Here is a 51,592-nt window from a genome sequence, read left to right as displayed (position 1 = left end):
GCTCCTCCGGCCTCCTCGTTGACCGGCGGGGAGGGCGCCCGTATCATCGTCCTGGAACGGATTGGGACACGCGGCGGTCAGGGTCCGACGTTGGCCCAACCCACCCGCACAGGCCAAACGGGGCATTTGCCGTGGCCGTTCAGATGGCGCTGTCGCGCATCATCATCAGCGAGACCGGCGAGCAACAGATCATCTACCTCAAGGAGGTCGGCGGCGAGCGGACCTTTCCGATCGTCATCGGCATCTTCGAGGCGACGAGCATCGACCGCCGCGTCCGGGGGATCGTTCCCCCTCGCCCCCTGACCCACGACCTGCTGGCCAAGGCGGTCGAGCAGCTCGGCGGCGAGATCCAGGATATCTACATCAATGACCTGCGCGATCACACGTATTTCGCCCAGCTCCGCATCCGCCACGAGGGGGAGCTGATCGAGGTCGACAGCCGCCCGAGCGACGCGATCGCCGTGGCGGTGACCGTCGACGCGCCGATCTACGTCTCCGAGGAGGTGATCGAGGAGGCCGGCCGCTGAGCAATCGGCGGGACCCCCTGGACACGCCGTCCTGTTCATGCGATCATCACGGGGTCGATTGGATCGGCCCCGCGTCGTTCGGGGATGCGGGCCGCCCGGAAGGACTCCGCGAGGACCCCCGTCACTGGCGATGTGCGTCGGGATTGCCCTGGCATGGAGCGAACTGCCCACGGAGTTGATCGGGCGGCATCGGCTGGAGCGTCGCGCCCATGAGCGCGGGGGGGAACGCGAGGTCCAGTTCCTCTTCCGCGACCGCGACCCCCGCCTGCCCATCTGGCGCGACGGCCGCCTGCAGGTCGTCCGCTGGGGGAACTCCCGGGGGCAGAGCCGCTTCCTCCCCCGGACCGGCTGGACCTGGAGCGAGACGGTCGAGTCGGGCGGCTGGCGGCATGCCGAGCCGATCCTGGTCGACATCCCCGCCACGCTCGGCCTGGAGCAAGGGGTCTGGTACCGCATCCGCCAGGGGATCCGCGGCATCCTCGTCCCCGACGAGCGGGGCCTCGCCGTCGCCTACATGATCTGCGAGCCGTCCACCCACTACTACCACATCATGACCCGCAGCCGGCGCATGCCCGTGCTCATCGGCGAGCGGATCTAGCCGGGGGAGCCGGCCTCTCCGGCCTCGCCCTCGCCCTCGCCCTCGATCAGGTCGCCGGGACGGTCCGGAGCTGCCCCCGGCGGTCGGCCTGCCAGAGCTGGCCCGAATTCAGGTCGAGCAGGGTGAGCCACCCCCCGCCGTAGCAGTAGGTGTCGATGCAGATCAGGTGGCCCAGGTCGAGCACCTCTCCGTCCTTCTGCGACGAGTGGCCGACGATCGCCGTCTTACCCGAGCAGTGCCGGTCCGGGAGGTGATGCTGCAGGGAGGTCCAGTACCGCAGGTCTGGCGGCTGGCCGGCCATCGGCAGCATCGGGTCGTAGTTGGCGTGGACGAACAGCAGGTTCTCCGTCTCGTGCCAGTCGGCCAGCCGGCCGAGGAAGGCCCGGTGTTCCGGCGGCACTTCCTCGAGCGAACCGTACGACTCGATCGTGTCCAGGCCCCCGCAACGCGCCCAGACGCTCAGCATCGGCTCGTCCCAGAAGCTGACGAGCCGCCTCGGATCCTCGTCGAAGACCTCCAACGCCTGGGCGAACATCAGGTCGTGATTGCCGCGCAGGGGGACGAGATGGCATCGGGATTCGAGGGCGATCAGGCGGTCGATCACCCGTCGGCTGTTGGGCCCGCGGTCGACGTAGTCGCCCAGCGTCACCAGGGTATCGTCGGGGCCGAGTCCGGCGGCCTCGACCAGGACGTCGAGCGGGGCCGGGTGACCGTGGATGTCTCCGAGGGCGAATAGGCGTCCGGGCATGGGGGGCTCAGGCTGGCGCGTCCCTGGCGGCGTTGGCATGCGACTCATTATGCTTCTACGAGCCGACCTCCCCGATGGTGACGCCGCGGCCCCCTGGAATGGCCCTCGCCATTCTCATAGCCTGGGACGATCGACCCCGAGCGTCATGCACGCTCCCGCGCCGCTACGCACCGACCCGCACCGCCCTCCCGCAGACCGGAGCCGGACCGATGGCCCGCACCCGATCGAACGACCCCGCGACCGAATCCCCCTCACCGGCCGAGGCGACGGCCGACGCCTCGGCGTCTCGACCGTCGCGACGGTCCCGGACTGACATGGCTCCGACGCCGCCGGTCAACGCCCCCCGGGACAACGACGAGGTCAACGTGGCGATCGCCGCCTCGGCCGAGTCGGGCGGGGGGACGATCACCGCCCGCAAGGCCGGCGGCCTGCGCGACATCGGCCTGAGCGTCGACCCCCGCCTGGTCGGCCTCCCGGCGGCCCTGCAGCACCTGGCCAAGGGGGTCAACATCGCCTTCCAGACCGACTACGGCGAGAACTACCTCGAGGCCGTCTACCAGGCCGCGATCGTCCACGACGACGAGCTGAGGATCGTCCACAAGGAGTACTTCGGCTTCGGCAAGTCCTGGTTCAGCCAGTTCGGCAAGCTCCTGCGGTCGATGCAACTGACCCTCGACGGCCCCGACCCGGCCAGCCCCGAGGGCCAGCGGCGGATCCAGGGGCACGGCCCGGCGACGATCCGGGGCATCCTCAACCTCTTCGGCCGCAAACTCGACCTCGTGACCGAGTACGAGGACCGCGTTCCGGCCTACGTCGAGCAGATGTTCGACCGGCTCGAGGCCTCCGGCATCATCGACGGCTGGAACCGAGGGGACTGGAAGATCCGGACCACCCGGATCGGCCTCGACATCCGCGTCACCCCCGCCCAGCACATCCTCGACGAGCTGGAGGCCCAGGAGCACGCCAGGGCCCAGGCCCGCCGCGCCGCGCTGGAGGCCGAGGCCAAGGCCGAGGCCGAAGCCAAGGCCGAGGCCGAAGCCGAGGAGGCCGCCGAGGACGGCGGATCGTCGAAGGCCGCGAGCTCACGATCCTCGAAGGGCTCGTCGAAGGCGAAGGCGAAGGCGAAGCCGAGGCCGAAGTCGAGGACCAAGAAGGACAACTGATCCCGGATCGCCCGGATGACGTCCCTCGGGGCCCGTCGTCGGGTGCCGCGTGTTCGCCCCCGGACGGGCGGCACCCGAAGGAGACTGTTTGAGGCGATCCGGGACGAGGGAGCGGCCCCGCAGTGGTTGCGGGGCCTGGGAAGGCGATCCTCCCGCAACCCGGGTGGTGGCTCAATCGGATGAGAGCGCCTTGATCCGCTCGGCGGCGGTCGCGGCCTCGGGCGTCCCCGGGGCCTCGGCCACCACGCGACGGTAGAAGGTCAGGGCGCCGTCGGCCTTCCCCTGGCGTTCGAGCGACTGGCCGAGCCGGAGCAAGGACGCGGCCTTCCGGCGCGTCTCGGCGTCGGAGGGGGCGGGTTCGTCGGCCGTCGGCCTCGGTGTCGGCGACGGGGGAGTCTCCGCGCCGTCGGTCGGGGTGGGCGACGGGGCCGGGGCCGGGGAGGGTGAGGGGGAGGGGGCGGGTTCAACGGCCGGTGTCGGCGAAGCGAGCGAGGCCCGCAGCTTCCGGGCGTACTTCTCGGGGTTGGCGAGCACCTCGTCGCGGCAACCGGAGCAGCAGACGGCGAAGGTCGAGCCGCCGGCCGAGACGGAGATCGTGGCCGCGCCCCCGGTCACGATGCACTCGGGCCCCTTGGCCGCGGCCCCGCCGGCGAAGGTCTCCCCCTCCTTGCCGAGGTTGGCCCGAATCAGGCGGGCGAACTGGGGGGAGCCGGGCTCCTTGCGGTCGAACCAGAAGTCGGAGCGGATGCCGTTGGCGTTGGGCCGGATCGTCAGGCGGTCGTCGCCGGCCGGGCCGGAGCGGTCGAGGGTCAGGGCGTTGGTCTTCTCGTCTCGGGTGCCGACATAAACAACCGCGTTTCCGTTGGGGTCGGTCCCTTCCAGGCGGTAGGTCTCGGACGCCTCGTCGAAGGTGAGCCGGGCCGCCTTGAGGACCTTGCCCCCCTCGATGGTCAGGGCCAGCCCGACCGGCTCGCCCCCCTCGAAGGCATACGACCACTCGTGCGACTCGCGCCAGCCGCGCAGGGGGTTGTCGGCCGGGACGGCCTGCCCGTTCCAGCGGCCGATGAGCGGGGCGTACGGCTCGAAGGCCGGCGGCACCGAGGGGGCGGCCGCCTCGGATTCGGGCGCCGCCCGGTCGTCCTGCGGCGTCGAGGCCCGCGAGGGAGAGACGAGCACCGGCACGAGCAAGAGAAGCATCGGAATGCGGCGATTCATCAATCGGACTCCCGGGTGGTGTCGCGTCGGGCGAGGGACGGGGCCGGCGATCGGGGGCGATTCGTGCCGCGGCCGGGCGGCGTCCCGGGCGATCGGGGCCTCCCCGCTCGGGGACTCGCGGGGGGTCGTCGGGCGTCGGTCCCCGTGTCGTTCATCCTACGACCGGCCGGGGAGCGGGGCAACGCACGACGACCGGCTCGGGCCGTTGCACGAGGGCAAGGCCCGGCCGGTCGTCCGGGAACGGGGGCAGTCGAGGGTCGAATCGAACCGGGTGGCGCCCGGTCGGTCAATCGGAGGCCGCCGGGGCCGCCGCCACCGTGTCGACCCGGGGGCGTTCCTCGGGGTCGAGGGGCAGGGCGATGTCGATGTAGCCGATCATCATTTCTTCCCAGGTCTGGTCGCCCCAGCGGACCGGGATGGTGGGGTCGGGGTTGACCGGGTTCGCGGGAGAGTTGTCGAAGTGGGCGAGGCAGTCGATCCGGTCGCCGGCCTGGAACGTCATGGGACGATCCAGATAATAGTAGCTCTGCCAGTTGAAGTCGTAGGTGGGCACGTCGAGCAGGGTCTCGCTCGAACCGTCGGCGTAGGTCGCCGAGTAGCGGAACGACTTGCCGCGCAGGTGCATGTGCGGCATGAAGGCGATCAGCTCGGCCTCTCGGGGGAAGGTGAAGTCGGACCGGACCGGGTAGTTGCCGGCCTCTTCCGACGCGTCCGGGCCCGCACCGGGGGGGATCTTGAACCGGGCGTTGGCCACGCCGATGGTCACCGCCTCGCGTTCGACCGGCTCTTTGGCCAGCACGAGGCCGATCTTCGACTGGTCGATCCGCACCTTGCCGATGGGCGTGTAGTGCAGCTCGAACAGCAGGCTCGACCCGGCCGGGATGCGCTTGGCGGTGCCGCTCGGGTACTGCGAGGGCATCTCGCCGGGGGCGTAGCCGCAGAGGTGGATGCGGTCGCGTCCCCCCCGGTCCCCCTTCGGCGGGATGATGTAGGCGATGATGTGGTGGACGACCTCGCGATTGGTCGGCCGGGCCTCGGCCGCCTGCACCCAGACGTCTTCCTCGAAGTCGAGGGGGACCGTGAATCGCTGGTAGCTCTCGAAGCCTTCGGCCTTGATCGTATACGGCCGGGGCATCTCGATGACGATGTCCGGCTCGCCGACGATCCAGCCGTCGGGCCAGTCGGCGGGCGGGGGAAGGTCGCCCGGGTTCCCTTCGGGGGCGCCTTGCTCGACCCAGGCGAGGACGGTGGCCCGCTCCTCGGCGGTCAGGCTGCGGTCGTTGGCGAAGTGGTTCCCCTCGGGGAAGCGGGGGTCGGCGTGCCAGGGGGGCATCCGCCGCAGGTCGACGACCTCCTGGATGCCGTTGGTGCGGCGGGCGACCTCCTCGAAGGTCGTCAGGGGGAACGGGCCGACTTCCCCGGGGCGGTGGCAGGCCTCGCATTTGGCCTGGATGATGGGCGCGACGTCCTTGCTGTAGGTCACCGGGCCGACCTCGTCGATCAGGGCGTCGGCGTCGGGGGCGACCTCGGCCCAGGCGGCCTCGAGCTCGGGCGAAGGGGGCCGGACGCGGTCGGCGGCGGCGACCAGGCGGGCGACGCGGTCGGCGACGTCGAGGCTCATCAGGTCGGTGACCTGGGCGCGGACCTCCTCGCGCTCGATCGGGCAGCCGACGACGGAGGAAGCCGAGTTCTCCGGCCGTCGGCCGTCGAGCACGGCGTCGAGGGCGTCGGCCAGGTAGGGGCGGGTCGGGTTGTCCCGGGCGAAGCCGAAGCCGTACTGGTCGTCGATCGCCCCCCGGTAGCGGAGCACGGCCTCGTCGTCGAGCACGAGGACCTCGCAGGTCCGCTCGGCCAGGAGCCGGTCGGCCACCTCGTTCCCCTCGTCCTTCAAGGTCGGGAAGGGGAGGCCGAACTCGTCGGCCTGGGCGACGATCTCGCCGGCCGACTGGCTCCGGTTGGAGTTGATGGCCAGGAAGACGACCCCCTTCGGCTCGAACCGCTCGGCGAGGGCGACCAATCGGGGCATGTAGAGGTCGCCGATCGGGCAGTCGATCCCGGTGAAGACGAGGACGGCGGCCTTCTTGCCCTCGAAGTCGTACAACGACACCGGGTCGCCGGTCCGGGCATCGGGCAGGGTGAAGTCGGGGACGCGCTCACCGACGCCCCGCCCGATCACCCCGTCGGAGGCGGTCGCGGTCGGGGCCGTTGCCGGGGCGATCATCAGGAACAGGGCCGGCAGGGACCATCGCAGCACTCGCAGACTCACGTCGCGCTCCTCGATTCGAATCGTGCGGAGAGGGGACGGAAGATCGGAACCAGACGATAGCAAGCCGTCGGCACATCCGACCAGCCCAGGCGCCGATCGGCTCGGCCGTGTCCTGGCCTGGTTCGGCACCGGCCGGTCGGCGACCCGACATCCCGGTCGGCGCCCCCCGGGCGGTACCGTTGAGGGTTACCCGCCCGGCCTGCCTCCGGTTTCGCCCGGCCGAGACGGAAATGGTCGGTCCGGATCCGGGGCGGACACCCGACAGGCCCGGCAGTCGGATCCGAAACCAGCGGCGACAGGTGCCACGGAGGGGGAAGGGGAAAGAGAGGGGGGGAGGGTGCCGCGGGCTCGTCCCTTGCAATCGGACCGGTCCGGTCCGGGACGGGCCCGCGGCGATCGCCGAAGTCGAAGTCGAGGTTGACGCCGAAGCCGATTCGATGCCCGGGCGGGGTCGGCTCGTCACCCTCGGGCGTCATCGGTCCGGCCGGCAGCCGGGAGCGGCGTGCGATCCGGGCCGATTCGATCAGTCGTTCAGCCGCCTCGCGGTGAAGGTGACGAACCGCTCGTCGCCGACCTTCAGGCCCGTGCCGGCGTCCCAGATGATCGTCTCGCCCGGCACGACGACCCTGGAGAAATCGGTCTCCTCGATCGTGACGTCGGTCACCTGATCGGGCAGCAGGTAGCTGAAGATCCGCCAGCCGTCGAACCGCTCGGCCGTCCGCTTGTTCCCCTCGCCGACGAAGTTCACCGTCACGCGGTACGTCATCCGCACGAGGTCGTCATCCTCGGTTTCGTCGACGTCGAGCGATTCGGCCAGGGCCGGCTCGCGGGCGGGCTCGACCCGGGCCTCCAGGGCGGGGTCGCCGTACAGGACGAAAATCCCGTCGGTGAACTCGGTCCCCTGGCGATCCCGGCCGGAGACGACCTCCTCATCGAGCAGGTACTGCGACCACTGCCGGAGCAGGAACAACGACTCGGCGAACGTCCACCGCCCCTCCTGTTTCAGGAACCAGTCGGCCATGTTCCAGTTCAGCTCGTACCAGGTCGACTGGACCGCGCCGATGTACTGCCTGGCCCCGTTCTTCATCCAGGTCAGGGCATAGGAATCCTCGAAGCTGTTCCGCCCCGAGTTGACCACGCCGGTCAGGCAGTTGCCGACGGCCCAGTAGACCTTCGGCCTCGACGCGATCAGGGGCAGGTCCACGCCGGGGGCGGTCATGGTGAACCGGCCGTCCCGGGCCGTCAGGTAGCCTTCGCCCCGGGGGTACATGAGCATCCAGTTGTGATGGCCGCCGTGGCCCGACCCGATGATCAGGTCGAACGGATCGGCCGAGAGCAGCCCGTGGACGTGGCGGGCGTCGTCGGCGTCGCTGGTCGGGCCCCCCGAGGTGATCGTGAAGGGGGAGCCGGCCGCCTTCTCCCCCACCTCGCCCCGGTCCCGGGTCCATTCCGTCACGTAGGTCCCCTCGGGGACCCAGTCGAGCCAGGTGCCGAGGGTCTTCGTGAAGGCATTGCGGATGACGACCGGCTCTGCCGAGGCCAGTTCGAGCGCATGGGCCGCATCGAACCCGGTCAGGATCCCCCAGATCGCATCGACGTACGGGTCGTCGTCGAGGGCCCGGCAGAAGGCGTTGGCCGTCAGGGCGAACTCCGGGAAATCCTCGGTCGGCTCGCAGACGAAGCAGACGTAGCGGGGCCGATAGGCCCCCACCCGCTCGCGGACCTCCTCGGGCGACGCGTCGTAGGTGAAGACCTCCCCGCCGTGCTTCGCCTCGAGCGCCCCGACGACGTCCCCCCAGGGGCCGGCCGCCACCTCCTGCTTGACGACGATCGCATACCGCGCCGCCGGGCCCTCCGCCCCCGCGTCCCCGGCCATCGCGACACACCCAACCGCCGCCACCAGCCCCGCGACGCTGATCCGAGTCATCATGCCCCTCCTCGTGAAGAGAAACGCGGCTTCGACGGGCCGACGGGCCGATCGTACCCGCTCGGACGGCCAGGGTCACGGGAGAAATGCCGCCAGGAGGGGGCTGCGCCGGATCGGGCGGGCGGATCCGAATCCGGCCGTGCCCCGGCGGTCGACCGGCGGCCGGCGGCGGGGTGTCGGCCGCCTCAATCGCAATCCCAGGTCGCCCGGCGGCGGTCGCACGTCCGGCAGCGATAGACGTACAGGCAGGAGGAATGTCCCGGCTCGAACGACTCGAAGCCCCAGGCCCTCGCCTCGTCGTCGGGGTCGAACATCGCGTCGAAGAAGGCGGCCGGGTCCTCGGGCCGGAGCGATTCCAGGGCGTCCTGCCAGCCGCCGAGATAGGCCATCGGCTCGCGGCAGCAGAAGAGCCATCGTTCCCCCTGCCAGGAATGGAAGCGGGGCGTCCGGAGCAATTCCCAGAGGTGCTCGCCCGGGATCCGGACGCCGTACCAGTCTTCCTCAGGCTCGATCGGGACGCGTTCGAACTGCTCGGTCCGCAATCCCGGCACGCCGTGCGTGACCCCCTGCGCGGCTTCCTCCCAGCAGACGGCGCCGAACTCGGTGTCCTTGCCGATCGCCGCCTTGCCGGCCCGGAGGCAGTCGTAGCAGGCGAGCAGCCTCTTCTTCTCCCTCAGCGCCTCCGGGAATGCCATGGTCGTGCCGCACGCCCGGCAGGGGACATCGCGTCGAGCCTCGAAGTAATGGCCCACCGCCGCCCCGCACGACGAGCACGGCTGGATCAGGACTTCGGCCTCGAAGCAGTGCTTCCCCTCGCCCCCGCAGAGCCGGCAGGAGGCGATCCCCTCGTAATCGCTCGCCTCCTCGGCCGGCGCCTCGAAGAGCGGGAACGGGATTCCGAGGTCGGAGAAGGTCGGCATGAGTCGATCCTGGTCGGTCGAACGCGGAGATCCCCCGGCGGCAAGCCCGATCACCCTACTCGACGCCCGAGCCCCGGTTCCAGGCCACTCCGCGGCCGGGGGCAGATGGCGCCTCGGAATTCTCCTGCCCGGGTGACTGCCCCCGACGAACCGGGGGGCACCTGGCGCAACTCATCTCCTCGGGGTCTGTTTCCTCGCGAGACGCCCCGTACGCGATGCCGCACCGGGCGCGCACGAAACGGCGCACCGAGGAGCGCACCCCCGGCGCATCGAGGGGCGCGCGTCTGGTATGATGCGGCGCCTGGCCCGCTCGCCCTGCGAGCCTGCACCCTCACCCGCACCCGCAACCGCACCGCGTCCCGTTCCGACCGAGCAAGGCGATCCCGCGATGGCGACCGACCCCGAGCACTCTCCGGACGACCCGAACCCGAACCCGAACCCCGCCCCGGCCAGCCCGCCCGTCACCGGCGATCCGGAGGGAGGGGCGACGGTCGAGGCGATCGCCCCGGCCCGCGATGGCGATTCCGGGCCGGCGGCGCCGCCTCCCGAGGAGCAGGCGGGCCGGCCTGAGGCGGCTCGGGAGCCGGAGCCGGAGCCCGAGCCGGAGCCGAGCGGCCCGAGGCGTCGGGTCGTGGTCATGATCGCCGACAGCGGCCGGCGGCCCGAGGACCCGGTCGACGAGGCCGAGGCCCTGATCGTCTGGTCGGCCGTCTCCGCCGCCTGGCACCCGAGCATCCTCGCCCGGCTCGACGAGATCCCGGCGGTCGAGGACGCCGAGGCCCCCGGCACCCCCGCGCCGGGCGAGGTCCGCCTGATCGCCGGCAGGGGCGTGGGGTACGTCGATTACGGCTACCGAGAGCGGGCGTCGGAGATCGGCGTGCCGGTCCTGGCCATCGAGGCCGGGGAATCGGACCGCGACGGCCTCGCCCGCCTGATCCTCGAGGCGATCGAACCGGGGGCCGAACTCGGCCCGGGCGACGACCCGACCGTGGGAGACTTCTACGCCCTCGGCTCCTGTCGCTGGTGGGTCCGAGACCTGACGATCGGCATGGAGCACGTCGATTGCCTCGACGCCGCCAGCCTCTCCCGGGAGGCGATCGGCGGGGCCAAAGCCTGGCAATCGGGCGACGCGACGGGGGCTGTCAATCGCCTCCGGGCCGCCTTCGAGCTGCTCACCGAGTCCCGAGAGCGGTATTACCCGGTCGATTCCTTCGCGGTCGACCTGCACCTGCTCGACGTGGCGAGCCCCGCCGACGCCCTGGCCGACCCCCTGGAGGCCCGCACGCCGTTCACGATCCTCGCCCCGGCCCAGGCCGTCGCGGCTCTCGCCGAGAAGAACCCGGAGGACGTCGCCCGCCTCCGCTCGGCGATCGACGAGGGGTGGGCCGACGTCGTCGGCGGCCCCTTCGCCGAGACGGGCGAGGGGCTCCGTCCGGTCGAGACGGTCCTCTGGCAGTTCCGCGAGGGGGCGGCCACCTACCGCAAGCACCTCGACGACCGCACGGTCGAGACGCTCGCCGGCCGCCGCTTCGCCCTGTACCCGATGCGCCCGCAGGTCGCCAAGCGGTTCGGGTTCCGCTACGCCCTCCATCTCGCCTTCGACGACGGGACCTTCCCCGTCTCCCGGGAGTCGAAACGGCTCTGGGAGTCTCCCGAGGGGGCCAACCTCGAATCCCTCACCCGTCCCCCGCTGGCCGCCGACCGCAACGCCACCGCGCTGACGCTCGCCTGGGAGATGGCCCGGTCGATGCGGGATGACCACGTGGCGACGCTCGGCCTCGTCCACTGGCCGAACCAGGTGGCCGATTGGTTCCGCGACCTGAGGCGATCGGCCACCTACTCCCCCGTCCTCGCCCGCTGGGCGACCATCGGCGACTACTTCCACCTGACCGACCGGCCGTACGAGGTCCTCCGCCCGAAGCTCGACCAGTACGCCACCCCGTACCTGGATCAGGCCGTCTCTCGGGGCGACCCGAGCCCGATCGGGCGGCGGGCCAGGCACCTGCGGCTCCGCGCCCGGCTCGACCTGGTCGATAGCTTCCGGTCGCTGGCCGCGGCCCTCGACTTCGTCGGCGAGCCGTTGGCCGACGAGGAGGGGCCGCTCCCGGCCGGGTCCTCCGCCGTGGCCGAGGCCGAGCGCCTGCTCGAGACCGGGAAGCTCGACGAGGCCGAGGCCGCCATCGCCGGCCTCGAATCGCAGTGGTCCGCCGAGGCCGCCCGCCGCGTCGTCCCCCCGGCCGGCGCCCCCGAGGGGAACGGCTCGGAGGCGATGGAGCAGGGGGGGGCCCTGATCCTCAACCCGCTCTCGATCCCCCGCCGCGTCTCGGTCGTCCTGCCCGACGTCTCGAATCCGCCGCCGAGCGAAGGGCCGGTCCGGGCCTCGCAGTTCACCGCCAGGGGGACCGAGGCGGTCGTCACCCTGGCCGGGTTCGGCTACGCCTGGATCCCCCGCGACGCCGGCTCGTCCGCCGTGCCGCCGGGGATGTCCGAGACGGTCAACGCGAGGGGCAGGGTCCTCCGCAACGAGATGCTCCGCCTGGAGATTGACGAGGCGACCGGGGGCATCCGATCCCTGATGGGGGCCAACGACGAGGACCCTCGTCTCGGCCAGCAGCTCGTCATTGCCGGCGTCAGCCAGCCCGACAAGAAGGGGCAGATGCGGCACTCCCGGATGAAGGCCTCGGCGCTCGAGGTCGAGTACGGGGGCCCGGCCCTCGTCCAGGCGGTCTCGACCGGCCAGATCCTCCACCCGATCGAGGACCGCCCGCTCGCCTCCTTCCGCCAGCGCTTCCGCCTCTGGAGCGGCCGGCCGGTGCTGGAGCTGGAGATCGAGCTGTCGGACCTCGACGACGCCTGGCTCGCCTCGATCGCCGATGGCCCGGGCTGGTCGAAGTATCTGGCCAGTCGTTGGGCCTGGCCCGACGCCAACGCCACGCTCCGGCGTTCCTCGATGCTCGGTCTGCAATCGACCACCGCCGATCGACCTGAAACCGCCGAGGTCCTCGACATCACCGCCCGACGCCAGCACACGGCCCTGCTGTTCGGCGGCCTGGCCCACCACCAGAGACACGGGCAGCGGATGCTCGACACCCTGCTCGTCGCCGGCCGGGAGTCGGAGCGGACCTTCCGCATGGGGATCGCGCTCGACCTGGAGCACCCGTTCCAGGCGGCGCTCGACCTGCTCTCGCCTCCCGCATTGGTGCCGACGGGCGGAGGGCCGCCGCGATCAGGGCCGGTCGGCTGGTTCTTCCACCTCGACGCCAAGTCGGTGGCAGTGACCCGGGTCGAGCCGGTCATCCTCGACGGCGGCGAGGGGCGCGGCCTGGCCTTCCACCTGCTCGAGACCGGGGGGCGGTCGGTCCGCTGCAAGCTCCGCCTCTTCCGCGAGCCGATCTCGGCCCGCCAGACCGACTTCCACGACGAGCGGATCGTCGAGCTGTCCATCCAGGGGGACGCCGTCCAGCTCGACCTGACCCCCCACGAGCTGGCCCGGGTGGTCGTCACCCTGGGTTGACGTTGACGCAATCCGCCGGAACCCGATGATGAAGGGCCGCGGCCCGAGCCCCGACGATCGGCTCGGGCCGATCGCACCGATCCCGAGGGACCCGGGGCCGACGCCGATCGGCCCGGGGCTTCCCCGACGTCGGGGGGCTCGCCCCGAACCTCGCATCTCGACCTCGACCGCGGCAAGGAGGCCCGGCGCATGGCTCGCGTCCTGATCCTGACGGCCCTCTCAGTCTGTTGGGCGTTCGGCCCTTCGCGTCCGGCGTTCGCCGAGTCGACCGAGTCTCAGCCTCCGGCCGAACAGGCCCCGACGGCCGCCCCGACGCCTTCGCCGCCGCCGCCCGCCCCGGGCCCGCTCTCGACCCCGAACGCCGGAGAGCAGATCGCCCAGCTCTCGGCCTCGATCGCCGAGGATACGAAGCGGCTGGAGGCGGTCCGCTCGGAGGTCGAGGCCGCCCGGGCCGAGGTCGACCGGGCCAACACCGAGTTCCAGGCCATCGATCAGCAGCACCGCGAGCTTGCCGAGCAAGTGGCCGATCTCAAGGAGAAGGAGCTGCCGACCGAGGAACAGGCCGAGGACCTCGAGGCCCTCGAGCGTTCCCGGGCCCTGGCCGATGAGCGTCGGGAGCTGGCCGCCACGGCCCTGAAGACCTTCAACGAGCAGATCGCCACCCTGGAGACGAAGCTCCGCCAGAGCGATCAGGCCCTGAAGCGGTTGCTGGGCGAGCAGCCGAAAGACGCGCCCGCCCCCGCAGAGGCGGCCGAGCCGTCGCCCGCCCCCGCCGCGGCCGCCCCGGCCGCCGCGGAGGAGCCGGACGCCGCGCCGAGCGAGCCGGCGGCCTCGATCCCGGGGCTCCCGGACCTCGGCGAGCTGGCCGGGGCCGGGGGCAAGGACCTGGCGGTCCGCCCCACCTTCGGGCCCAATCCGAACGACCCGAAGCTGAAGGAGGCCCGGGAAGCCGCCCAAACCTCGGCCACCTTGCTGGAACAGGCGGAGACCGAGGTCGACGACCTGACCGATCGGCTCCGCACCATCGACGAGCAGATCCGCAACGAAGAGCAGGTGCTGGAGACCGCCCGCCGCACGATCGACAACGCCGAGGCCAACGGGACCGAGCTGGCCCGCTCCTACCAGGACAAGCTCTTCGGCGGCGCCGACGGCGGCGAGCTGCGGGAGCTTCAGGGCCGGATCCGAGAGAACGAGCGGCGGCTGCTCCAGGCCCGCGCCGAGTCCCGCCAGCACAGCGACGAGGTCAACCGGCTCCAGGCCGAGCGGATCGAGATCGCCTCCCAGCTGCAGATCGCCCGCTGGCGGGCCGAGACGGCCCGCTCGCAGTTCTCCGAGGCCGAGTCGATCCTGAAGCGGATGGAGAACCCGTTCGCCCCGGAGAATCTCATCAACTGGACCTTGCGCCACGGGGTGAATATCGTCGCGATCATCCTCGGGATGCTCCTGCTCCGCTGGGGCTCTCGGCTGATCAGCCGGCGGATCGTGACCCTGATGAGCCAGCGCGGTCAGCGGGGGTCGACGGCCGAGAAGGAGCACCGGGTCTCGACCCTCGTGGGGGTCTTCGACAACGCCGCCTCGGTCGCGGTCGTCGTCGGCGGCATCCTGATGATCTTCCAGGAGCTGGGGGTGCCGGTCGGGCCGCTGCTCGGCGGTGCGGCGGTGCTCGGCCTGGCGATCGCGTTCGGTGCTCAGAATTTGATTCGAGACTTCTTCTACGGGTTCGTCATCCTCCTCGAGAATCAATACAAGCTCAACGACGTGATCCGGATCCAGGGGATCGCCGGGCAGGTCGAGGCGATCACCCTGCGGGTGACGGTCCTGCGCGACCTGGAGGGGTGTGTCCACTTCGTCCCGAACGGCGAGATCACCAAGGTCACGAACATGACGCATGGCTGGTCGCGTGCCCTGTTCGAGGTCGGCGTCGCGTACAAGGAGAACGTCGACCGGGTGATGGAGGTGATCATGCAGGTCGGCAAGGAACTCCGGCAGGACCCCCAGTTCCGGATGCTGATCCTCGAAGACCCGACGATGCTCGGCGTCGACGCGTTCGCCGACTCGGCGGTGATGATCAAGTTCTTCATCAAGACCCGCCCCTTGCAGCAGTGGACCGTCAAGCGAGAGCTGCTCCGCCGGCTCAAGAACACGTTCGACGAGCAGGGCATCTCGATCCCGTTCCCCCACCGGACCCTCTACCACGTGCACGACGAGGGGCACGCCCACTTGCCGCACGAGCCGCATCTGGGCGGAGGGGACGACATCATCGTCGCCGGTCGCGCCATGCCGGACAGTGCGGCACGGCGTTAGCCGCTCGGCGGCGACGGTGTGATTCGGGACGCGGGATGGCGTACAATGCGGCTCGGGAGGCGGGCGGTCCATTCGGATCGGCCCGCCGCCCGACGTCCGTGGTCTTCCGCAACCGATTGCTCTCAGGGAGTTCGCACCGTGAATCGCCCGACCCTCGCGACCCTCGCCTCGATGGGATTGATGCTCGCCCTGGCCCCGGCCTCGCAGGCCCAGGAGGCCAAGGCCGAAGAAACGCAGACGGTCAAGGCCGGTGGGCTGTCGTTCGAGGCCCCGGCCTCCTGGAAGGTGAACCAACCGCGCAGCCAGATGCGCCTGCTGGAGATCGCCATCCCGCCGGTCGAGGGGGACGACAAGCCCGGCGAGCTGGTCCTCTTCGCCTTCCCCGGCGGCGCCGGCACGGTGCAGATGAACGTCCGGCGCTGGCAGCAGCAGTTCACCACCGAGGACGGCGGGAACCCCGAGATCGAGACCGAGACGATCAAGGCCGGCGACGCCGAGATCACGGTCGTCGAGGCCGCCGGCCGCTACCGGACCCAGATCCCGACGCCGGTCGACGAGCCGGACTTCCGCCTGATCGGCGGCATCTACACGACCCCCCAGACCGGCTACTTCTTCAAGCTCGTCGGCCCCGACAAGACCGTGCAGGAGGCCGGGCCGGCGTTCCGGGCCATGCTCCAGTCGATGAAGACGTCGCAATAAACCCCCGATCACCCCGGCCGGCGGTCCACCGACCGGCCGACCGGACGAGGCCCGGTCCCCCGGGGGGAGTCGAACCCCGGGGGACCGGGCCATCGGGGCGGCCTCGGCCCCGGGCGGGGGACGATCGGATCGAGCGATCGGTCAGTCGGGGTCGTCGGAGAAGATCGCCTTGAGGTCGGGCGGCTTCCGGCTGAGCAGGATGAGCAGGTCCCCTTCGAGGACGGGCCCGGCCTCCTCGCCGATCGGGTTGATCATCATGTCCTCGTCGCGCTGGATGCCGATGAGGAGGCAGCCCCGGGGGTTGTCCCGGTTGGTCCGGGTGAAGCGTCCCGAGAGTTCCTCGAACGGCTTGCCGACGAGGGCCTCGGGGACCGGGACGGCGTAGATCTCGTTGTTGTCCCGCCGGATGGTGAGCAATTCCTGGTAGACGCGGATCATCCCGTGGAAGAGGGAGGCCCGGGCCAGGAGCCGAAGGCCGATGTCGTGGGCCGAGACGACCTCGTCGGCGCCGGCCTTGCGGAGGTGGGCGCGGTTATTGGGGCTCAGGGACTCGGCGATGACGTTTGGCTGCGAGTCTCCCTTGCAGATGTTGCGGATGGAGACGCAGGTGAGGATCGTCTTGCCGTCGGCGTGCTTCCCCTCCCGGGAGTCGACGAGGACGACGACCGAGTAGGCGCGGGGGACGCCGGCCCGCCGGAGGATGACCTCGCTGGTCGGGTCTCCCTTGACGATGTAGACGTCGCCGAAGGCCGGCTCGTCGGCCTTGTCGGGCAGCTCGATCTCGTCGGGGTGGTCGTGGATGATGACGATCGGCCGCCACTCGGTCACGATCCGGCTGTGGACCTGCCGGATCCATTCGCCCCCCCGGGGGGCCCAGTTGCACAAGACGATGTGGTCGTCCATTACGGTGGAGTCCAATTCCCTCCTCCGCAAGTAGCGCTCGATGAGGATCGAGGCGACGCTGGCGGTGAACAGCCCGACCAGGCCCACCCCCACCCCTTGCAGGAGCATGACCATCACGCGGCCGGACCAGGTCTCCGGCGGGTGATCCGGGCCGCTGAACAACAAGATCCAGACGTTCCAGAGGGCCTCGGGCACATTCCTGAAGTCGGGGTTCCGATCCCCTTCGATCAGGTAGAGCGAGACCGCTCCGATCAACCAGGTGAGCAGGGTGAAGAAGACGATCCGGCCGACCTGGTGGCGATTCCAGGAGGAGAGCAGCTTCAAGAGCCGCGCCTGCCAGGATTCCCCCTTGCGACGGCGGGGCGTCTTCAGGCTGGAGATCATGGACATTCGGATCCGGGACATCGGCCGAGTTCCGTCGCGTTCCGGGACTGCGTTGCTCCGGTGCCGTTCCGAATCGGCGTCGACGCCCGATCCCCGAGCACGAGTATCGTGTCCCGGGGCGGTTTCGACAAGGGGATGGGCGTGTCGATTCCCCAACGGAGGGCCGGATCTCGATCCATGGCCCCGGGTCATGGTCGGTCCGGGGCGGGTCCGTCCGGCCCGCGACCGAAGGGTCGTCCGCGGCCGGTGGGACGCCCCGGTCGCGGACCGCCCCGGGCGCCGCGCGGATCGAGGCCAAAGGGGTGGCGATGCCCGCCCGCGGGGGGCTATCCTTGGAAGGCGACGGTCCCGCGCCCTGGGCCTTTGCGAGGGGCGCAGCCTTTCGGAGCGCCCTCCCATGTCGTTCACCACGATCTACTGCGCCCGGTGTACCTCCGAGAATCACGCCTCGGCCCGGTTCTGCGAGAGTTGCGGCCTGCCGCTGGGCACGGTCGAGCCCGACGCCGAGGCGGCGCAGGAAGCCCTCGGCCCGTACGAGGTGCCCGACCCGGCCGACCCGGACACCACCCGGGTGATCCAGGAGTTCGCCTCACGGAGCGGGTACGAGATCCACCCGGCCGGGCACGGCTACCGGCTGGTCGTGCCGATGCCCTCCGATCGCCGGCAGGCGGTCTACGTCGGGTATGTCGGGTCGGACCGCGACGGGAGGCCGATCGTCGCACTCGTTTCGGTCTGCGGGCCGGCCAACCACCGGGACAGCCCGACCCTGCTGAAGCTCAACGCCGTCACGGTCGAGGGGCACTTCGCCATCAAGGTGCTGCGCGGGGAGGAGTACTACGTCGTCATCCGGAACCTGACCCCCGAGATGGCGTACGAGACCGACGCCGCGAGCGTCGTCAAGCACATCGCCGAACTCGCCGACGGGCTGGAGGACCGCCTCACCCGAGGCCGCGACCTGTTCTGAGCGAGATTGAGTCGGCTCGGTGCGCAAGGCGTCGAGGCGATAGATCGCGATCGTGCCGTCGTCGGTCAGGCGATCGGGGGCGATCCCGTCGAGCGCCTGGAAGTAATCGTCCGGCCCCCAGGGACCGTGTTGCAGGGACGCGGAGACGGCCACGAAGCGGGTCGTCGGCGCGAATCGATCGGGCAGGTTGGGCTGAATCGCCCCGGCGTCGATGACGTGCCGCGGGCCGACGACGCCGTAATGGGCCGGGTCGGTGTCGCCGAAGTAGTAGGTGGTCAGGTCGCGGTAGGCGGGGTGCTCGCGCTGGATCCGGGCCAGGGACCGGGCCCCCTGGCCCCAGTCGAGATTCGAGTCGGCCAGGATGTGCCTGCCCCCGGTCGGCCCCCCGGCCAGGGCGTTGAAATACGACAGCTCGTACGGGTGGATGCTCGCGACCGCGACGACTTGGCCGACCAGGCCGATGGCCGCCAGCCGTCGCCAGGGACGGGTTTCCTCGGCGAGCTTCGACACCCAGACGATGGCCAGCGGGGCCAGCGGCAGGAGGTACCGCAGGCCGTAATTGCGCTTCGACCCGAGCGCCGTCAGGACGAGCATGGCCGCCAGGGTCACGCCGATGACCACCTCGTCGCTCGTCGGCTTCCGCCAGCCGAGCCGGAGCCGTTTCAGGGCCTCCGCGGCCCTGCCCCCGGCCAGGAGCCAGAAGCCGAGCGGCACCTTCACGCCCAGCGCGATGAAATAATAATACCACCAGCCCTGCATGCGACGCTCGCCCAGCAGGTAGCTGACCCCCCCGGAGCGTTGGTGGAGCATCTGGATGGCGAGGGCGACGCAGTCTTGCGGCCATTTCCGCTCGGCGAGCCAGACGAGCCAGGCATCGACCCGCGGTCCGAATCGGCCGTCGAGGGCCGGGTGCGGGGCGCCGACGCGGGCCGAGGGGCTCATGGTGGCGAAGCCGGTGATGACCAGGTCGGTGGCGAGCAGGACGAGGCCGAAGGCCACCATCCCGCCCGAAACCCGCGCCAGCAGCCGGATCGGCCGCCGGTCGCCGGCGAGGAGGCGATCCACGACCCAGGCCAGGGCCAGGATCGGCGGCAGGACGATCGTGGTGAACTTGCACGAGAAGGCGACCCCGGCCGCGACGGCCGAGCCGAGGAAGAGGCGTCGGTCGTGGGTCGCCAGGAACCGGGCGAAGAGCAGGCTTGCCAGCATCCAGAAGAGGAGCAAGGGCAATTCCATGGTGATCAGGCCGCCGTGGGCGAGCAGGTTCGGGCTGAGGGCGAAGAGCAGGGCGGCCATCGCGGCGGCCCTCGGGCCGTACACGCGCCTGGCCCAGCAGGCGGTCACGAGCAGGGCGGCGACCCAGATCCAGAGGGCTCCCAGTCGGAGGGCCGGGAGCAAGTCGGCCTGGTGGGCGATCGGGTCGTCGACCCAGTCCCCTCGGCCGATCCGGTCGAGCACCCAGAGGGTCGGGGCCTGCTGGAGCCTGAGGAAGGTCATCGGCGACCCCATCCGGCCGATCGTCTCCAGGTCGCCGGTGCGCCACCAGCGGGCGGCCAGTTCCAGGTAGGCGACCTCGTCGTAGGTGGCCGAGGTCCGCCAGAGGCCCTGGATCAGGAGGCCCAGGCCCAGGGCGGTCGCCAGCAGGGTGAGGCCGAGCCAGGCTCGGTCGCGGGCGGTCGGTCGGGATCGCGAGGGGGTCATCATGGGGGCATCCTGCCTTGCGCTGCGGTCGAATCCTCACCACTCGAAGACGCGGCTGGCTCGTTCCAGGTCGCGGAGCTCGTCGAGGTCGGGGGCGAGCGATTGCTCGCCCCGGGCCCGTCGCAGGACGTGGTCGATCATCGAGGAGGTGGCCGATCCGGCGGGGAACGGCTCGCTGACGAGTCTCGATCCCAGGGACCAGTGCAACCCCCCCGAGCGGTCGATCCGGGCCCGGCCTCGTTCGGTCTCGACGAACAGCCTGACCTGTTCTCCGGCCTCCTGGGGGGAGGGGGGGCCGCAGACGAGGCTGAGCCGCGCGGTCGCCCCCTCGGAGACGCCGACCGAGACGACCCGGACGCGACGGCCCGGCCGGTCGGATTTCCGGACGAGCGTCGCGTCGAGCGGGCCGGCGTGCACCAGGGCCCGGCAGCGGTCGATGAGGCCGATGGCGGCGTCGGCGGGGGTCGGGCGACCGGCGTCGATCGGCGATGGGCTCGGGTCCGACCCGGCCGCGGCGAGGCCCTTGACCACGACCCGGCGCGCCGGGCCGAGCTCGGTGGCCAGCAGCTCGCGGAGGCGGAGCATCTCCGGCGCGAACCGGCCGGCCAGCTCGGTCATCACGATCGGGTGGTCATCGGGGGCGAGCCGACCCGGGCGGCGGAGTTCGCCGAGCGTCGCGAGGTGGCCGGCCGAGGTGAAGACCGGCTTGCGCCGATCGACCGCGACCCGGAGCGGCCAGAGGCCGAACCAGAGCGGGTCGAGCAGGAAGACGACCTCGACGTCGGGGCGATCGATCAGGTGGGTCAGGCCCTCGACGGCGTCGCAGCCGATGCGGTCGGCCTCGGCCTCGGCGCGGTGGGCCACGGCGTCGCAGACGGCGACGACCCGGGCCCGGCCCCCGGGGCGGATCAGGGCCGCTCGATACCGCTCGGTCCACTGCCGGCCGAGGCCGATGACCCCGATCCGGACTTCATTCGACGCGCCCGACTGGCTCAACGCTCCTGCTCCTCTGGCCGCAACGCTTCCCTGGATTCGGCCGATTATTGCCGGGAACGGCCCGTTCGCCTAGTCGGACTCGGGCCGAGCCCATTCAATCGTTGTTGGAAGAATTCGGGGCGACGGCGCGGATCATGTTTGCTGGCCGGCCGAGGATCCCGTAAGATGGTCAGGTGATCCGACAATCCTCCGTCGCCGGGCGAACGTTCGGGGCCTTCGATCCGTAATCTTTGAAGGAAGAAGAGGACGGGTCTGGGACGCTCGACGATCCGGAGCGGCGAGGATAAACTCACACTGTACGACTCCCCCCCTCGGTTCGTGCTCGCCCGCCCCGCGTTCCCGCCTTTTTGGTTTGCTCGTTCCGCCGACCATCGAGCGCCCCCCGCCAGGCACCGAGAGCCAGGTGACGAGATTATGGCAACCGTGTCCAAGAAGCCGTCCTCCCCATCGCCGAAGCCCCGAGGCCAGAAGAAGGACGGGTCGGATCGCAGCGGCGAAGGCCCGATCCTCCGCGCCTTCAATGCGATTTATCGCTTCCTCGCCTCGTTGAAACTGGCGATCTTCAGCCTCTCGACGCTGGTCGTCGTGCTGACGATCGGCATGTTCTACGAGCGGAGCTACGGCAACGCCGCGTTGCAGCAATACTTCTACCGGACCTGGTGGTTCGGACTCCTGCTGGCCATGCTGGGGATCAACATCCTCTGCGCCGCCACCATCCGGTTCCCGTGGAAGAAGCGGCAGACCGGTTTCGTCGTGACCCACGCGGGCCTGCTGGTGGTCCTGGTGGGTTCCTGGTTCAGCTTCCAGACGGGCGACGAGGGCCAGGTGGCGATGTCCGAGGGGGATTCCTCGACCGCCCTGGTCCGGGTGAATGACTATGCCCTGCGCGTGCAGGCGGTCGATGAGGCCTCGCAACGCAGCGTCCAGTCGCTGCTCCGGGACATCTTCACGGAAATCTCGCAGGATCACGAGCACAGCGAGGGGGCCGAGGACGAGGGGTTCCACGCATTGCAGGAGCAGATCGCCCGGCTGAGCCGCGATCCGGCCCCGAACCCGGCCGCCCTGCGCGACCTGGCCCGGATGGCGGCCATGCCCGCCTCGTATCGGGAGGATCTGGAGACACTTGCGTCCCGGATCGAGGGGAAGTCGTATGCCTTCCGCTTCTTCCCCGGCCCGAGGCAGTGGGAGGAGGGGCGTTCCGAGGTCCTGACCCGCCCGGGCGACCCGTTCCAGCTGGAGGTGACGTCGTTCCTCCCCTCGGCCATCGGCAAGCGCATCGCCGAGCCCGCGGCGCGGGGCGTGCCGATGGTCAAGGTCCGGATGGAGATGACGCCGCCGAACATGCTCAGCCCGATGGACCCCTTCGCCGACCAGTTCGTCATCGACGAGAATCGCTGGGTCGCCGCCAACGACCTGTTCAAGCGGACGGTCCAGGAACTTCCCCCGGCGGCCCGGCTGGTCTTCCAGCACGTCAAGGGGGGGATCGAGGGGCGCGAGGCGGTGAACGACTTCCTCGAACTGCCGGAGAACGGCACGGTCGAGGCCGCCCGATTGCACTACGAGGACGACACCGGCCGGACCCAGACGGCCACCTACTTCCCGGCCACCGAGACCTGGGCCTTGCCCGATGGCACCGAGGCCAAGGGGCGGTCCGTCACGCTGCCGAACAGCGAGTTGAAGGTGACCTACAACCTCTCCGGCTCGCTGAATGATGAGAGCATCTTCGGCCGCCTCCGCTCGGCCCGGTTCGACGTCAGGCCGAGCGGGCGGGACGCGCCGTCGCGGCCGATCACCCTGGGCAGCTTCCTGCTGGCGATCGTCGAGAACACGAAGGACGACCAGATGCCTCTGGCCGAGTTCGCCGTCTCGAAGGGAGACGGGCCGGAGGTCATCCACTGGGCCGTGCCGATTCCCCACGCCGCCTTGCCTCCGATGAGCTTCCAGGCCACCGACCAGCCGGACCTGTATGAGCCGGCCCCGTCGCTCGTTCGGATCGGCTACTACAAGCCGCTCCAGTTCGCCGAGGGGATGCAGGGCCTGAAGGGGTCGATCGAGGTGCTCGGCGTCGGCGAGAACCGCCTCTACTTCCGCGCCCTGAACGCGGAAGGGCTCCAGAACAAGGGGGAGCTGACGCTCGGCGAGACGACCAAGACCTTCGGCGGCGAGAACCGGGCGATGCAGGCCTCGTTCGCGATCGACGAGTTCCACGACTCGGCGATGCCCCGGTTCACGTACGTCTATCGGGAACTGCCGGTCTCCCAGGCGGGCCAGGGGGTGCCGGCAGCCCGGGTGAAGGTCACCCATCGGGGCGAGAGCGACGACCGCTGGGTCCTGCTCTCGTCCACGCCGTCGTTGAAGCCGAACCCGACGGCCGTCGAGACGTTCAACTTCGACCAGGCCACGTATAACGTCTCGTTCGACATGGACCGAGGCGAATTGCCCTTCTCGCTCCGCCTGGTCGATTTTCGTCGTCGGTTCGATCCGGGGACCCGGCAGCCGAGCCATTACGAGAGCGACGTCCTGCTCTACGATCAGGAGCAGGGGATCGACGGCGAGCTGGTGACGATCTCGATGAACGAGCCGCTCTCGCATCGCGGCTACACCTTCTATCAATCGAGCTTCAATCCGCCGACCAATTCGAGCGGCGAATTCGTCTCGATCTTCCAGGTGCGCTACGACCCGACCTGGCAGATTATCTACATCGGCTGCTTGATGGTGGTGCTGGGGACGTTCTTGCAGTTCTACATGCGTGCCGGGATCTTCACCGACGGCGGCAAGCGAGAGCGGGAACGGGCCATCAAGCGCGGAGAGGACCCGGGGAAGGCCCCCCCCGAGGCCCGCGACGACGACCTGCTTTGAGCCGTCTCTCTCGAGCGACCGCGAGCAATCCCGGCCGCGCCCGACCTTCCTCCCCCCCTTTCCGGGACGTCGCCCCGATTGCGAGCGACGCCCGGCCCGCCCCCGAGGCGACGGACCCGCTCTCCCCACTCCCGAAGAAAGGCGACCGGACCCATGAGCATGCTCCGCAGTCCTGCCAGGACCTGGATCGGCCTGGCGATGGCCCTCGCGACGCTGGCCGCCCCGAGCGTGTCGAGGGGCCAGTCCGAGAGTCCCTCCCCGCAGACCTCGCCGGACGAGTCGGCCTACCGGGCGCTCGGCCGCCTGGTCCTGATGCACGAAGGCCGGCGCAAGCCGCTCGACACGGTGGCCCGGCAGGAGGTCAAGGCCGTCACCGGCCGGCAGTCGTTCGAGCCGATCGGCCCCGACGGGACGACCGGCCCCGAGTGGGATCCCATCGCCGCCCTGTTCAGCTGGTCGAACGCGCCGGACTACTGGGACGATCAGCGCTTCATCCTGGCCGAGTACCTGCCCCTGCGGCGGATGCTCCTCTCCGGCTCGATCGAATCGCTCCTGCGAACAATCGCCGACGACCCCGAGACCTCCGACGCCTTGAAGCAGCGCGTCCAGACGATGCTGGATCGACAGGCCACGACCGAAGGCCCCGAGGGGATCGCCACGGTCGAGGAGCTGAAGGCGATCGCCCGAGACGCCGGGCTGCCCGACCCGCTCCAGGACCCGGTCGAGGCGCTTGCCCATCGGATCGACGGGCACGAGAAGTTCCTCTCTCCTCGCGAGCTGGAGGAGGCGACCGTGCCGATCAAGGGGCGGCAGGTCCGCTTCGATCAGTGGTACATCGACATCGCCATGCGGTCGCGGCCCGACCCGAAGACGAACATCCCCCCGACGCTCAGCACCCTGGAGAAGAAGGTCGGCGAGGTCTTCAATCGCCTGACCCGCTACCAGGCGATCCGGGGCGATCACGGGTCCGGGATGCTCGGCGCCGAGGTCGATGTCGATCGCCTGATCCCCCGACCGGCGAATGACCCGTACATCGCATTCCTGGGCCAGGTCCGCCAGAAGTACGACGACTTCGTCGAGGCGAACAAGGCCGAGCTGAATCTGCCGATGATCGACCGCGTCAAGCGCGACATGCGCGACGTGAAGGTCATCATGCTCGAGGCCCCCGGGGGCCAGGAATTCCGGCTCGACCAGTTCCTCGCCGTCCTGGTCGACGTGCCGGGCGCCGACTTCAACCCGGTCGAGCGCGATGCCCTGTCGACCCTGGCCGAGTATTACGGCGACCTGCCCGCCGAGGACCGCAAGGTCCCCGGCACCGACGACGACGCCGATGAGCAACTGCTGGCCTGGCTGATGGCCGATGCCGACTGGGCCCCGACGTCCTTGATCCTCGACAGCGACATCGACCAGCTGGCCGAGGCCGGCTACGACCGCGACGAGGTCGGCCGCTTCCGCGAGGCGATCCTGGCCGCGAAGGAGGCCGAGGCCGACGAGCCCGGGTCGCTGACCGCGGCGCAGGCCGAGGCCGTCGTCGCCTCGACCCGGGCACTCGCCGCCGACCTGAGCACCTATCCGACGGTGACCGAGGTCGACCGGGAGGTGCACTACAACACCTTCGCGCCGTTCTACAAGGCCCCGACGTACTACGGGCTCGGCTTCGCCCTGCTCGGCCTCTGCCTGATGATCGGCACGATCAGCGGCGGGGCGGCCGGGACGATCCGCAAGGGGCTGTATGCCCTGGGCCTGCTCGGCCTGGTCGGGGGCATTGGCCTGGAAGTCTACGGCTTCGCGCTCCGCATTTTGATCTCGGGGTGGGCGCCGGTCACGAACCTGTACGAGACGGTGATCTGGGTGGCCTTGATCGCCGCGGTGATCGGCCTGGTCCTCGAGGCGATTTATCGGCGGGTCTACCCGGCGACCGCGGCGGCCGGGGTGGCGATGCTCTGCACGATCATCGCCGCCAATGCCCAGAGCGTCCTGAACCCGAATATCGAGGCCCTGAACCCGATTTTGCGGAGCAACTACTGGCTGACGATCCACGTCATCACCATCGTCTCCAGCTACGCGGCCTTCGCCCTGGCCCTCGGGCTCGGCCTGATCGGGACCTGGTTCTACCTGACCGCCCCCTATCGTCGGGACGTGGGCATGGGCGAGCTGGCCCGGCCCCTGGCGGCGGTGCCGGTCCTGGCGGGCCTGGGGACGGTCGGGATTTATGGGTCGTACAACGGCTGGGCCTCGGCCTCGACGCCGATGATCTCGCTCTGGGGCCTGAATGTCTCGGGGGCGGATCTCCTGTTCTTCGGCGGCTGGGCCCTGGCGGCCGCCGGCATCGCCGCGCTGGTGATGGTGCTCAGCGGCCTCATGGGCGAGCTGATCGCCCGGCTCACGTTGCGGAACCAGGCCGCCTCGGCCGGTGAAGGCACCTCGACGGCGGCCGAGGCCAATGTTGAGGCCGTCTCCGCCGTCGAGGGCGGCGGTGGGACCGCCACCCTCACCCGTCCGAGCATCGCCGAGATCAAGGCCCGCAACGCCGAGATGTACGGCCGGGGCGGCGACGACCCCCGCGAGCAGGCCATGCGAGAGCGGGCCGAGCAGGTCAAGCCGATCTCCAGCTTCGTCTATCGGGCCTTGCAGGTCGGCGTCTTGCTCGTCGCCGCGGGCACGATCCTCGGCGGCGTCTGGGCCGACTACTCGTGGGGACGCTTCTGGGGCTGGGACCCGAAAGAAGTCTCCGCGCTCATCACGCTGCTGGTCTACCTGATCCCGCTGCACGGCCGGTTCGCCGGCTGGATCGGCAGCTTCGGCATGACGATGGCCGCGGTCCTCTGCTTCAACTCGGTCCTGATGGCCTGGTACGGCGTCAACTTCCTGCTCGGGGTCGGGCTGCATAGTTACGGCTTCGCCGAGGGGGGGAACCAGGGGGCGGTCCTGCTGTCGGCCCTGCTGGTCAGTTCGCTGGCCTTCGGCGCCATCTGGCGCCGGTCGCTCGCCAGGCGAGAGGTCACCCCGACCATCGCCGCCTGACGTGACGTGCCGGCCTTCCCCTTGAGCAGCTTCGATCACGGCCCATCGGCCCCTCGCACGCGAGTGGTCCGGTGGGCCGTCTCGCGTCGTGTTCGAGGCGGCCGATCCGTCCTGATGATGACTCCTCGATGGTTTATCGGAGGCTCCCCCCCGTGTCCGAGTCCGCGACCGCCCCGATCGTCCTCATCAGCGCGGTGGGCCTGACCCCGAGGCTCTTGCCGCATGCGCCCCGGCTCGCGACCCTCGGCCGGGACGGTTGGAGCCGACCCGTCGTGGACAGCGTCCCCGCGGTGACGTGCACGGCCCAGGCGACCTTGCTCTCGGGCCGATTGCCTCGCGATCACGGGATCGTCGGCAACGGCTGGCTATTCCGGGACACGCAGGAGGTGCGGTTCTGGCAGCAGTCGCGGACGTTGGTGCAGTCGGACCTGCTGGAGGAGGTCGCGCGTTCCCGGGCGCGCGAGCGAGGCCGGCCCTTCCGGGTGGCCAAGCTGTTCTGGTGGTATAACCAGGGCGCGGATGTCGATGTGAGCATCACTCCCAAGCCGCTCTATGGCGCCGATGGGAGCAAGGTGTTCGGCATCTGGGGGGCGCCTCCCGAGTTGCCGCCCCGCCTGGAATCCTCGCTCGGCTCGTTCCCGTTCCCGTCCTTCTGGGGGCCGATGGCCGGTTCGCCCGCGACCCGATGGATTGCCCGGTGCGCGGCCGAGGTCCTGGCCTCCGAGCGCCCGGATTTGAGCCTCGTTTACCTCCCCCACCTCGACTACGACCCCCAGAGGTTCGGCCCCTCGGGCTGCGACATGCCCCGACTGGTGGGGGAGCTGGATGAGGCCGCCGCCCCGCTGCTCGACGCGGCGAAGGCGGCCGGAGCCCAGGTCTGGGTCTTCGGCGAGTACGGCCACTGCGACGTGGATCGGGCGATCCTGCCCAATCGTGCGCTCCGCGAGGCGGGGCTCCTGTCGGTGCGACCGGGACGGTTCGGCGATCAGCTCGAAGCGTTCCAGAGTCGTGCCTTCGCCGTCAGTGATCATCAACTTGCGCATGTCTATGTTCGCCGGGAGGACGACATTGCGCGTGTCCGAGACGAGATCGCGGCACTTCCCGGGGTTGATCGCGTTGCCGTCGGCGACGAACGGGCCAAGCTCGGGCTCGATCATCCCCGGTCGGGCGAAGTGGTGGCGCTCGCCGAACCGGATGCCTGGTTCGCCTATCCCTTCTGGCTCGACGAGGCGCAGGCCCCCGATTACGCCCGCACGGTCGATATCCACCGCAAGCCCGGGTACGACCCGTGCGAGCTGTTCTTCGACCCGAAGCTCGCCAACCCGAAGCTCCGGGCCATGCGTCGCCTGGCCCAGAAGAAGCTCGGGTTCCGGACCCTGATGGACCTGATTTCGCTCGACCCGTCGCTCGTGAAGGGGAGCCACGGCCGACCGGCCGATCGGGATGAGGACCGGCCGCTCCTCATCGGGCACGGCCCCGCGCCGACCAGCCCAGGTGCCTTGCCGATGACCTCGGTTCGTGACCTGTTGCTCGACGCCCTCGGCGTTCGCGATTGAACGAGGGTTGATCGGTTGTCGTCAGGCCGAAGCCCGCCGGATCCGCACCGTGAAGGCCTCGGCCGGATGCTCGGTGATCAGCCGTCGGAGATCGGTGTCGGCGAACCCCTCGCGTGCCAGGGCCGGGAGGAATTCGGTGAACAGGGTGTCGAAGGGGCGAAACGTCCCGCCGCCCGGTTCGCCGACGTGGTACCAGCCGGCGTCGTGCGAGAGGAGGACGCGGTCGAGGTGGCCTGCCTCGGCCAGGGATCGAACAAGCTCGACGTGTCGATCGATGCTCTGCGGGGCGATGCCATCGAACTCGACCCACGCACCGCGCTGGGCGGCGGCGAAGTGGAGTTCGGTCGCCCGCTCGCTCTGGGCGTGGACCCAGATGAACGCCGAGGGGCTGACCCCTTCGGCCTCGATCAGGTCGAGTTCCTCCATCGCCGCTCGCCCGTCGCCCGTGTGGGCGGCGATGGTCAGGCCGGTGCGCAGGTGGGTGATGGCGGCGGCCCGCACCAGTTTCCGGCTGATCTCGGGTAACGGCCCCCGATCGACGCCGATCTTGAGGAATCCGGGGCGAATCCCCGAGCCCCCGATCCCGTCCTCCCATTCGGCGGTCCAGCGGTCGGCCAACGCCTCGGCCGACTCCTGCCGGGCGTGCTCGGGGAGGTGTTTCCCGCCATTGGCGTTGTAGTAGCCCGAGTTCGTGATCAGGTGCATCCCGGTCGCCCGTGCCAGCCTCGCGAGGAGCTGCGGATCTCGCGCGAGGTAGGCGGGGGTGCATTCGCAGAGGGTGCGGCAGCCGAGGTCGCGGACCCGCTCCAGGAAGGGCAGGGCGGTGGCGACGACCTCGTCGGCGTCGTAACGGTCGGGCGAGACGACCTCGGCCCCGGCGAAATCGACCAGGAGGTGCTCATGAGGGAGAGTCACCCCCATCTCAGCGGGGGCGATCGGCCCGAGCACGGTCATGATGATCCCTCGATCCCCGTGCGAAGCGCCGGCGCCCCCGGGAGGGGAGGCCAGCGCCATCGCGGCGATCGAGCGGATCAGGTCGCGTCGGTTCATGATCCGCCCCGCGATCTCGAGATCAGGCCATGCCGAAGCAACGATCCATCCGATTCGCGACGTCCTTCAGGTACTCGGCATCGCCGCCGCGGAGTTCGGCGGTCGCCCAGCCCGTGTAGCCGATGGCGTGGAGCGCCTCGGTGACGGCGGGCCAGTCGACCGATCCTTCGCCGAGCGGGACGTTGAAGCCCTTGCCGAGACCTTCGTTCATCATGATGTCGCGGCTGTATTCCTTGACGTCGAGCTTGATGATCCGGTCGCCGAGGACCCGGACCCACTGCTCCGCCCAGCCGTAGCGGATGACGTTGCCGATGTCGAAATAGGCGCCGATGCGTTCGCTCTCGAATTCGTCGATGTAGCGGGCGAATTCGAGCGGGCTGAGCAGGAAGTTATTCCAGACGTTTTCGAACGCGATGGTGATGCCGGCTTCCTCGGCCTTCGGCAGGAGGGTGCGGATCTCGGCCTGGGAGCGTTCGTAGGCCTCGTCGTAGCCGATCGATTCGTTCACGACGGCCGGGACGAGCAGGACGGTGGTCCCGCCGTAGGCCTTGCAATCCTCGATGGCCGTCGTCATCCCAGCGACGGTCTTGGCCCGGACCTCGGGGTCGGGATGGGAGAGGGGGCTGGCCCAGTGGGTCGAGCAGACGCAGCCGTGGATGATCAGGCCCGATTCCTCCTTGGCCCGCAGGACCTCGTCGAGCGGCAGGTCGTTCGGGCTATCCATGTCGACGCCATCAAACCCGCAATCCTTGATGAGCTTGAAGCGCTCGACGAGCGGCAGGTCCCGCGGGGCCATGCCGATCTTGATCGCCTTGCGGAAGGTGGGCCCGGAGTCGTCCTGCCCGGCGAGGGCGGGACGAAGACCGGTGGTCATCGCGGCGGCGGCGAATCCGAGGCCGGAGTCGCGGAGGAACGAGCGTCGGGGGGTCATGGGCGTCGAGCTCCGAGGAGTCGAGGGGGTTGATCGGAAATGCGACGGACGAGATTCGCTCAGTGCCCGAGTTCGGAAAGCCTGGCTTCGAGCAGTTCCACGACCAGTTCCGGGTCGGCCTTGCCCTGGGTCTTCTTCATCACCTGGCCCCGGAGCCACCCCTTGACCGCATCGGGCTTCTTCTTGCCGCCCGCGAGGTCTTCGAGCGCCTTCGGGTTGGCGTCGATCGTCTCGGCGACGACTGCGGCCAGGGCGTCCCGATCGCCGATCAGGCCGTATCCGCCCTCGGCGATGATTGATTCGGCCGCCTGGCCGGTGTCGATCATCCTGGCCAGGACCTCTCGCCCCTGATTGGTGTTCAGTTCCTTGCGCTTGACACGCTTGATCAGGTCGGAGAGCGCGGCGGGATCGACGTGCAGGTCGCCCAGGCCGATCTTCTTCTCCTTGATGGAGCGGAGGATGTCCTGCTGGATCCAGTTGCTGGCCAGCTTGGCCTCGCCCGTCTCCCGGGCGACCGCGTCGAAGTAGTCGGCGACGTCCTGCCCCTGCTCGACGAGGACGTTGGCGTCGTAGGCCGAGAGGCCGTATTCCGACTCGAAGCGTGCCCGGCGGGCCATGGGGAGCTCGCCGATCTCGTCGCGGAGGCGGGCGATCCAGGCGTCGTCCACCTCGACCGGAACCAGGTCCGGCTCGGGGAAATAGCGGTAGTCGGCCGCCGTTTCCTTCTGACGCTGGGGCTTGGTGATGCCTTCGGGGTCGCTCCAGCCCCGGGTTTCCTTGTGGGCATCCTTGATGGTCAGCCCGTCGTCCTTCCACTTCTCGAACTGGCGCTCGACCTCGTAATGCAAGGCCTTTTCCACAGCACTGAAGCTGTTCATGTTCTTGATTTCGACGATCGGCGTGGCAATGGTGGTGCCGTCGTCGGTGCGAATGTGAAGGTTGACGTTGGCATCGCACCGCAGGCTTCCTTCCTGCATCTCGCAGTCGGAAACACCGAGGTAGCGCAGGGTCAGCCGCAATTCTTCCAGGCAACCGCGAGCGTCGGCCGGGTCGCGCAGGTCGGGTTCGGTGACGACCTCCAGCAGGGGGACGCCGGCCCGGTTGAGATCCACCTCCGACATGCCGCCGGCGGCGTGGATCATCTTCCCGGTGTCTTCTTCCAGGTGGATGCGGGTGAGTCGAATGCTACCGCCACCTCCACCATCCTTGCGTTCGGGGATCGGCAAGGAGCCGCCCGTGCTGAAGGGGAGGTCATACTGGCTGATCTGATAATTCTTCGGCAGATCAGGATAATAGTAATTCTTGCGGTCCCACTTCGTGAACCGTGCGATCTCCGCCCCGAAGGCCAGGGCCGTCTTCAGCGCCAGGTTGAACGCCTTGCCATTCATGACCGGCAAGGTCCCCGGCAGCCCGAGCGAGACCGGGTCGGTCTGCGTGTTCGGCGGCAGGCCGAATTCGGTGCCGCAGCCTGAGAACATCTTGCTCTCGGTCTGGAGCTGAACGTGGATTTCCAGGCCGATGATAATGTCGTATTCCATGGTCTTCTTTTCTACATCCATCGGTGCTCAAGCCAACTGCGGCCGTTTGGTATGCCAGTCGGTGGCGCGCTCGAAGGTCCGGGCGGCGCGGAGGAGGGTCTCCTCGGCGAAGGCGGGGGCCTGGAGCTGGATGCCGATGGGCAGGCCGGATTTCGACAGCCCGCCGGGCAGGCTGATGCCGGGAATCCCGGCCAGGTTGGCCGAGCCGGTGTAGACGTCGAGCAGGTACATGGCCAGCGGGTCGCTCACCTTCTCGCCGACCCTGAACGCGGGCACGGGGCTGGTCGGGCCGAGGATGACGTCGACGTCCTTGAAGGCGCGGTCGAAGTCGTCGCGGATCAGGCGGCGGACCTTCAGGGCCTGGACGTAGTACTTGTCGGCATATCCGGCAGAGAGGACGAACGTGCCGAGCATGATCCGCCGGGTGACCTCGGGGCCGAACCCCTCGGCCCGGGAGGCCATCATCATGCGGACCAGGCCGGGCAGGTCGTCGCGTTCCGCGTCGGTCCTCGGCTCGAAGTCCTCGGCGCGGTGGCCGAAGATCGTGCCGTCGTAGCGGGCGAGGTTGCTGGAGGCCTCGGCCGGGGCGACGATGTAGTAGGCGGGGATCGCCTGGCCGGTATTGGGCAACGAGATCTCGGAGACGGTCGCCCCTTCGGCCTCGAAGACGCGGGCGGCCTCCCGGACGACGGCCTCGACCTCGGGATCGAGCCCCTCGGCGAAGAATTCGCGGGCGATGCCGATGCGGAGCGGGCGGTCGGTCTTCGCGTCGATCGCCGCGAGATAATCCGGCACGGGCATCTCGACGCTGGTCGCGTCCATCGGGTCGCTCCCGGCGATGACCGAGAGCACGCGGGCGACATCGGCCACCTCATGCCCGAACGGGCCGATCTGGTCGAGCGAGCTGGCGAAGGCGACCAGGCCGTATCGGCTGACGCGGCCGTAGGTCGGCTTCAGTCCGACGACGCCGCAGAGGCTCGCGGGCTGGCGGATCGAGCCGCCGGTGTCGCTGCCCAGGGCGGTGGGGGCGAACGAGGCGGCCACGGCCGAGGCGGCCCCGCCGGACGACCCGCCGGGGGAGCGATCCGGGTCCCAGGGGTTGCGGGCCGGGCCATACACGCTCGTCTCGTTCGACGAGCCCATCGCGAACTCGTCCATGTTGAGCCGGCCGAGCAGGATGGCATCGGCCGCTCGCAGGCGTCGGATGACGGTGGCGTCGAATGGGGGGCGGTACGAGGCGAGCATTCGGCTGCAGCAGGTCGTCAGCTCGCCTCGGCGGCAGATGTTGTCCTTGATCGCGATCGGGACCCCGGCCAGGGGGCCGAGCGGCTCTCCTCGCCGGCGGCGGTCGTCGATCGATCGGGCCTGTTCCAGGGCGGGGGCCGGATCGAAGTCGATCAGGGCGTTGAGCCGGCCGTTGTGGGCCTCGATCCGGCGGACGAAGGCGCCGACGGCCTCCTCGCTCGAAAAGGTGCCCGAGTGATAGCCGTCCAGCAAGCCGGAGAGAGTCGCGCCCAGCGGGTCCATGAACAGCGTGATCCTGTCTCAATGACGATGGAAGAGGAGATTGCGAAGGAATGGCGGCGAGGGGCGAAGGCCCGGGCCGTCGGGCCGTCACGGTCACTGGAGGACGGCGGGGACCAGGAACGCCTCGTGGTTCCGCTTCGGGGCGTTGCCGAGGGCCTCCTCCCGAGGGAGCGAATCGGTGCGCCGATCCTCTCGGAAGACGTTGCGGACCTCGACCCCGTGGGCCAGCGGCTCGACGCCGGAGACATCGACCTGCTGGAGCTGCTCGACGTAGTGGACGATCTCGTTGATCTGTCCGGTATAGGTGGCCAGTTCGTTCGGCTCGAGGCGAAGGCGGGCCAGCAGGGCCACCTTGGCGACATCCTCGGGGCTCAGGTTCATGGGAGCGGCTCCCGGTCGTGCGCGAAAAATAAAGGCGTGGGGAATCGATCGTGCGGGCGAGGGGCCCGACGGATGGAATGCGGCCACTATACGGGACGACCGCGGGCCGCTCAAGATTCACGACCGATTGCCCCGCGGATCCACCCCCGGTTTGACCCGCCCACCCGACGCCGCTAGCATCGTGTCCGAAGACTTCGACGCCAATCATCGAGAGCCGGGCGCGCGGCCCGCCGGTCGGCGTCCGATCCCGTAGAGCGTTTCGAGGCGAACGATGCAAGGTCCGGTCGCGATCATCCTGGCCGCGGGCCAGGGCAAGCGGATGCGATCCGAGCGAGCCAAGGTGCTGCACGAGGTGTGCGGGCAGCCGATGATCCGCTACGTCGTCGAGGCCGCCCGCGGCGCCGGGGCGCGGTCGGTGATCGTGGTCGTCGGGTTCGGGGCCGACCAGGTCCGCGACGCCCTGGCCGACGAGCCCGACGTCTTCTTCGCCGTCCAGGAGCGCCAGCTCGGGACCGGAGACGCCGTCCGAGCCTGCCGCCCCTTGCTGGAGGGCTATTCCGGGCCGGCCCTGGTCCTGGTGGGGGACGAACCCTTGCTCAGGGCCGAGCCGCTGGCGAACCTGCTCGATCGCCAGCGGGCCGAGCAGCTCGTCTGCCTGATGGGGACCGCCGTCCTGCCCGACCCGACCGGATTCGGCCGGATCCTCCGCGACTCGGCCGGCCGGTTCCTGCGGATCGTCGAGCAGCGCGACTGCACGCCCGAGGAGGCCGCGATCCAGGAGATCAACCCCAGCTGCTACGTCTTCGAGCTGCCCGCGCTCTGGGATGCGCTCGACCAGCTCGACACGACCAACGCCCAGGGCGAATATTACCTGACGGACGCCCCGGAACTCCTGATCCAGATGGGCCGCTCGGTGGCCGCCCTGACCGTGCTGGATGCCGAGGATGTCCTCGGGGTCAATACCAGGGAGCACCTGGCAGAGGCCCACGTCGTGATGCAGCGACGGATCCAGTCGCGGCTGATGGACGAGGGCGTCAGCATCGTCGACCCCCGGACGACCTTCATCGACGGCCGGGCGAGCATCGGGCCGGACACGACCATCTTCCCCTTCTCGGTCATCTCCGGATCGGTCCGGGTCGGCCGCAACTGCCGGATCGGTCCGTTCGCCCACCTCAGAGACGGTACGGTCCTGCACGATGACGTGGAGGTCGGGGCCTTCGTCGAGGTCAACCGGTCGACCTTCGAGGCCGGGGCGCGCGCCCGGCACCTGGCGTACCTCGGCGACGCGATCGTCGGGCACGGGGTGAACATCGGGGCCGGGGCGATCACCGCGAACTTCGACGGCAAGACCAAGGCACAGACGGAAATCGGGGGAGGGGCCTTCATCGGCTCCGGGGCCGTGCTGGTGGCCCCGGTGACGATCGGGGCCGAGGCGACGGTCGGCGCCGGGGCGGTCGTGACGAAGGGGAAGGATGTGGCCGCGGGCCAGACGGTGGTCGGGGTCCCGGCCCGCCCGATCGGCCCGCCCGATGGCCCCGAGGCCGGCGGGGCCGATCGCCCGGGGCCCGGGCGATGACCCGAGGCCGGAGCGATCTTCCGGCCGGGGCGAGGGGCCATCTGGCACACCGCTTGCTTTCTCGATCTTCGTGTGTTTGCCCAAACTCCGAACCGGGAGAGTCAGTGATGGCCGTTGACACGACGCAACGAGACGACCTGCAGAAGCTTCAGGACCTGATCACGGAACTTGGGGTCGCGATGCTGGTGACCGTCGAATCGGATGGCTCGCTCCGAAGCCGGCCCATGCATACCCATCTGGATGGGCCGTTCGATGGGACGCTCTGGTTCTTCACGAGAGACCACGCGCCGAAGGTCTTCGAGATCGACCGCGATCGGCATGTGAACCTGAGTTACTCCTGCACGAAGTCGCAGAAGTACGTCTCCCTGTCCGGGATGGCCCGGCTCGTCCGCGATCGCGACCGGGCCGAGCGCATCTGGTCGCCGGCGTACAAGGCCTGGTTCCCGCAAGGGCTCGACGACCCCGAGCTGGCCTTGATCCGGGTCGAGGTGGACAAGGGGGAATACTGGGACACCGCCCCGGGGGCGATCGTCCATGCCGTCGGCTACCTCAAGGCCGCGATGACCGGCACGCCTCACACCCCGGCCGGGCATGAGAAGGTCGAGATCTGAGCGGCGATGGGGGGCGAGCGTTCGAGGCCCTCAGCGCTCGCTTCCCTCGGATGATTCCGATCGACGCCGGGCCCGGAGCACCCTGGGGTGCCCGGAGCCGTCTCGAACGGTCGGGCCGACCTCCAGCTCGCCTCGCGATTCCAAGAAGGCCCTCACCGGCCCCTCCTGGTCCGAGCCGATTTCGAGCAGGAGACTCCCCCCGGGCTTGAGGAGCGGGATCGCCTGCTCGATCAATCGGGCGACAACCTGCAGGCCGTCCGCCCCGCCGTCGAGCGCCAGGTGAGGCTCGAAGTCCCGGACACCGGCCTCGAGCGTCGGGATCACGTCGGTCGCGATGTAGGGCGGGTTCGAGACGATGGCGTCGAACGGCCCGTCGCCGGCGACCGGCTCCAGGAGGTCCCCCTCCATAAACACGACCCGATCGGCCAGCGAATGGCGATCGGCGTTCGCCCGGGCGATGGCCAGGGCTTCGGGGCTGAGGTCGATGGCAACGACCTGCGCGTCGATGCGTTGCTGGGCGATGGCCAGGGCAATGGCCCCGGAACCGGTCCCGACGTCGACGACCCGAGGGGTGGTCGTGCCCTTCAGGGCGTCGAGGGCCTCCACGACCAGGAATTCCGTGTCGGGCCTCGGGATGAGGACGGCCGGAGACACCGCCAGCGACATCGAGAAGAATTCCTTCCGGCCGACGAGGTAGGCGACCGGCGCACCCTCGGCCCGCTTCCGGATCAGGTCGCGGTACGATGCCCGATCGGCCGAGCCGACCTCGTCCTCCCACTGGGTGTACAGCTTCACCCGGTCGGTTTGGAGGACCTGGGCCAGGAGGACCTCGGCATCGAGCCGAGGGCTGTCCGAGCCCTTGTCGCGCAAGAATCCCTGCGTCCAGGTGAGCAATCGGCCGATGGTCCAGGGCTCTTCGCGTTCGGCCACGGGTTCAAAGCTCCCCGAGTTGCTCGTGTCGGTCGTGATCGATCAGCGCGTCGGTCAAGGGGTCGAGGTCGCCGAGGATGACGCGGTCGAGGCTGTAGAGCGTCAGGTTGATTCGGTGGTCGGTCACGCGATTCTGCGGGAAGTTGTAGGTCCGGATGCGCTGCGAGCGGTCGCCGGAGCCGATGAGGCTCCGCCGCTGCTCGGCCCGTTCGGCATTGGCGCTTTCCTGCATCTGGTCGAACAGGCGAGAGCGGAGCAATCGCAGTGCCTTCGCCCGGTTCTTGTGCTGGCTGCGTTCGTCCCGGCAGACGACGACGATCCCGCTCGGCGTGTGGGTGAGCCGCACCGCGCTCTCGGTCTTGTTCTGGTGCTGGCCGCCGGGGCCCCCGGCTCGCATCACATCGACTTCGAGGTCCTCGGGGCGGATCTCGATCTCGACTTCCTCCGGCTCGGTGAGCACGGCGACGGTCGCGGCCGAGGTGTGGATGCGCCCCTGCGTCTCGGTCGCGGGGACGCGCTGGACGCGGTGGCCGCCGCTCTCGAACTGGAGGTGGCGGTAGGCCCCCTCGCCGTTGATGGCGAAGCTGACCTCCTTGGCCCCGCCCAGCTCGGTCGGGTTCAGCTCCAGGAGCTCGAACGACCAGCCCTTCGACTCGCAGTAGCGGCGATACATCTCGAGGAGGTCTCGGGCGAACAGGGCGGCCTCGTCGCCGCCGGTCCCGGCCCGGATCTCCATGATGAGGCCCGAGCGATCGGACCCGGCCACGCGGTCGTAGATCAGGTCGCGAAGTGACTCGGCGATCGCGTCGCGCTGCGAGCGGAGCGCTTCCAGCTCGGCCTCGGCGTAGGCGCGCATCTCGTGATCGGATTCGTCGAGCGCCATGGCCTCGGCCTCGGCGATGAGCTGGCCGAGTTCCAGGTAGCGGCCATAGGGCACGGCCGCCTTGGCCAGGGTGCCGCGTTCCTTGGCCAGGGCTGAGACCCGGGCCGGGTCGGACGCGACGCCAGGGTCGAGCAGCGCCTGGTCAACTTCTCGGAAGCGACGATAATCGGCCTGGAGTTTCTCAAACACAGCCACAGACGCCGATCGGAAGGACTTGAGGAGAAGCAAGCACACGCGTCGAGAAACGATCAACGGCCTGCCGTCGCGGCCTTCGAAGCGGCATCGCGGGGAGCCGGGTCGAAGCGCCGATCGGGGCAGGCCGCTTGATGAGCGATCCGTCGGGGCTAGCTGTCCGAGGCTTCGCTGGCCGCCTCGGCCTCGGAACCCTTGCGGCCCTTGCCGTAGCGTCCCTGGAACTTGCGATTGAACTTGTCGACCCGGCCGGCGGCGTCGACGAACTTCGTCTTGCCGGTGTAGAACGGGTGCGAGGCGCTGGAGACGTCGACGACGACCAGGGGGTACTCGACCCCGTCGATGGTCTTCTTCTGGTTGGTCTTGATCGTCGACCGGGTGATGATTTCGAAATCGCTCGAGGCGTCGTGGAAGACGACCGGGCGATAGTTGGGGTGGATGCCTTCTTTCATCGGGCGTGGGTCCGGCCGGGAGACAGGCGAACGACGGCCCCCCGCGCACCGGGCGCGGGGGGCCGACTCGTGGTCAATAGGATGCTATCGTATCGACAGGAGGCCGGGTTGGGGAAGGGGTTTTGTCCCTCGATCGCCGAACCGGGCCGCCCTGGCAGGTCGCTCGATCACTCGCTCGCGAGCAGTTCGGCGACCTTGGCCTCGACTTCGTCGTAGGTGAACTGGTTGTCCGGGTCGTCGTAGGTGAAGCGGGCGACCTCGTTCCCCTCGCCGTCGAAGAGGAAGACGGCCGGGATGGTCGTGACGTTATAGGCCTCGAACGACTCGAACAGCAGTTGCCCGTGGCGGAGGTTCTCGACCTTCGAGACATCCATGGCCGAGAGGAATCGCTTGGCCTCCTTGAGCTGGGCCTCGTCGATGTCGTCGACCTCGGTGCCGGCGTCGAACGACAGGGCGATGACCTTCAAGCCCTTGTCCTCGAAGGAGGAGGCCATCTCCAGGACGTGCGGGAAATTCTCCTTGCACGGGTCGCACCAGCTCGCCCAGCAATCGACGAGGGTCAGGGGCGCATCGCTCTCGGCGATGTGGGCCTTCAGCTCGTCGTAGGTCACCGGCCGGAGTTCGAGATCGGCCGTGTCGGTCGCTTCCGGCTCGGCGGCCGCTTCCGGCTCGGCGGGAGCGGGTTCCGGCTCCGTCGGGGCGGGTTCCGGCTCGGCCGGGGCGGGTTCGGATTCGTCCGGGGTGGGCAGGGGGTCCATCTCAAGCGGGGTCTCGGCCGCCGGCTCGGCGGGCTCTCCCGGGGCGGGGGCGCTGTCTCCGGGGACCTCGGGGCTGATGACCTCGCCGGGAGTCGGCTCGATCGGGTCGCCGGCGGGTTCAGAGCAGCCGATCAGGCCGACGGCGGCGGAGAAGGTCGCCAGGGTCAGCCAGTGGGCGAGCGTTCGGGCGGGTCGGGTCATGGGAATGGTCCTCCGGGGGTGGGCGGCGGGTCGGAGTGGCGAAGGTCGGTCCGGCTGGAAATCCGAGGGGCGTCGGCACCAGGCCGAGCAAGGATGGGAACGAACACCGCCCGCCGCCGGGGGATGGTCCGACGACGGGCGGCGGGGTTCGATCGGTCAGTCGCTGCTGTCGGCACGCCGGATCACGGATTGCGACCCGACGGCGTCCGGTTGGCGTCCCGGATCACTTGCGCTTGTAGACGACGCCGCAGCCGATGGCGGGGGTTTCCTTGACCTCGACCTCTTCGCCGGCGAGCAGGGCATCGACGGCGTTGGCGACGAAGTTGGTCTCGCCCGGCTCGACCTTCAGCGGGTTGCGGTACATGGCGCCCATGTAGCGGATGGTGCGGTCCTTGTCGAGGACGAAGAACTCAGGGGTCTTGGTCGAGCCGTACTTGCGGCCGATTTCCTGGCTTTCGTCATAGCCGTAGGCGTAGAGCGAGCTATTTTCCTTGACCCACTCCTTGATCTGCGGCAGCTTGTCATCCGGGTGGTCGTTGACGCTGACGCCGATCAGCTTCACGCTCTTGCCTTCGTAGTTCTCCACGAAGTCGTTGAGGTGGTCTTCGATCGCGACCACGTACGGGCAATGGTTGCCGAGGAAGACGAGGACGACGACCTCTTCCTCGGCGTCGCTCAGGGAGATGGAGGTGTCCTGGCCCTTGTAGGTGGCCGGGATGCCGGAGAAATCGGGGGCCTTCTGCCCGATGTCGACGGTCTTGTTGTATTCACCGGCCACGGCGGGGACGGCCAGGGCCAGGGCAACGAGTCCGGAGACAAACATGCGCATCGGTGCAAGCTCCTCTGGTGATTCGAAAGCGAGAGGGACCGGGTCGATTGAATGCTGGTCGGGGGTTAAGTCAAGGCAACCCGATCCCGTTGACGTGTTGAGGTACGACACCTGTTCATCCAATCGGGGCCAGTCCATCCCCCTGGTTCCCCGTTGGTTCCGCTCCGTCAGTCGCGGCCGAGACAAATCCGGTCACGGCCGCCGGGAGATTCGCTCAGTGGAAGTGAGGCGGCGGATTCGGTCGGGCTGGCCTCACTTTTTCGATTCGCGTGATCGATGGGACACCCCTCGAGACATCGGTCAGCCTAGCTCTGTCGGCCGCCCGCGTCAATCGACTGCCCGCCGGGGTCCCCGATCACGGACCTTGCTACGAGATACGGCCCCCTGGTGTTCGGTCGTTGGAGGAATTTTTTTCGCGGAATGAGGCGATCTCGGTTCAAGGCCCCGGGTGTCTTGGGAATCGGACCGTGAACGTGCTGCCGGTGCCGACGATGCTCTCGACCCCGACTTCCCCGTCGAGCGACTGCACCAGATGCTTGACGATCGCCAGGCCCAGGCCCGTGCCGCCTTGCGATCGGCTCCTCGCCTTGTCGACCCGGTAGAAGCGCTCGAAGATCCTCGGGATGTCGTCCCTCGGGATTCCGGAGCCGCTGTCGGTCACCGAGATCGTCACCCGTTGCGCATTGGCCCGGGTCGCAACGCGGATCGATCCCCCCTCGGGGGTGTACTTGATGGCGTTGTCGATCAGGTTGTCGAGGATCTGCCGCACGGCTTCCTCGGCGGCCCGGACGCGGACCGAGTCGTCCAGATCCTCCAGCTCGGCGACCAACGACTGGTCTCGGGCGTTTGCCCGCGCCTCGTGCGACTCGATGCACTCCCGGACGACCGGCCCGAGCGCCATCGGCTCGAACTGGAACGGCTGCTGGCCCGATTCCAGGCGAGCCAGCCGGAGCATGTCCTGCACCAGATTGTCGAGCCGGTCCACCTGCTCGTTGATCTGGTTCAGCAGGGTGACGTTGACCGAGTCGTCGTGCAGGCCCCAGTCGAGCAAGGTTTCGGTGTTCACCTTGATCGCCGCCAGGGGGGTCTTCAGCTCGTGCGAGGCGTTGGCGACGAAGTCCTGTCTCATGCGCTCCAGGCGTCTCAAATCGGTCACGTCGTGCAAGACGAAGACGGCTCCCGAAGGGGGAGAGCCGGGCAGGGGGGTCCCGTGCACCGAGATCGTCCGTTCCTGATCGCTCGCCAGGGGGTTCCGGCCGGCGAGCCCGATCTCGGCCCGGTAGGCTCCCCGGCTGGCCAGGGTCGATTCGACCGCCATCTGGATCAAGGGGCTCCGGACCAGCTCGGCCACGAGGCGGCCCTCGGAATCCCCGGCAATCTGGAACATCCGCTGGGCGGTCGGGTTCGCGAACAGGAGCCGCTGACGGGCATCGACGGCAAGCACCCCCTCGTTCATGGCGCTGAGCACCGCGTCGAGCTTGCGCCGGTCGTCCTCAAGGCGGTCAATCCGGCTCGAGAGCTCGACCCCGGCCCGGCTGATCCGGTCGGCGAACCGGCCCGAGACCCCCGAGAGCCGGCCGGGAAGGAGAGGCATCGGCTGGCCCGCGACCAGGGCCTCGACGGCCCTCGTCAGTTGCTCAAGCGCCCCGCGGCTCTGCCTCCGGGCTCGGGAGGCGGACGCGACCAATCCCGCCAGGGCGGCCAGCCCGACCAGCACTCCCAGGACCGACCAGTACTCGGACCTCACGTCAGGCAACCCCCGGGGTCTCGGCGTCGTTCGCTCCGATGTTCCGACGAATCGGGACGACAAGGGCCCTCGGCGCCGGTTGGCCCCTGCTTTGCATGACAGACTACCACCTTGTCCATCCTGCCGTCGACGAAACCGTGGCCGACGGCCCGGAGGCCGGACCCTTGCCGGCCCGATCGGCCTCCTCGCCGAGTCCCGCGCGGACCCGACCCGAGCGACCTCGGCCAGGTTGTTCGAGCCTTTGCACCTTGGATTCCCCCCCGATCGAGGAACCTTCTCATGACGATTTCGATGGATCACCACTCCTGGCGACATCTCCTGATCCCGGGTCTCCTGGGCCTGGCCGGCCTGTTGGCGATGGCTCCGCGGGCGATCGCCCAGGATATCGACCCGTTGGACGAAGAAATTCGGTCGGCCGAGGTCGACCGCGAGGCCGCCCTGCGCGAACTGGAGGCGCGCCGAGCTGAATATCTCGACGCGCTGCAGCGTGCGGAGGAGCTGGAGCGTCGTCAGGCGTACCGGCCGCCTTACGTCAATCCGTACACCCGGTACGGCGCCCAACCGTTCGTCCTCTCCGAAGCCTACCGCGCTCAGGCCTATCGGGATGCCACGCGGGCGTATCTCCCCCGGCCGGCCGCTCCCATCGTCGGAGGGGTCCCGATCGGTCCGGGCGCCCTCAACCCCTACGGCCCTGTTCCCGCCAGCCCCGTCGCACCGTATGGCTATGACTACGGTTACGGCTACGGGGCCAGGCCGCCCGGCGGAATCGACATCCCCTTCGGATTCGGCCTGGGAGGGCTCTCGATCCGCTGGTAGTGGTCCGGAGCGCCGGGGGATCGCGCTCCCGGAATGGTCCTGGCCCGGACGGGGTTCCTCAATCCAGATCGACCGATCGCCCCCGGCCGATTCCCGACCGCTCCTGGTCCCGAGCGGGGCCTTGCGCCTATCATTAGGGATGTCGAAGGGCGGGGCTTGTCCGCCCGAACCGGGAGTGTTCTGGGAGCCGGGGGCCCGATGGGCGACGCATTTTCGAACGTGGACGACGCGATCCGGGCCATTGCCGAGGGCCGGGCCGTCATCGTGGTGGATGCCGAAGACCGCGAGAACGAGGGAGACTTCGTCGCCGCGGCGGAGACGATCACGCCCGAGCTCGTGGAATTCATGATCACCGAGGGACGCGGCTTGCTCTGCGTCTCGATCATGCCCGAGCTGGCCGAACGCCTGAACCTCCACGCCGTCGTCGAGCTGAACACGGCCCCGCACAAGACCCCGTTCCTGATCCAGGTCGATCACAAGAGCTGCCACACCGGCATCACCGCCGCCGAGCGCGCCCAGACGATCCGGGCGATGGTCGACCCCACCTCGAAGGCCTCCGACTTCACCCGCCCCGGCCACGTCTTGCCCCTGCTCTCGAAGGAGGGGGGCGTCCTGCGGCGGGCCGGGCACACGGAGGCGACCGTCGACCTGGCCCGGTTGGCTGGCCTCTCGCCCGCGGGGGTCCTGATCGAGATCCTCGACGGCACCGGGCGGGCCAGTCGGGCGAAGTTGCACGAGATTGCCCAGCGATTCAACCTCCCGATCGTCTCGATCGAGGAGCTGATCCGCTACCGACGGCGGCTCGAGAAGCTCGTCCACCGCGAAACCGAGGCCGCCCTGCCGACGAAGTACGGCGAGGCCCGGGTGATCGGCTACAGCGTCGATCACGAGCCGGGCAACAACCCGATCGCCATCGCCTTCGGCGACCTCAAGGGCGTCCCCGCCCCGCTCGTCCGGCTGCATTCGTCCTGCTTCACCGGCGACCTGCTCGCCTCGCTCCGCTGCGATTGCGGCGACCAGTTGCACATGGCCCTGCAGCAGATCTCGGCCGAAGGGGCCGGGGCCCTGATCTACCTGCCCCAGGAGGGCCGAGGCATCGGCCTGATCCAGAAAATCAAGGCGTACGCGCTCCAGGATCAGGGGCTCGATACGGTCGACGCCAACCTCGCCCTCGGCTTCCAGGCCGACATGCGGGATTACGGGATCGGCCTCCAGATCCTCCAGGACCTCGGCCTGAAGAAGGTCCGGCTCCTGACTAATAATCCGAAGAAGGTCGATGCCTTCGTCATCAGCGGCTACGACCTCCAGGTCGTCGATCAGGTGCCGATCATCGCCCCCGATGAGGACGCCCGGCGCCGTTATCTCGACGCCAAGCGTGACCGGCTCGGCCATCTCCTTCCGCAGCTTGCCGACGGCTCGTCGAGCGCCGGGCCTCGTGCCGATTAATTCGGTCGTGCCGTCGTGCCCTGATTCCCGAGCGATGCGCCCTGGCAGGGGTAGCCTTGGGCGAGTTACGATCGTGTTCGAACGACAAAAAGGCCCGGCTCAAAAGGAATCCGAGCCGGGCCGATCGAACCGATTCGGAAGGGAGTCTCTCGTGCTCCGATCCCCCTTGATCTGCTCCGCGAGCCTGCTGCTGGCCCTGGTTTCGGGGCCTTCCCCGGGAATCGCCATGACGCAGGAGCCGAACTTCGACCCCGGCCATTCCTTGCTGCGTCGGGTGGCCGAAGCCTACGCCCGGCTGCCCGGCTACGCCGACGAAGGGACGATGACGCTTTCGTTCGCGCTTGCGGGGGAGGAAACCGCGCAAACGCTCGAGAAGCCGTTTGCCTTCGCTCGACCCAATCGGCTCGCGGTGGCCCAGGAACCGGCGGCGTTTTACCTCAACGGGCAAGAGCAGATCTCGGCCCTCACCGGGCTCTACCTCATTGCCGAGGCGCCCGAGGCGCTGAGCACGACCGTCCTCGCCCGGGATCCGGCCGCCGCCTACATCTTCGGCGGGATCACGGGAATCCCGTCGATGACCCTGTTCCGGCTGCTCGCCTCCGAGGATCCGTACGAGGCGATCCTCCAGGGGGTCGAACGCCTCGAACGGGAGCCGGAGCGGACGATCGACGGCATCGAGTGCCGATCGCTGAAGATCGTCCCCGAGGCCGGCCCCGTCGTCCGATTGCTGATCGACCCGCAGAGCTACCTGCTCCGCCGGATCGAGGTGGTCCCCGCCCCTCAGGAACTGCCCGAGGACCTGACGGTCAAGGAAATCTCCTGGTCCCCCGGGACGATCTCGACCCAGGTGCCCCCCGACGATCGGTTCGTCTACTCCCCCCCCGAGGACGCCCGACGCGTGGAGAGCCTCGCCGCCCTGATGGCCGGCCCCGACGGGACCGAGCCGGGCGCCAACCTGAAGGGGAATCCCGTCCCGGGAGTTACGATGAATCTGCTTGCGCCGGACGGGGCGCTCGAACCCCTCACCCGGGACGACCTGGCCGGCAAGGTCGTGGTCATCGACGCCTGGACCACCTGGTTCGAACCCTCCGTCTCCGAACTCGAGGCCCTGGCGACCGTGATCGATCACTTCGCCGACCACCCCGACGCCGACCGCCTGCTCGTGGTCTCCCTGAGCCTCGACAAGCCGGCGCCCGCCGAGGACGCCCCGGAGGACGCCGAGGCCCCGCCGAGCGACGAGCAAATCAACGAGGTCCGGACCCTCGTCGAGCAGTTCCTTGACTCCAAGGAGTTCCGACTCGATCGCCCGCCGATGGCCCGCGTCGCCCTGGATCCCGACGGGCAGACCGCCGAGGCCCTGGGCATCGAGGCGATCCCCATGCTCATCCTGATCGATGCGGGAGGGGTCGTCCGGGAGGTCCTCGTCGCCTCGCCCCCCCAGAAGGTGCTCGAACTGGTCCCGACGATCGAGGCCCTGCTCGACGCCGAGGGGCCGGATTCCGCGACCCCATCCGGCAATTGAGCCGTCGAATCGCCTTCGGCGCGGGGCAAGGACGATTCGACCGATCGGCCGATCCATCCCATGCTCGGCTCGTGATGGTCTGACCCTGGAGACTCCGACGTGATCGCAACCCTCATCGGTGCCTGGCTCTGTGTCGTCCCGGCCGTCGCTCCCCGGGACGACGACGCGCTCTCCCTCCTGCGTCGCGTCGCCGAGACCTATCAAGGGCTCGATCACTATGCCGATCGGGGCCAGCGGGACGTGACGTTCACCATCGACGGCGAGAAGATCGAGCGGTTCGACCCGTTCCGCCTGGCCTATTCCCGGCCCGATCGCTTCGCGGTGCAGGCCCCCGGCTCCCGGATCGTCAGCGACGGCGAGCAGATGCTCTCGGTCGTCACCCCCGCGGGCCACTACGAGATCGCGGCCGCCCCCGATCGGGCCGGTGTCGAGGTGATGGCGGTTTCGGCGGTCGGGTCGGCCGTGCTGGGTGACCCGATCGGCCCCCCATTGCCGCTGATCCTCGGCCTCCTGACCGGCGAGGAACCGGGGCGGGCGATCCCGACCGACCCCGAGCAGCTCGCGATCGAGGAGGATCGGGAGTGGCAAGGGACCTCGGTCAGAGTCCTCCGCGTCCCGATGCTCGGCCGGACCGACTGGCGCCTGTTCATTGACCCGGAGTCCTTCCTGATCGTCGGGGGAGAGGCGGTGATGGATCCCGAATCGGTCGCGGATCTGAGCCCTCCCGGGCTCTCGCTCGACGGCGTCGAGGTCTCCTGGACCACCGGGCCCATCTCCACCGAGGCCCCCCCCCCCGCCGACGAAGAAAACAACCCGTTCCTCACCGAGCCGCCCCCCGGCATGGCCGTCCTCGGCCCCTTGCTCGATCCCGAGGCCCGTGCGAGGGAAGAAGCGGCGAAACTCGCGGCCGACCCTCGCGTGGGGACACCCGCCCCGCAATTCACCGTGCCCCTGCTCAACGACGAAGGGCTCGGCGAGGAGATCCGGGCCGTCGATCTCGAGGGGAAAGTCGTCCTCATCGACTTCTGGGCGACCTGGTGCGGCCCCTGCCTGAAGGAACTGCCCGAGGTCGCCGCCCTGATCGACGCCTACGCGGAGGCCGACCGCGCCGACGACCTCCGCGTCCTCTGCGTGAGCATCGACGAGGGGGGCGACGATGCACCGAGTCTCGCCAAGGAGCTGCTCACCTTCCTCGACCGCAACGACTTGAAGGTGCGCCGCCCACCCCTGGCCGAGGTCGCGCTGGATGCCGAGGGCAAGATGGCCCGGGCGTTCGGTGTCCGGGCCATCCCTTCGGTCCTGCTGATCGGGCCAGACGGGACCATTCGCGCCGTCATCACCGGCTTCGATCCGGAGTTTCGCCGCAAGATGGCCGGTCAGATCGACCAACTGCTCCAGGAAATCGACGCCCCCTGAGCAAAAAAAAGGGCCCTCCCGCCCTCGGGTGGCATCACGGATCGGCCGCCTCCGATCCCTCCAGGGGCGGTTCGCCGCCTCGTTTCAGCGCCAGGAAGAGGCTCCAGAGCTCGGGGCGGTCCTGGGCGTCATCGGGAGGAGGATCCGGCCCTCGACCGAGCACCCACGAGTCCCACTGCTCGATCGTCCCGGTCTCCAGGAAGGCGCCGATCGGCACCGACCTGCCTTGCCGAGCTCGTTCCAAAGCATGACGCACGATCTCCGCGAGGTCCAACCCTCGAATCGCTGCCGCGTCCGGCGCCGAGAAGCCGCGGTCGAGCAGCCGGCAGGTCCACTCCTCGGTCGAGACCGGGGGCGGTGTCCCGGTCGAGGGCGGAGATGCCTCTGGGCCGGGGAGGTCCTGGGGCTCGGGATCGGGAGCCGCGACCTCCCCATGGTCGGGCGATTCGATCGGCTCGGGAGCCCTCGGGACCCCCGCGATCGCCTCCAGCAGGGCGGCTCCGTAGCGTTCCAGCTTCGCCTTGCCGATCCCCTTGATCGTCCCCAGTTCGTGAGGGGAACAGGGGCGATGGCGGACGAGCAGCTCCAGGGTCTCATTCGAGAAGACATAACCGGGAGAGAGGCCCGCCTCCCTCGCCCAGTCCGACCGGATGGCCCGCAACCGCTGCATCAACCATTCATCGGCCGCCGATCGGGTGCCGGGGGCGATCTCGGCGGGATCTTCGGCCAGGTCGATCGGAACCTCGTCGCGGCCCTGCCCCGGATCGGTCGCCGACGGCTCGACCCGCTCCCTCCCCCTGCCACGCACCTTGAGCACCAGGTCGTCGGGAAGGCCGTCCAGCCCGAGATCCTCCGATCCCCGGCCTCGCTCCTTCAGGAACGACCAGCCCCGGTCGCTCAGGGCGATGATCGGCTTGAACCGATCGACTTCCTCCGAGTCGATCAAGCCCGCACTCGTCAGCGCATCGATCAGCTGGATGACCTCCGGCTGCCGGAACCCCTCCAGGATGCCGAACGTGCTCAGCCGGGTCAGGCCGAATCGGCTCATCTTCTCGGAGCCCGATCCGGTCAGCATCTGCGCGACGACGGTCTTGCCGAACCGCCCCTTCGTGCGGGCGACCCCCGAGAGGACCTTCATCACCACTTCCCGGCTCTTGGGCGTGTCGATGGGGCACGAGGCGGTCAAGCTCGCGATCCGGACCCCGGCGCACACGTCGCATCGGCCGCATTTCGACGGGTGCGTGTCGCCGAAGTAGCCGAGGATGACTGCGCGGCGGCACTGCCGCGACTCGGCATAGCGGATCATCCGGTCGAGCTTCTCGTACTCGGCTTCCTTCCGGGCTTCGAGCGTGTTGAAGTCGATGGCCAGGTTCCGGGCCAGTCGGGACCGATCGAGGACCCGGATCGCGTTGCCCCGGAACGGGGGGACATAGGTCAGGGGAAGTTCCGCCGACAGGTGTTTCAGGGCCCGGTTCAGGGCCGAGCGGTCGATCCCCAGGGCCGTGGCGAACTCGTCGGGATGGAAATAGACCGGCTCTCCCCAGCGGCGGTCGCACAGCCCCTCCAACCCCAGCATCACCAGCCGTTGCACATGGGCCTGCGCACTCACGCGATCGGACAGCGGCGGTTCGTCCGGCTCCCGATCGATCCGGACGATGGCCATGTTCTCCCTCGGATGGAACCGCTCGAGCCCCTCGGCCCCCTCCAGGATCTTCAGCGAGGCCCCCACGGCCGACTCGTTCAGCTCGGTCCCGATCGCCTCCTTGATCTCCGCCTGGGTCAGCTCGATCGGGTCGGCGTCGAGCCTCCTCAGGTACTCATAGACCTGATAGACCACCTCACGCGGGGGATACTCATTCTCGATGAACAATTGCTGGAGCTTGCGGTCTCCCGGGGCATACAGCAGGAGGCACTCGGCCGACTGCCCATCCCGGCCGGCTCGGCCCGCTTCCTGGTAATAGGCTTCCAGGGTCCCGGGCAGGTTGAAGTGGACGACCGCCCGGATGTCCGGCTTGTCCACCCCCATGCCGAAGGCATTGGTGGCGACGATCACGTCGACGTCGCCGCTCATGAACGACTCCTGCGCCGCGTGCCGCTGCTCGCGGTCGAGCCCGGCGTGGTAGGCCACGACCGACCGCCGCAGGTCGAATCGCACGTGCTCGGCGATCGTCTCGCAGCGCTTGCGGCTGGAGGCGTAGACGACGACCGAGCCCCGGGTCCGGCGGAGCAGGGCACTCAGCTCGTCGAACTTGTCGGCGTCGCGCCGGGCCTCGACCACGGCATACGCCAGGTTCGGCCGGTCGAAGCCGGTGACGAACTGGGCCGGCTCGCGCAGGTCGAGCTGCTCGGCGATGTCGCGGCGCACCAGGTCGGTGGCCGTGGCCGTCAGGGCGATGCAGGGGGGCATGCCCAGCTTCCGCCGGGCGAGTCCGAGCCTGGCGTAATCGGGGCGGAAGTCGTGCCCCCACTCGCTGATGCAGTGGGCCTCGTCGATCGCCAGCAATCGCGGGCGCATGCGGGCCATGATCTCGACGAACCGCCCGCTCCTGAACCGTTCCGGGGCCACGTAGAGCAGGTCGTAACGGCCGGCCTCGGCCTCCATCAGGCGGGCGTGCTGCTCGCCCGGGTCGAGCGTGCTGTTGATCAGGGTCGCGCGCAACCCTCGGGCGTGCAGGCCATCGACCTGGTCCTTCATCAACGCGATCAACGGGCTGACGACCAGCGTCAGGCCGTCGAGCAGGAGGGCCGGGAGCTGGTAGCAGAGGCTCTTGCCGCCGCCGGTCGGCATGACGCAGAGCACGTCCCGGCCGTCGAGGACCGCGTCGATCACCTCGCGCTGGCCGGGCCGGAACTGCTCCAGGCCGAATCGCTCGTGCAACGTCCGTTTCGGGTCGGCCGTGCGCTCCGCAGCACTCATGGGTGTCGCACTCCTCACCGCCGCCCCGAGGTCAGTTGCCGAGAGACCTGCAGCTCCGCAAAGCCCAGCGCCGCAACGATCAGCATTTCCGAAACGAGGTAGATCCAGCCGGGAAGCATGATGAAATCGGAATGACGCACCATCAGGATCATGCCAATGACAACATAAGAGAGGTTGGCGAGGCCGATGGGCCGCAGCAATCGACCGGGCGATCGAGGATCGAGCAGGAAGCACGCGAAGTCATAGACGGCGAAGAACACGGGAAAGATGGCCAGGACGAGCAACATCCGAGGCGGGACGCCGAACACGGATTCGAGCCGGACCAGGACCACTCCGAGCATCGCGGCGGACACCAGGGCCCCGAGCCCGTCGATCAGGAACAGTCGCCGAGGATGCCGACACCCGAATCGAATCACCCGGTCGAGCACGGTTCTCAGCACTTGGGAGGGGTTCATCGGGGGGAGGATCCGCGGACCGAGCCGCCGGGCCGGTCCCGGGGCATCCGCCGGCAGACGGCCGCATCGGGTGACCCCAGGATCCGGCAAGTTGTCGGCGGACAACCGATCGACATTATACGGGTTCCCCCGCGTCGGGTGCGACAGGAAGGCACCGTTCCGGGTGCAGATCCGTCGTCGTCCCCCCATCGAAAAAAGCCCGCGTCCCGCACCAAGGGGTGCGGGACGCGGGCCGTGTTGCGTTGCGGACATCGGACAGCACTCAACGAACCCGAAGGCGGTTCGCCCGGGCGATCGTGAGATTACTGCCGCTGATTCTGCTGCTGCTCAATCTGCCGCTCGATCAGGGGAACGACCCCCTTCTCGATGACCGGGCCGACCTCGCTGGGCACGAAGCTCTTGAAGCGGAGGCCATCCGGCTCGGCCACCACGGCCAGTCCGACCATGGTCGGCTCTTCGGGCGTCTGTTCCGGGGCGCGGAGGTCGTCTTCCTCGGTGGCCTGGCGGAGTTCGCCCAGCACCTGGCGGAAGCCGGTCTGCACGTCCACCATGCTCAGGGCCCGGACCCGATCCGGCAGCTCGGCACGGACCTTCTGGTACGACTCGGTCTCGCCGATCCCCTGGTCGTTGGCCAGGTAGGAATCGATCTGAGACTGGGCGTCGTCCCAGTTCTCGGCCAGCACGCTCAGGGCCTTCGAACCATCGGTGCCGACCCAGAGGGTCGTCGACTCGCCGACGATCCGCCGGAGTGCCACTACGGCCTCCGCGCGATCGATGGGCGGGTTCTCCAGGGCCTCATCGATGTTCTGATTGACGTTCTCGTTCTCGATCTTCTCCTGGACCTGGTTCTTGACCTCTTCGGTCTGTTCCTCGACCTCCTTGGTGAAGGCCTCGAAATCGTAGGTGGCCGTGATCTTGTCGAAGGTGTACCCCTCGTGCTGCTGGGCCTCCGTCTCGATCGTCAGGTCCTTGATCAGGGAGAAGTCGCGGCCCTTGATGGCCTCGACCGAAGACCGGACGGCGTCGATCAGGGCCTGGGCGTCCTCGGCCTCGATCACGCAGATCCCCTGGCGGCTCTCACCCAGTCCGAGCGAGGCCGAGCTCCGCATCAGGCCGGCCTGGCGGAACTTCTCCTTGGCCTGGTCG

Annotated in this window: 37 protein-coding genes (1 of these 37 only partly in view); 15 read left to right on the top strand and 22 right to left on the bottom strand. The window is 69.3% G+C overall.

What is annotated here, in order from left to right; translation table 11 throughout:
* The first annotated feature begins 131 nt into the window (after window positions 1-131).
* Window positions 132-527: a bifunctional nuclease family protein gene (locus tag AB1L88_RS08115; RefSeq protein WP_235905357.1), complete on the top strand. Its 396-nt coding sequence runs from the start codon at window positions 132-134 to the stop codon at window positions 525-527.
* 130 nt (window positions 528-657) lie between these two features.
* Entirely contained in the window at window positions 658-1,125 is a 468-nt protein-coding gene (locus AB1L88_RS08110; RefSeq protein ID WP_367096138.1) for a hypothetical protein, read from the top strand.
* 46 nt (window positions 1,126-1,171) lie between these two features.
* Here the strand turns inward: AB1L88_RS08110 and AB1L88_RS08105 are convergent, their stop codons facing one another.
* Window positions 1,172-1,873, bottom strand: a complete 702-nt coding sequence (locus AB1L88_RS08105; protein ID WP_367096137.1) for a metallophosphoesterase family protein — start codon at window positions 1,871-1,873, stop codon at window positions 1,172-1,174.
* Between the two features lie 209 nt (window positions 1,874-2,082).
* Here AB1L88_RS08105 and AB1L88_RS08100 point away from each other — a divergent pair, with 209 nt between their 5' ends.
* Complete coding sequence (locus AB1L88_RS08100; RefSeq protein ID WP_367096136.1) at window positions 2,083-3,036, top strand: hypothetical protein; 954 nt, start codon at window positions 2,083-2,085, stop codon at window positions 3,034-3,036.
* Between the two features lie 171 nt (window positions 3,037-3,207).
* Here AB1L88_RS08100 and AB1L88_RS08095 read toward each other — a convergent pair whose 3' ends face one another.
* From AB1L88_RS08095 to AB1L88_RS08080, 4 genes are all read right to left on the bottom strand, one after another.
* Window positions 3,208-4,251 (bottom strand): tetratricopeptide repeat protein, encoded by a 1,044-nt coding sequence (locus AB1L88_RS08095; protein ID WP_367096135.1) that lies wholly within the window; start codon window positions 4,249-4,251, stop codon window positions 3,208-3,210.
* 286 nt (window positions 4,252-4,537) lie between these two features.
* Window positions 4,538-6,517 carry a redoxin domain-containing protein gene (locus AB1L88_RS08090; RefSeq protein WP_367096134.1) on the bottom strand — a complete coding sequence of 660 codons (1,980 nt, stop codon included), beginning with the start codon at window positions 6,515-6,517 and terminating at the stop codon, window positions 4,538-4,540.
* 523 nt (window positions 6,518-7,040) lie between these two features.
* Window positions 7,041-8,447: a hypothetical protein gene (locus AB1L88_RS08085; protein ID WP_367096133.1), complete on the bottom strand. Its 1,407-nt coding sequence runs from the start codon at window positions 8,445-8,447 to the stop codon at window positions 7,041-7,043.
* Between the two features lie 182 nt (window positions 8,448-8,629).
* Window positions 8,630-9,364 carry a CbrC family protein gene (locus AB1L88_RS08080; protein WP_367096132.1) on the bottom strand — a complete coding sequence of 245 codons (735 nt, stop codon included), beginning with the start codon at window positions 9,362-9,364 and terminating at the stop codon, window positions 8,630-8,632.
* Between the two features lie 388 nt (window positions 9,365-9,752).
* Between AB1L88_RS08080 and AB1L88_RS08075 the strand changes: the two genes are divergently transcribed.
* The 3 genes from AB1L88_RS08075 to AB1L88_RS08065 all read left to right on the top strand — a co-directional run bounded on the left by AB1L88_RS08075 (window position 9,753) and on the right by AB1L88_RS08065 (window position 15,881).
* Window positions 9,753-12,878, top strand: coding sequence for a glycosyl hydrolase family 38 (locus AB1L88_RS08075; protein WP_367096131.1), 3,126 nt, complete (start codon window positions 9,753-9,755; stop codon window positions 12,876-12,878).
* Between the two features lie 189 nt (window positions 12,879-13,067).
* Window positions 13,068-15,182, top strand: a complete 2,115-nt coding sequence (locus tag AB1L88_RS08070; RefSeq protein ID WP_367096130.1) for a mechanosensitive ion channel domain-containing protein — start codon at window positions 13,068-13,070, stop codon at window positions 15,180-15,182.
* 138 nt (window positions 15,183-15,320) lie between these two features.
* Window positions 15,321-15,881, top strand: a complete 561-nt coding sequence (locus AB1L88_RS08065; RefSeq protein ID WP_367096129.1) for a hypothetical protein — start codon at window positions 15,321-15,323, stop codon at window positions 15,879-15,881.
* A 141-nt stretch (window positions 15,882-16,022) separates the two neighbouring features.
* Here AB1L88_RS08065 and AB1L88_RS08060 read toward each other — a convergent pair whose 3' ends face one another.
* From AB1L88_RS08060 to AB1L88_RS08050, 3 genes are all read right to left on the bottom strand, one after another.
* Window positions 16,023-17,189 (bottom strand): NAD-binding protein, encoded by a 1,167-nt coding sequence (locus tag AB1L88_RS08060; protein ID WP_367096128.1) that lies wholly within the window; start codon window positions 17,187-17,189, stop codon window positions 16,023-16,025.
* 568 nt (window positions 17,190-17,757) lie between these two features.
* Window positions 17,758-19,836 carry a glycosyltransferase family 39 protein gene (locus AB1L88_RS08055; RefSeq protein ID WP_367096127.1) on the bottom strand — a complete coding sequence of 693 codons (2,079 nt, stop codon included), beginning with the start codon at window positions 19,834-19,836 and terminating at the stop codon, window positions 17,758-17,760.
* A gap of 33 nt (window positions 19,837-19,869) precedes the next feature.
* Window positions 19,870-20,829 carry a Gfo/Idh/MocA family oxidoreductase gene (locus tag AB1L88_RS08050; RefSeq protein ID WP_367096126.1) on the bottom strand — a complete coding sequence of 320 codons (960 nt, stop codon included), beginning with the start codon at window positions 20,827-20,829 and terminating at the stop codon, window positions 19,870-19,872.
* Between the two features lie 414 nt (window positions 20,830-21,243).
* On the opposite strand from AB1L88_RS08050, the gene AB1L88_RS08045 reads away from it, so the two are divergent.
* The 3 genes from AB1L88_RS08045 (at window position 21,244) to AB1L88_RS08035 (ending at window position 28,268) form a co-directional block, all read left to right on the top strand.
* Window positions 21,244-23,688 (top strand): cytochrome c biogenesis protein ResB, encoded by a 2,445-nt coding sequence (locus tag AB1L88_RS08045; RefSeq protein ID WP_367096125.1) that lies wholly within the window; start codon window positions 21,244-21,246, stop codon window positions 23,686-23,688.
* A gap of 159 nt (window positions 23,689-23,847) precedes the next feature.
* Window positions 23,848-26,712 carry a cytochrome c biogenesis protein CcsA gene (gene ccsA, locus AB1L88_RS08040; protein WP_367096124.1) on the top strand — a complete coding sequence of 955 codons (2,865 nt, stop codon included), beginning with the start codon at window positions 23,848-23,850 and terminating at the stop codon, window positions 26,710-26,712.
* A gap of 152 nt (window positions 26,713-26,864) precedes the next feature.
* Entirely contained in the window at window positions 26,865-28,268 is a 1,404-nt protein-coding gene (locus tag AB1L88_RS08035) for a nucleotide pyrophosphatase/phosphodiesterase family protein (RefSeq protein WP_367096123.1), read from the top strand.
* Window positions 28,269-28,289: 21 nt separating this feature from the next.
* Here the strand turns inward: AB1L88_RS08035 and AB1L88_RS08030 are convergent, their stop codons facing one another.
* The 5 genes from AB1L88_RS08030 to gatC form a co-directional block, all read right to left on the bottom strand.
* Window positions 28,290-29,318, bottom strand: coding sequence for a phosphotriesterase (locus AB1L88_RS08030; protein WP_367096122.1), 1,029 nt, complete (start codon window positions 29,316-29,318; stop codon window positions 28,290-28,292).
* 22 nt (window positions 29,319-29,340) lie between these two features.
* On the bottom strand, window positions 29,341-30,249 hold the full coding sequence (locus AB1L88_RS08025; protein ID WP_367096121.1) for a sugar phosphate isomerase/epimerase family protein: 909 nt from the start codon (window positions 30,247-30,249) through the stop codon (window positions 29,341-29,343).
* 59 nt (window positions 30,250-30,308) lie between these two features.
* Window positions 30,309-31,787, bottom strand: coding sequence for an Asp-tRNA(Asn)/Glu-tRNA(Gln) amidotransferase subunit GatB (gene gatB, locus AB1L88_RS08020; protein ID WP_367096120.1), 1,479 nt, complete (start codon window positions 31,785-31,787; stop codon window positions 30,309-30,311).
* Between the two features lie 27 nt (window positions 31,788-31,814).
* Entirely contained in the window at window positions 31,815-33,314 is a 1,500-nt protein-coding gene (gene gatA / locus AB1L88_RS08015; protein WP_367096119.1) for an Asp-tRNA(Asn)/Glu-tRNA(Gln) amidotransferase subunit GatA, read from the bottom strand.
* A gap of 93 nt (window positions 33,315-33,407) precedes the next feature.
* Window positions 33,408-33,695 (bottom strand): Asp-tRNA(Asn)/Glu-tRNA(Gln) amidotransferase subunit GatC, encoded by a 288-nt coding sequence (gene gatC / locus AB1L88_RS08010; RefSeq protein ID WP_367096118.1) that lies wholly within the window; start codon window positions 33,693-33,695, stop codon window positions 33,408-33,410.
* 271 nt (window positions 33,696-33,966) lie between these two features.
* On the opposite strand from gatC, the gene AB1L88_RS08005 reads away from it, so the two are divergent.
* Entirely contained in the window at window positions 33,967-35,271 is a 1,305-nt protein-coding gene (locus AB1L88_RS08005; RefSeq protein WP_367096117.1) for an NTP transferase domain-containing protein, read from the top strand.
* 107 nt (window positions 35,272-35,378) lie between these two features.
* Window positions 35,379-35,882 (top strand): pyridoxamine 5'-phosphate oxidase family protein, encoded by a 504-nt coding sequence (locus AB1L88_RS08000; RefSeq protein WP_367096116.1) that lies wholly within the window; start codon window positions 35,379-35,381, stop codon window positions 35,880-35,882.
* Window positions 35,883-35,912: 30 nt separating this feature from the next.
* Here the strand turns inward: AB1L88_RS08000 and prmC are convergent, their stop codons facing one another.
* The 6 genes from prmC to AB1L88_RS07970 all read right to left on the bottom strand — a co-directional run bounded on the left by prmC (window position 35,913) and on the right by AB1L88_RS07970 (window position 41,874).
* On the bottom strand, window positions 35,913-36,812 hold the full coding sequence (prmC, locus tag AB1L88_RS07995; protein ID WP_367096115.1) for a peptide chain release factor N(5)-glutamine methyltransferase: 900 nt from the start codon (window positions 36,810-36,812) through the stop codon (window positions 35,913-35,915).
* Window positions 36,813-36,816: 4 nt separating this feature from the next.
* The gene (gene prfA, locus AB1L88_RS07990; protein ID WP_367096145.1) at window positions 36,817-37,884 is read right to left on the bottom strand and encodes a peptide chain release factor 1; all 1,068 of its coding nucleotides are present in this window, start codon (window positions 37,882-37,884) and stop codon (window positions 36,817-36,819) included.
* Window positions 37,885-38,039: 155 nt separating this feature from the next.
* On the bottom strand, window positions 38,040-38,339 hold the full coding sequence (locus tag AB1L88_RS07985; RefSeq protein WP_367096114.1) for a type B 50S ribosomal protein L31: 300 nt from the start codon (window positions 38,337-38,339) through the stop codon (window positions 38,040-38,042).
* A gap of 167 nt (window positions 38,340-38,506) precedes the next feature.
* Window positions 38,507-39,298, bottom strand: coding sequence for a TlpA disulfide reductase family protein (locus tag AB1L88_RS07980; protein ID WP_367096113.1), 792 nt, complete (start codon window positions 39,296-39,298; stop codon window positions 38,507-38,509).
* Between the two features lie 223 nt (window positions 39,299-39,521).
* Window positions 39,522-40,127 carry a thioredoxin family protein gene (locus tag AB1L88_RS07975; RefSeq protein WP_367096112.1) on the bottom strand — a complete coding sequence of 202 codons (606 nt, stop codon included), beginning with the start codon at window positions 40,125-40,127 and terminating at the stop codon, window positions 39,522-39,524.
* A gap of 436 nt (window positions 40,128-40,563) precedes the next feature.
* On the bottom strand, window positions 40,564-41,874 hold the full coding sequence (locus AB1L88_RS07970; RefSeq protein WP_367096144.1) for an ATP-binding protein: 1,311 nt from the start codon (window positions 41,872-41,874) through the stop codon (window positions 40,564-40,566).
* Window positions 41,875-42,153: 279 nt separating this feature from the next.
* Between AB1L88_RS07970 and AB1L88_RS07965 the strand changes: the two genes are divergently transcribed.
* From AB1L88_RS07965 to AB1L88_RS07950, 4 genes are all read left to right on the top strand, one after another.
* A complete protein-coding gene (locus tag AB1L88_RS07965) occupies window positions 42,154-42,690 on the top strand; it encodes a hypothetical protein (RefSeq protein WP_367096111.1) in 537 nt (178 codons plus the stop codon).
* 198 nt (window positions 42,691-42,888) lie between these two features.
* Window positions 42,889-44,136 (top strand): GTP cyclohydrolase II, encoded by a 1,248-nt coding sequence (gene ribA, locus AB1L88_RS07960; RefSeq protein WP_367096110.1) that lies wholly within the window; start codon window positions 42,889-42,891, stop codon window positions 44,134-44,136.
* 151 nt (window positions 44,137-44,287) lie between these two features.
* On the top strand, window positions 44,288-45,658 hold the full coding sequence (locus AB1L88_RS07955; RefSeq protein WP_367096109.1) for a hypothetical protein: 1,371 nt from the start codon (window positions 44,288-44,290) through the stop codon (window positions 45,656-45,658).
* A gap of 99 nt (window positions 45,659-45,757) precedes the next feature.
* A complete protein-coding gene (locus AB1L88_RS07950; RefSeq protein WP_367096108.1) occupies window positions 45,758-47,074 on the top strand; it encodes a TlpA disulfide reductase family protein in 1,317 nt (438 codons plus the stop codon).
* Window positions 47,075-47,108: 34 nt separating this feature from the next.
* On the opposite strand, the gene AB1L88_RS07945 is transcribed toward AB1L88_RS07950, so the two are convergent.
* The 3 genes from AB1L88_RS07945 to AB1L88_RS07935 all read right to left on the bottom strand — a co-directional run.
* Window positions 47,109-49,991, bottom strand: a complete 2,883-nt coding sequence (locus AB1L88_RS07945; protein ID WP_367096107.1) for a RecQ family ATP-dependent DNA helicase — start codon at window positions 49,989-49,991, stop codon at window positions 47,109-47,111.
* A 14-nt stretch (window positions 49,992-50,005) separates the two neighbouring features.
* Window positions 50,006-50,446 carry a hypothetical protein gene (locus AB1L88_RS07940; RefSeq protein WP_367096106.1) on the bottom strand — a complete coding sequence of 147 codons (441 nt, stop codon included), beginning with the start codon at window positions 50,444-50,446 and terminating at the stop codon, window positions 50,006-50,008.
* A gap of 302 nt (window positions 50,447-50,748) precedes the next feature.
* Window positions 50,749-51,592, bottom strand: partial view of a hypothetical protein gene (locus tag AB1L88_RS07935; protein WP_367096105.1) — the 3' portion only. 1,121 nt of this gene lie beyond the right edge of the window; the window shows 844 of its 1,965 coding nt (coding positions 1,122-1,965); its start codon lies off the right edge, out of view; the stop codon is at window positions 50,749-50,751.

The organism is Tautonia sp. JC769 (assembly GCF_040717455.1).
GTDB lineage: Bacteria > Planctomycetota > Planctomycetia > Isosphaerales > Isosphaeraceae > Tautonia.
This window is presented reverse-complemented; position numbering and strand designations above follow the sequence as displayed.

Bases quoted from the DNA above. Each gene is read 5' to 3' on its own strand.
- AB1L88_RS08110 (WP_367096138.1), top strand. From the start codon at position 658: ATGTGCGTCGGGATTGCCCTGGCATGGAGCGAACTGCCCACGGAGTTG.
- AB1L88_RS08105 (WP_367096137.1), bottom strand. From the start codon at position 1,873: ATGCCCGGACGCCTATTCGCCCTCGGAGACATCCACGGTCACCCGGCC.
- AB1L88_RS08100 (WP_367096136.1), top strand. From the start codon at position 2,083: ATGGCCCGCACCCGATCGAACGACCCCGCGACCGAATCCCCCTCACCG.
- AB1L88_RS08095 (WP_367096135.1), bottom strand. From the start codon at position 4,251: ATGAATCGCCGCATTCCGATGCTTCTCTTGCTCGTGCCGGTGCTCGTC.
- AB1L88_RS08085 (WP_367096133.1), bottom strand. From the start codon at position 8,447: ATGATGACTCGGATCAGCGTCGCGGGGCTGGTGGCGGCGGTTGGGTGT.
- AB1L88_RS08080 (WP_367096132.1), bottom strand. From the start codon at position 9,364: ATGCCGACCTTCTCCGACCTCGGAATCCCGTTCCCGCTCTTCGAGGCG.
- AB1L88_RS08075 (WP_367096131.1), top strand. From the start codon at position 9,753: ATGGCGACCGACCCCGAGCACTCTCCGGACGACCCGAACCCGAACCCG.
- AB1L88_RS08070 (WP_367096130.1), top strand. From the start codon at position 13,068: ATGGCTCGCGTCCTGATCCTGACGGCCCTCTCAGTCTGTTGGGCGTTC.
- AB1L88_RS08060 (WP_367096128.1), bottom strand. From the start codon at position 17,189: ATGTCCCGGATCCGAATGTCCATGATCTCCAGCCTGAAGACGCCCCGC.
- AB1L88_RS08055 (WP_367096127.1), bottom strand. From the start codon at position 19,836: ATGATGACCCCCTCGCGATCCCGACCGACCGCCCGCGACCGAGCCTGG.
- AB1L88_RS08045 (WP_367096125.1), top strand. From the start codon at position 21,244: ATGGCAACCGTGTCCAAGAAGCCGTCCTCCCCATCGCCGAAGCCCCGA.
- ccsA (WP_367096124.1), top strand. From the start codon at position 23,848: ATGCTCCGCAGTCCTGCCAGGACCTGGATCGGCCTGGCGATGGCCCTC.
- AB1L88_RS08030 (WP_367096122.1), bottom strand. From the start codon at position 29,318: ATGAACCGACGCGACCTGATCCGCTCGATCGCCGCGATGGCGCTGGCC.
- AB1L88_RS08025 (WP_367096121.1), bottom strand. From the start codon at position 30,249: ATGACCCCCCGACGCTCGTTCCTCCGCGACTCCGGCCTCGGATTCGCC.
- gatB (WP_367096120.1), bottom strand. From the start codon at position 31,787: ATGGAATACGACATTATCATCGGCCTGGAAATCCACGTTCAGCTCCAG.
- gatA (WP_367096119.1), bottom strand. From the start codon at position 33,314: ATGGACCCGCTGGGCGCGACTCTCTCCGGCTTGCTGGACGGCTATCAC.
- gatC (WP_367096118.1), bottom strand. From the start codon at position 33,695: ATGAACCTGAGCCCCGAGGATGTCGCCAAGGTGGCCCTGCTGGCCCGC.
- AB1L88_RS08005 (WP_367096117.1), top strand. From the start codon at position 33,967: ATGCAAGGTCCGGTCGCGATCATCCTGGCCGCGGGCCAGGGCAAGCGG.
- AB1L88_RS08000 (WP_367096116.1), top strand. From the start codon at position 35,379: ATGGCCGTTGACACGACGCAACGAGACGACCTGCAGAAGCTTCAGGAC.
- AB1L88_RS07985 (WP_367096114.1), bottom strand. From the start codon at position 38,339: ATGAAAGAAGGCATCCACCCCAACTATCGCCCGGTCGTCTTCCACGAC.
- AB1L88_RS07980 (WP_367096113.1), bottom strand. From the start codon at position 39,298: ATGACCCGACCCGCCCGAACGCTCGCCCACTGGCTGACCCTGGCGACC.
- AB1L88_RS07975 (WP_367096112.1), bottom strand. From the start codon at position 40,127: ATGCGCATGTTTGTCTCCGGACTCGTTGCCCTGGCCCTGGCCGTCCCC.
- AB1L88_RS07965 (WP_367096111.1), top strand. From the start codon at position 42,154: ATGACGATTTCGATGGATCACCACTCCTGGCGACATCTCCTGATCCCG.
- ribA (WP_367096110.1), top strand. From the start codon at position 42,889: ATGGGCGACGCATTTTCGAACGTGGACGACGCGATCCGGGCCATTGCC.
- AB1L88_RS07945 (WP_367096107.1), bottom strand. From the start codon at position 49,991: ATGAGTGCTGCGGAGCGCACGGCCGACCCGAAACGGACGTTGCACGAG.
- AB1L88_RS07940 (WP_367096106.1), bottom strand. From the start codon at position 50,446: ATGAACCCCTCCCAAGTGCTGAGAACCGTGCTCGACCGGGTGATTCGA.